The organism is Aliiroseovarius salicola, from assembly GCF_027891095.1.
GTDB classification, from domain to species: domain Bacteria; phylum Pseudomonadota; class Alphaproteobacteria; order Rhodobacterales; family Rhodobacteraceae; genus Aliiroseovarius; species Aliiroseovarius salicola.
Map to the genome: position 1 here is coordinate 1 of NZ_JAQIIO010000007.1, position 56,843 is coordinate 56,843.

The 56,843-nt window shown below is 54.3% G+C and carries 57 protein-coding genes, 1 tRNA gene and 1 riboswitch (1 of these 59 running past the window's edge); of the genes, 38 read left to right on the forward strand and 20 right to left on the reverse strand.

From position 1 onward, the window contains the following. Window positions 1–861 (forward strand): LysR family transcriptional regulator (locus O2N63_RS12935; protein ID WP_271054697.1); only part of this gene is annotated, 861 nt, incomplete at its 5' end. A 119-nt stretch (window positions 862–980) separates the two neighbouring features. On the opposite strand, the gene O2N63_RS12940 is transcribed toward O2N63_RS12935, so the two are convergent. Together O2N63_RS12940 and O2N63_RS12945 are read right to left on the reverse strand one after the other, a co-directional pair. After that, window positions 981–1,679 carry a GntR family transcriptional regulator gene (locus O2N63_RS12940; protein WP_271054698.1) on the reverse strand — a complete coding sequence of 233 codons (699 nt, stop codon included), beginning with the start codon at window positions 1,677–1,679 and terminating at the stop codon, window positions 981–983. Beyond that, window positions 1,676–3,040 carry a formimidoylglutamate deiminase gene (locus O2N63_RS12945; RefSeq protein ID WP_271054699.1) on the reverse strand — a complete coding sequence of 455 codons (1,365 nt, stop codon included), beginning with the start codon at window positions 3,038–3,040 and terminating at the stop codon, window positions 1,676–1,678. Before O2N63_RS12945 ends, O2N63_RS12940 begins: the two co-directional genes overlap by 4 nt. Before the next feature lie 70 nt (window positions 3,041–3,110). On the opposite strand from O2N63_RS12945, the gene hutI reads away from it, so the two are divergent. The 7 genes from hutI (at window position 3,111) to O2N63_RS12980 (ending at window position 11,564) form a co-directional block, all read left to right on the forward strand. Next, window positions 3,111–4,319 (forward strand): imidazolonepropionase, encoded by a 1,209-nt coding sequence (gene hutI, locus O2N63_RS12950; RefSeq protein ID WP_271054700.1) that lies wholly within the window; start codon window positions 3,111–3,113, stop codon window positions 4,317–4,319. Continuing rightward, window positions 4,316–5,854 carry a histidine ammonia-lyase gene (hutH, locus tag O2N63_RS12955; RefSeq protein ID WP_271054701.1) on the forward strand — a complete coding sequence of 513 codons (1,539 nt, stop codon included), beginning with the start codon at window positions 4,316–4,318 and terminating at the stop codon, window positions 5,852–5,854. The genes hutI and hutH overlap by 4 nt, the downstream gene beginning before the upstream one ends. Beyond that, complete coding sequence (hutG, locus tag O2N63_RS12960; RefSeq protein WP_271054702.1) at window positions 5,851–6,654, forward strand: N-formylglutamate deformylase; 804 nt, start codon at window positions 5,851–5,853, stop codon at window positions 6,652–6,654. The genes hutH and hutG overlap by 4 nt, the downstream gene beginning before the upstream one ends. An 11-nt stretch (window positions 6,655–6,665) precedes the next feature. Further along, complete coding sequence (gene hutU / locus O2N63_RS12965) at window positions 6,666–8,339, forward strand: urocanate hydratase (protein ID WP_271054703.1); 1,674 nt, start codon at window positions 6,666–6,668, stop codon at window positions 8,337–8,339. Window positions 8,340–8,370: 31 nt separating this feature from the next. Then, complete coding sequence (locus O2N63_RS12970; protein ID WP_271054704.1) at window positions 8,371–9,456, forward strand: TRAP transporter substrate-binding protein; 1,086 nt, start codon at window positions 8,371–8,373, stop codon at window positions 9,454–9,456. A 111-nt stretch (window positions 9,457–9,567) separates the two neighbouring features. Continuing rightward, the gene (locus O2N63_RS12975; RefSeq protein ID WP_271054833.1) at window positions 9,568–10,017 is read left to right on the forward strand and encodes a TRAP transporter small permease subunit; all 450 of its coding nucleotides are present in this window, start codon (window positions 9,568–9,570) and stop codon (window positions 10,015–10,017) included. Next, window positions 10,014–11,564, forward strand: a complete 1,551-nt coding sequence (locus O2N63_RS12980) for a TRAP transporter large permease (protein WP_271054705.1) — start codon at window positions 10,014–10,016, stop codon at window positions 11,562–11,564. The genes O2N63_RS12975 and O2N63_RS12980 overlap by 4 nt, the downstream gene beginning before the upstream one ends. 39 nt (window positions 11,565–11,603) lie before the next feature. Here the strand turns inward: O2N63_RS12980 and O2N63_RS12985 are convergent, their stop codons facing one another. Then, entirely contained in the window at window positions 11,604–12,500 is an 897-nt protein-coding gene (locus tag O2N63_RS12985; RefSeq protein ID WP_271054706.1) for a LysR family transcriptional regulator, read from the reverse strand. Between the two features lie 103 nt (window positions 12,501–12,603). On the opposite strand from O2N63_RS12985, the gene O2N63_RS12990 reads away from it, so the two are divergent. Together O2N63_RS12990 and O2N63_RS12995 are read left to right on the forward strand one after the other, a co-directional pair. Beyond that, a complete protein-coding gene (locus O2N63_RS12990) occupies window positions 12,604–13,755 on the forward strand; it encodes a CaiB/BaiF CoA transferase family protein (protein ID WP_271054707.1) in 1,152 nt (383 codons plus the stop codon). Continuing rightward, the gene (locus O2N63_RS12995) at window positions 13,752–14,888 is read left to right on the forward strand and encodes an acyl-CoA dehydrogenase family protein (RefSeq protein ID WP_271054708.1); all 1,137 of its coding nucleotides are present in this window, start codon (window positions 13,752–13,754) and stop codon (window positions 14,886–14,888) included. Before O2N63_RS12990 ends, O2N63_RS12995 begins: the two co-directional genes overlap by 4 nt. A gap of 75 nt (window positions 14,889–14,963) precedes the next feature. Here O2N63_RS12995 and O2N63_RS13000 read toward each other — a convergent pair whose 3' ends face one another. Continuing rightward, the gene (locus O2N63_RS13000; protein WP_271054709.1) at window positions 14,964–15,236 is read right to left on the reverse strand and encodes a hypothetical protein; all 273 of its coding nucleotides are present in this window, start codon (window positions 15,234–15,236) and stop codon (window positions 14,964–14,966) included. A 14-nt stretch (window positions 15,237–15,250) separates the two neighbouring features. On the opposite strand from O2N63_RS13000, the gene O2N63_RS13005 reads away from it, so the two are divergent. From O2N63_RS13005 to O2N63_RS13025, 5 genes are all read left to right on the forward strand, one after another. Then, window positions 15,251–15,844 (forward strand): hypothetical protein, encoded by a 594-nt coding sequence (locus tag O2N63_RS13005; RefSeq protein ID WP_271054710.1) that lies wholly within the window; start codon window positions 15,251–15,253, stop codon window positions 15,842–15,844. 157 nt (window positions 15,845–16,001) lie between these two features. Further along, window positions 16,002–16,658 (forward strand): hypothetical protein, encoded by a 657-nt coding sequence (locus O2N63_RS13010; protein WP_271054711.1) that lies wholly within the window; start codon window positions 16,002–16,004, stop codon window positions 16,656–16,658. Between the two features lie 481 nt (window positions 16,659–17,139). Beyond that, on the forward strand, window positions 17,140–17,499 hold the full coding sequence (locus O2N63_RS13015) for a hypothetical protein (protein ID WP_271054712.1): 360 nt from the start codon (window positions 17,140–17,142) through the stop codon (window positions 17,497–17,499). After that, a complete protein-coding gene (locus O2N63_RS13020) occupies window positions 17,499–19,574 on the forward strand; it encodes a type IV secretory system conjugative DNA transfer family protein (RefSeq protein ID WP_271054713.1) in 2,076 nt (691 codons plus the stop codon). Before O2N63_RS13015 ends, O2N63_RS13020 begins: the two co-directional genes overlap by 1 nt. Window positions 19,575–19,620: 46 nt before the next feature. Then, window positions 19,621–20,514 carry a replication-relaxation family protein gene (locus O2N63_RS13025; RefSeq protein ID WP_271054714.1) on the forward strand — a complete coding sequence of 298 codons (894 nt, stop codon included), beginning with the start codon at window positions 19,621–19,623 and terminating at the stop codon, window positions 20,512–20,514. A gap of 31 nt (window positions 20,515–20,545) precedes the next feature. Here O2N63_RS13025 and O2N63_RS13030 read toward each other — a convergent pair whose 3' ends face one another. After that, a complete protein-coding gene (locus O2N63_RS13030) occupies window positions 20,546–20,746 on the reverse strand; it encodes a helix-turn-helix transcriptional regulator (RefSeq protein WP_271054715.1) in 201 nt (66 codons plus the stop codon). Between the two features lie 465 nt (window positions 20,747–21,211). On the opposite strand from O2N63_RS13030, the gene O2N63_RS13035 reads away from it, so the two are divergent. From O2N63_RS13035 to O2N63_RS13050, 4 genes are all read left to right on the forward strand, one after another. Further along, window positions 21,212–22,399 carry a tyrosine-type recombinase/integrase gene (locus O2N63_RS13035; protein ID WP_271054716.1) on the forward strand — a complete coding sequence of 396 codons (1,188 nt, stop codon included), beginning with the start codon at window positions 21,212–21,214 and terminating at the stop codon, window positions 22,397–22,399. Between the two features lie 72 nt (window positions 22,400–22,471). Then, window positions 22,472–22,798 (forward strand): helix-turn-helix domain-containing protein, encoded by a 327-nt coding sequence (locus O2N63_RS13040; RefSeq protein WP_271054717.1) that lies wholly within the window; start codon window positions 22,472–22,474, stop codon window positions 22,796–22,798. 431 nt (window positions 22,799–23,229) lie between these two features. Beyond that, complete coding sequence (locus O2N63_RS13045; RefSeq protein WP_271054718.1) at window positions 23,230–23,892, forward strand: recombinase family protein; 663 nt, start codon at window positions 23,230–23,232, stop codon at window positions 23,890–23,892. 108 nt (window positions 23,893–24,000) lie between these two features. Then, the gene (locus O2N63_RS13050; RefSeq protein WP_271054719.1) at window positions 24,001–25,275 is read left to right on the forward strand and encodes a hypothetical protein; all 1,275 of its coding nucleotides are present in this window, start codon (window positions 24,001–24,003) and stop codon (window positions 25,273–25,275) included. A gap of 184 nt (window positions 25,276–25,459) precedes the next feature. Here the strand turns inward: O2N63_RS13050 and O2N63_RS13055 are convergent, their stop codons facing one another. Together O2N63_RS13055 and O2N63_RS13060 are read right to left on the reverse strand one after the other, a co-directional pair. Further along, window positions 25,460–26,656 (reverse strand): HNH endonuclease, encoded by a 1,197-nt coding sequence (locus tag O2N63_RS13055; RefSeq protein ID WP_271054720.1) that lies wholly within the window; start codon window positions 26,654–26,656, stop codon window positions 25,460–25,462. 2 nt (window positions 26,657–26,658) lie between these two features. Then, window positions 26,659–27,525: a DNA adenine methylase gene (locus O2N63_RS13060; protein ID WP_271054721.1), complete on the reverse strand. Its 867-nt coding sequence runs from the start codon at window positions 27,523–27,525 to the stop codon at window positions 26,659–26,661. A gap of 131 nt (window positions 27,526–27,656) precedes the next feature. Between O2N63_RS13060 and O2N63_RS13065 the strand changes: the two genes are divergently transcribed. From O2N63_RS13065 to O2N63_RS13095, 7 genes are all read left to right on the forward strand, one after another. Next, complete coding sequence (locus O2N63_RS13065; RefSeq protein ID WP_271054722.1) at window positions 27,657–28,976, forward strand: site-specific DNA-methyltransferase; 1,320 nt, start codon at window positions 27,657–27,659, stop codon at window positions 28,974–28,976. 576 nt (window positions 28,977–29,552) lie between these two features. Beyond that, on the forward strand, window positions 29,553–30,791 hold the full coding sequence (locus tag O2N63_RS13070; protein WP_271054723.1) for a tyrosine-type recombinase/integrase: 1,239 nt from the start codon (window positions 29,553–29,555) through the stop codon (window positions 30,789–30,791). 255 nt (window positions 30,792–31,046) lie between these two features. After that, complete coding sequence (locus O2N63_RS13075; protein WP_271054724.1) at window positions 31,047–31,247, forward strand: MerR family transcriptional regulator; 201 nt, start codon at window positions 31,047–31,049, stop codon at window positions 31,245–31,247. Between the two features lie 138 nt (window positions 31,248–31,385). Beyond that, complete coding sequence (locus O2N63_RS13080) at window positions 31,386–32,549, forward strand: hypothetical protein (protein WP_271054725.1); 1,164 nt, start codon at window positions 31,386–31,388, stop codon at window positions 32,547–32,549. 67 nt (window positions 32,550–32,616) lie between these two features. Then, window positions 32,617–32,904, forward strand: a complete 288-nt coding sequence (locus O2N63_RS13085; protein ID WP_271054726.1) for a hypothetical protein — start codon at window positions 32,617–32,619, stop codon at window positions 32,902–32,904. A gap of 114 nt (window positions 32,905–33,018) precedes the next feature. Continuing rightward, window positions 33,019–33,792, forward strand: a complete 774-nt coding sequence (locus O2N63_RS13090; RefSeq protein WP_271054727.1) for a hypothetical protein — start codon at window positions 33,019–33,021, stop codon at window positions 33,790–33,792. A 204-nt stretch (window positions 33,793–33,996) separates the two neighbouring features. After that, entirely contained in the window at window positions 33,997–34,947 is a 951-nt protein-coding gene (locus O2N63_RS13095; RefSeq protein ID WP_271054728.1) for a hypothetical protein, read from the forward strand. A 92-nt stretch (window positions 34,948–35,039) separates the two neighbouring features. Here the strand turns inward: O2N63_RS13095 and O2N63_RS13100 are convergent, their stop codons facing one another. The 4 genes from O2N63_RS13100 to O2N63_RS13115 form a co-directional block, all read right to left on the reverse strand. Further along, on the reverse strand, window positions 35,040–36,971 hold the full coding sequence (locus O2N63_RS13100) for a DUF3732 domain-containing protein (protein WP_271054729.1): 1,932 nt from the start codon (window positions 36,969–36,971) through the stop codon (window positions 35,040–35,042). Beyond that, window positions 36,968–37,477, reverse strand: a complete 510-nt coding sequence (locus O2N63_RS13105; RefSeq protein WP_271054730.1) for a three component ABC system middle component — start codon at window positions 37,475–37,477, stop codon at window positions 36,968–36,970. Before O2N63_RS13105 ends, O2N63_RS13100 begins: the two co-directional genes overlap by 4 nt. A gap of 13 nt (window positions 37,478–37,490) precedes the next feature. Then, complete coding sequence (locus tag O2N63_RS13110; protein ID WP_271054731.1) at window positions 37,491–38,654, reverse strand: ABC-three component system protein; 1,164 nt, start codon at window positions 38,652–38,654, stop codon at window positions 37,491–37,493. A gap of 408 nt (window positions 38,655–39,062) precedes the next feature. After that, window positions 39,063–39,138, reverse strand: a tRNA-Lys gene (locus tag O2N63_RS13115). A gap of 109 nt (window positions 39,139–39,247) precedes the next feature. On the opposite strand from O2N63_RS13115, the gene dapF reads away from it, so the two are divergent. From dapF to O2N63_RS13140, 5 genes are all read left to right on the forward strand, one after another. Next, window positions 39,248–40,081, forward strand: coding sequence for a diaminopimelate epimerase (gene dapF, locus O2N63_RS13120; protein WP_271054732.1), 834 nt, complete (start codon window positions 39,248–39,250; stop codon window positions 40,079–40,081). Between the two features lies 1 nt (window position 40,082). Beyond that, window positions 40,083–41,345 carry a tRNA (N(6)-L-threonylcarbamoyladenosine(37)-C(2))-methylthiotransferase MtaB gene (gene mtaB, locus O2N63_RS13125; protein WP_271054734.1) on the forward strand — a complete coding sequence of 421 codons (1,263 nt, stop codon included), beginning with the start codon at window positions 40,083–40,085 and terminating at the stop codon, window positions 41,343–41,345. Between the two features lie 52 nt (window positions 41,346–41,397). Continuing rightward, entirely contained in the window at window positions 41,398–42,015 is a 618-nt protein-coding gene (locus O2N63_RS13130) for an FMN-binding negative transcriptional regulator (RefSeq protein ID WP_271054735.1), read from the forward strand. Between the two features lie 97 nt (window positions 42,016–42,112). After that, window positions 42,113–42,415, forward strand: coding sequence for a hypothetical protein (locus tag O2N63_RS13135; protein WP_271054736.1), 303 nt, complete (start codon window positions 42,113–42,115; stop codon window positions 42,413–42,415). 77 nt (window positions 42,416–42,492) lie between these two features. Continuing rightward, window positions 42,493–43,092 (forward strand): glutathione S-transferase family protein, encoded by a 600-nt coding sequence (locus O2N63_RS13140; protein ID WP_271054834.1) that lies wholly within the window; start codon window positions 42,493–42,495, stop codon window positions 43,090–43,092. A 43-nt stretch (window positions 43,093–43,135) separates the two neighbouring features. Here O2N63_RS13140 and O2N63_RS13145 read toward each other — a convergent pair whose 3' ends face one another. Continuing rightward, window positions 43,136–43,699 (reverse strand): hypothetical protein, encoded by a 564-nt coding sequence (locus tag O2N63_RS13145; RefSeq protein ID WP_271054737.1) that lies wholly within the window; start codon window positions 43,697–43,699, stop codon window positions 43,136–43,138. Between the two features lie 940 nt (window positions 43,700–44,639). Here O2N63_RS13145 and petA point away from each other — a divergent pair. The 4 genes from petA (at window position 44,640) to O2N63_RS13165 (ending at window position 48,216) form a co-directional block, all read left to right on the forward strand. After that, window positions 44,640–45,206, forward strand: coding sequence for a ubiquinol-cytochrome c reductase iron-sulfur subunit (gene petA / locus O2N63_RS13150; RefSeq protein ID WP_271054738.1), 567 nt, complete (start codon window positions 44,640–44,642; stop codon window positions 45,204–45,206). A gap of 11 nt (window positions 45,207–45,217) precedes the next feature. Then, window positions 45,218–46,531, forward strand: coding sequence for a cytochrome b (gene petB / locus O2N63_RS13155; RefSeq protein ID WP_271054739.1), 1,314 nt, complete (start codon window positions 45,218–45,220; stop codon window positions 46,529–46,531). A 14-nt stretch (window positions 46,532–46,545) separates the two neighbouring features. After that, complete coding sequence (locus O2N63_RS13160) at window positions 46,546–47,346, forward strand: cytochrome c1 (RefSeq protein ID WP_271054740.1); 801 nt, start codon at window positions 46,546–46,548, stop codon at window positions 47,344–47,346. Window positions 47,347–47,529: 183 nt separating this feature from the next. Continuing rightward, a complete protein-coding gene (locus O2N63_RS13165) occupies window positions 47,530–48,216 on the forward strand; it encodes a peroxiredoxin-like family protein (RefSeq protein WP_271054741.1) in 687 nt (228 codons plus the stop codon). Between the two features lie 102 nt (window positions 48,217–48,318). Here O2N63_RS13165 and O2N63_RS13170 read toward each other — a convergent pair whose 3' ends face one another. From O2N63_RS13170 to O2N63_RS13190, 5 genes are all read right to left on the reverse strand, one after another. Then, window positions 48,319–48,495, reverse strand: coding sequence for a hypothetical protein (locus O2N63_RS13170; RefSeq protein WP_271054742.1), 177 nt, complete (start codon window positions 48,493–48,495; stop codon window positions 48,319–48,321). Between the two features lie 87 nt (window positions 48,496–48,582). Beyond that, complete coding sequence (locus O2N63_RS13175; RefSeq protein ID WP_271054743.1) at window positions 48,583–48,870, reverse strand: hypothetical protein; 288 nt, start codon at window positions 48,868–48,870, stop codon at window positions 48,583–48,585. 85 nt (window positions 48,871–48,955) lie between these two features. Continuing rightward, window positions 48,956–49,648, reverse strand: coding sequence for a thiamine ABC transporter ATP-binding protein (locus O2N63_RS13180; RefSeq protein ID WP_271054744.1), 693 nt, complete (start codon window positions 49,646–49,648; stop codon window positions 48,956–48,958). Next, window positions 49,635–51,218, reverse strand: coding sequence for a thiamine/thiamine pyrophosphate ABC transporter permease ThiP (locus O2N63_RS13185; RefSeq protein ID WP_271054745.1), 1,584 nt, complete (start codon window positions 51,216–51,218; stop codon window positions 49,635–49,637). Before O2N63_RS13185 ends, O2N63_RS13180 begins: the two co-directional genes overlap by 14 nt. After that, window positions 51,194–52,177, reverse strand: a complete 984-nt coding sequence (locus O2N63_RS13190; RefSeq protein WP_271054746.1) for a thiamine ABC transporter substrate-binding protein — start codon at window positions 52,175–52,177, stop codon at window positions 51,194–51,196. Before O2N63_RS13190 ends, O2N63_RS13185 begins: the two co-directional genes overlap by 25 nt. A gap of 33 nt (window positions 52,178–52,210) precedes the next feature. Beyond that, a riboswitch (TPP riboswitch) is annotated at window positions 52,211–52,317 on the reverse strand. Window positions 52,318–52,462: 145 nt separating this feature from the next. Between O2N63_RS13190 and O2N63_RS13195 the strand changes: the two genes are divergently transcribed. The 3 genes from O2N63_RS13195 (at window position 52,463) to O2N63_RS13205 (ending at window position 55,344) form a co-directional block, all read left to right on the forward strand. Then, window positions 52,463–53,428, forward strand: coding sequence for a DMT family transporter (locus tag O2N63_RS13195; RefSeq protein ID WP_271054747.1), 966 nt, complete (start codon window positions 52,463–52,465; stop codon window positions 53,426–53,428). Between the two features lie 172 nt (window positions 53,429–53,600). Continuing rightward, entirely contained in the window at window positions 53,601–54,701 is a 1,101-nt protein-coding gene (gene aroC / locus O2N63_RS13200; protein WP_271054748.1) for a chorismate synthase, read from the forward strand. Continuing rightward, window positions 54,685–55,344 carry an HD domain-containing protein gene (locus O2N63_RS13205; protein WP_271054750.1) on the forward strand — a complete coding sequence of 220 codons (660 nt, stop codon included), beginning with the start codon at window positions 54,685–54,687 and terminating at the stop codon, window positions 55,342–55,344. The genes aroC and O2N63_RS13205 overlap by 17 nt, the downstream gene beginning before the upstream one ends. A 76-nt stretch (window positions 55,345–55,420) precedes the next feature. Here O2N63_RS13205 and O2N63_RS13210 read toward each other — a convergent pair whose 3' ends face one another. The 3 genes in view from O2N63_RS13210 to O2N63_RS13220 are tightly spaced (at most 56 nt apart) and all read right to left on the reverse strand, a layout consistent with a single transcriptional unit that may run on beyond the window. Beyond that, on the reverse strand, window positions 55,421–55,828 hold the full coding sequence (locus O2N63_RS13210) for a thioredoxin family protein (protein ID WP_271054751.1): 408 nt from the start codon (window positions 55,826–55,828) through the stop codon (window positions 55,421–55,423). A gap of 13 nt (window positions 55,829–55,841) precedes the next feature. After that, window positions 55,842–56,555, reverse strand: a complete 714-nt coding sequence (locus O2N63_RS13215; protein ID WP_271054752.1) for a cytochrome c biogenesis CcdA family protein — start codon at window positions 56,553–56,555, stop codon at window positions 55,842–55,844. Window positions 56,556–56,611: 56 nt separating this feature from the next. Next, window positions 56,612–56,843, reverse strand: the end of a protein-coding gene (locus O2N63_RS13220) for a DMT family transporter (protein ID WP_271054753.1). 656 nt of this gene lie beyond the right edge of the window; only the last 232 of its 888 coding nucleotides appear in the window; its start codon lies off the right edge, out of view; it ends in the stop codon at window positions 56,612–56,614.

Sequence of the window (56,843 nt, forward strand, 5' to 3'; positions counted from 1 at the left end):
TTTGTCGAAGTGGCCCGCGCCGGTGGGTTCCGCGCTGCGGCAGATCGGTTGAAATTGGCCCCGGGGTCGGTCAGCGAAGCGGTACAGAGGTTCGAAGACCGATTGGGGGTACGTTTGATCGTACGCTCTACCCGCCATATCGCATTGACCCGTGCAGGCGAGATCCTGTTCCGTCGCAGCCTGCCAGCAGTGGACGCACTGGAAAACGCGCTGAATGATTTGCAAACAGAGGAAGGCGAATTGTCGGGTGCTTTGCGACTGACCGCCCCAATCGGTGCCGGGCCGCTCTTTCTGGATAGGATGATCTTGAGCTTTGCAAAGGCTCACCCAGCCCTGTCGATCGAAGTCATTTATGATGAAAAGAAGCTGGACCTTGTGACAAGCGGTGTGGATGCCGCGATCCGGGCTGAGGCGCTGCTAGATCCAGACAGCTATGCCATTCCTTTAGGGCCAATGCGAGAGATGGTTATTGTTGCCTCCCCCGCGTACCTGCGGTACGCCCCCAAACTACGAACCCCCACTGAGCTGACGGCCCATCCCGGTATTTGTTTTGCCTTTGGGGACGCAGGCCATCTGGCGCCTTGGGTTATGACTGGTCCAGATGGGACACACTCCCCCATGCCGATCCCAAGGGTTGTCGTGAACGATGTCAATTCGATTATTGCACATGCTGAGGCGGGCTCGGGGCTGGCCTATGTGTTCAAAGAAGCGGTCAGAGATCACATTGAAGCCGGGCGGTTGGTGCAGGTACTAGAAGATTACGTCGCTCCCTTGCCCCGCTTCACGTTGAACTACCTTTCAAAACGCAACATGCCGACCCGGCTGCGCGCCTTTATCGACTTTGCACGCGCGTTTGAGTGATCGGTGTCTGCCGGAGCGAGCGTTCTGATTTTCCAAACAACCCGCCTTGAGGTCTAGCTTCTAGTTTCAAAGACGCTGCAAACAGTATCAATTAAGGGGACGTCTGCTTCCCTCTGTCATTAGCTTTTTGTCAGAAGTTGGTACCCGGGAATGGTGATCGAGCGGACTGATGTAATCGGATCCGTGCCGATCCACGTGGTGCGTTCGAGCACCAAGAGGGCGCTGCCCGGTTCTGTTGCGAGCATTCTGGCGGTCTCTGCATCTGCGGAAATTGCGTAAATCCGTAAATCGAACCGGGTATAGGGCTTGTTGCGAACCAGCCATTCATTTGCACTTTCGCGCGCCAGATCAACATCAAGGATTTCTGGGGCGGTCTCAATGCTGACCCAGCGGTCCTCGAGAATATGTGGCTTGTGATCCGCCAGATGCAGCGCTTGCACGCGCAGCATGGAATTCGGTTCGACCTGCTCAAACTTGGCAGCGACTTCTCTGGGTGTGGGCAGCACTTTCCGGTCAATCAACTGGTATCCGTAGACCGCACCTGTTTCCTCAACTTCAAGCCGCGTGATCGGTATGTCGAGCGTTGCACGCGTCACTGGGTTTGCCCGTACATGGGTTCCGCCCTTGCGCTTGCGTTCGATTAGTCCAGTGTCCGACAGGTCCTGCATGGCGCGTTGCACAGTGGTCCGGGCACAGCCGAATTGTTCGGCAATATCTGCGTCGCGCGGCAGCTTGTCGCCCGGAGCATAGGTGCGATCAAGGATCTGATCACGGATCCGGTCCCTGATATCTTTCCAGGACTGACGGTCTGCGCTCATATTTCCTGCTCCAACTCACACATGACCTTGACGAACTCCATTGTTATACGGTCACGCTTCAGATGACGACCGTCTTTTACGACATGGCGCCCTGCGCTCCAGATATCCGTGATGCAGTCATGCCCGTGTCCGCCAAAGATCAGCGTATCCAAGGCCATATCACCGTTGCGACAGGCGCCCCATTCATTGTCCAGATCAAGCCCGATGATGTCGGCGAGACGCCCCGGAGCAAGCACACCGCAATCCCGCCCCCCGGCCTGTGCGCCCCCGGTATTTGCGGCGTCAAACAGTACACGCCCGGTGGAATAGTCCTGCGTCGCCAGGGCGGCCCGGCTCCGATCTCGCAAGCGCTGAGAATATTCCAGGGTTCTGAGTTCGTCGAACAGCGCAATATGCACGTTTGAATCTGATCCAAACCCGATGCGCCCCCCATCGGCCAAATACTGCGTGCCGTTGAATATCCCGTCCCCAAGGCTGGATTCGGTGATTGGGCACAATCCCGCAACCGCCCCCGATTTTGCCAGATTTCGGGTTTCCTCTTTGGTCATTTGGGTCGAATGGATCAGGCACCACTGCGCATTGACATCCTGATTGCCCAAAAGCCATTCCGTGGGGCGCGCACCCAAATGGGCCATGACTTCCTCGACCTCGGCAACCTGTTCGGCAAGGTGCATGTGAATTGGGCCGCGTCCCCCCAATGCGATCGACCGGGCAAGCCCCTCGGCGTCCACCGCCCGCAGGGAGTGGGGGGCCACGCCAATGGAAAAATCCTCTGGCCCGGACGCAACCGCTCGCGCGGCACCTTCATGCAGGCGTTGGAACTGATCGGGGTCATTTCCGAACCGCCGTTGCCCACCGTTCAGGGCGCGCGCGTCACAGCCACCGTGCTGATAAAGAACCGGTAGAAGCGTCAGGCCAATGCCCACATCTGTTGCGGCTTGCACAATCCGTTCGGACATTTCGGCAAGGTTCGCATAGGTCTTCCCGTCGCGGTCATGGTGCAGATAGTGGAATTCGGCCACGCTTGCATATCCGGCCTCCAGCATTTCCAGAAAAACCTGCGCCGCAATGGCCTGCACCTGATCCGGTGTAAGCTGATCGAGGAACCTATACATCAGGCGTCGCCAGCTCCAGAAACTGTCGCTGGCATCCGGGCCGCGCGCTTCGGTCAACCCCGACATCGCCCGCTGAAAGGCATGGCTGTGCAGGTTCAAAGGCGCAGGCAATGCCAGTGAAACCGTCGCACTCGCGCCGTTTGGGGCGGGTTTGATGTAAGAGATTCGCCCTTTATCGATCCCGATTTCAACATTGGTTTGCCAACCGGTTTCGGTAAGGGCCTGTTTCGCGACGATTTTTTTCATGACGGGAGTCCATTGACTTATTATGTGGCATCATATTAGTTTTATGTAGCTACATAATCAAGGACAAACGATGCCCCCGTCCCTCCGCCTTTCCGACATGACTGTCGCAACCATGGATCCCGCAACAACGGATTATGGATTGATCGAAAACGCCTCTATTGTGATCGAAAATGGCAAGATCTCCTGGGTCGGAAAGGCCTCTGACTGCCCCTCTCAATATACTGCCCTGCCTACGCAGGATTTGAACGGTCGTTTGGTGACCCCGGCGCTGATCGACTGCCACACCCATATCGTTGCCGGTGGTAATAGGGCACGTGAGTTTGAGATGCGGCTTGAAGGAGCCAGCTACGAAGAGATAGCCCGCGCTGGTGGCGGGATTGTCTCGACGGTGAAGGCAACCCGTGCGGCCTCTGAAAATGAGCTTCTGACCGATGCGCTTGGGCGGGTCGATGCGTTGATTGCCGAGGGCGTGAGTGCGATCGAAGTGAAATCGGGTTACGGGCTCGATCAGGGCACGGAACTCAGGATGCTGCGCGCGGCGCGGCGAATTGCGGAAGAACGCCCGATCCGGGTCAAGACCACATTCCTCGGCGCCCATGCGGTACCGCCGGAATATACCGGCCGCAACGATGCCTATATCGACGAGGTCTGCATCCCCGCCCTGCGCGCCGCCCACGCAGAGGGGCTGGTGGATGCGGTGGATGGGTTCTGCGAAGGGATCGCGTTCCAGCCCGCGCAAATCGCACGGGTGTTCGAGGTGGCGAAGGAGTTGGACCTGCCGGTCAAATTGCATTCCGAGCAGCTCTCGAACCTTGGCGGCACGAAACTGGCCGCCAGCTACGGTGCGCTCAGCGCCGATCATATTGAATATCTCGATGAGGACGGTGTAATCGCAATGGCCCAAGCGGGGACCACAGCCGTCATCCTGCCCGGCGCTTTCTATACGTTGCGCGAAACCCAGGTGCCGCCGATCGACGCCCTGCGCAGACATGATGTACCGATGGCGCTGGCCACCGATGCCAACCCGGGGTCGTCGCCGCTGACCTCGCTGCTTCTGACCATGAACATGGGTTGCACCCTCTTTCGGATGACGCCCGAAGAGGCGCTGGCCGGGGTGACCCGTAACGCTGCCCGGGCTCTCGGTTTGAGTGACTGCGGCACGATCGAGCCCGGTAAACGCGCCGACCTCGCCATTTGGGACGTGCAGCACCCGGCCGAACTCGCCTACCGCATCGGCTTCAATCCCCTTTACAAACGTATTTTCGGAGGTCGCGCATGAGCGTGCTTGAACTCAGCCCCGGCGAAGTGACGCTGGCGCAACTGGCAGATGTCTATTGGAGCGAGACACCGGTTACACTGGACCCCGCATGCAAACCCGCGGTGGAAGATGCGGCAGGCCGGATTGATGCTGCTGCAGCGGGTGACGCGGCCGTTTATGGGGTCAATACCGGCTTTGGCAAACTCGCCAGCCTGAAAATCGCCCCGGAAGATACCGCAACCCTTCAGCGCAACCTGATCCTCAGCCATTGCTGCGGCGTTGGCGAAGCGGTGCCGCGCCGCATGGCGCGCCTGATGATGACATTGAAGCTGCTGAGTTTCGGGCGCGGTGCCTCGGGTGTGCGCTGGGACTATGTGGAACTCTTGCAAGAAATGCTGGCACGCGGTGTCACGCCCGCAATCCCGGCTCAGGGCTCGGTGGGGGCTTCGGGGGATCTGGCCCCATTGGCCCATATGACAGCCGTTGTCATCGGCGAGGGTGAGGCAGAATTTGACGGCGTGGTGCTCCCTGGTGCAGAGGCGCTTGAAAAAGCGGGGCTTTCTCCGATCCAGCTTGGCCCAAAAGAAGGGCTGGCGTTCATCAACGGCACCCAATTTTCGACTGCATTTGCACTGGCCGGACTGTTCGAAGCCTGGCGCGCGGCGCAAAATGCGCTGGTGATCTCGGCCATGTCGACCGACGCGATCATGGGATCAACCGCCCCGTTGCAGCCGGAAATTCACACACTGCGCGGCCAACCCGGTCAGATTGAAGCAGCAGCAGCGATGCGCGCCATTCTCGACGGTTCCGAAATTCGCGAAAGCCATCGTGACGACGATACAAGGGTGCAGGATCCCTATTGCATCCGCTGCCAGCCGCAGGTGACGGGTGCAGCGATTGACGTGCTGCGTCAGGCAGCGGTCACGCTGGAGATCGAAGCCAATGCCGCCACTGACAATCCTCTGGTTCTGACCGAGGCAGGGCTAATCGTCTCGGGGGGCAATTTCCATGCCGAACCCGTGGGGTTTGCCGCTGACATGATCGCGCTGGCTGTTTCAGAGATCGGGGCCATCGCACAGCGCCGTATTGCGCTGATGGTGGACCCCACGCTGAGCCATGACCTGCCGCCGTTCCTCACTCCGGAACCGGGGCTGAATTCCGGCCTGATGATTGCCGAGGTGACCACCGCAGCGCTGATGAGTGAGAACAAGCATCTGGCCAACCCCTGTGTGACGGATTCGACCCCAACTTCGGCCAATCAGGAGGACCATGTTTCCATGGCCGCCCATGGGGCGCGGCGTCTGATTCAGATGTGCGTAAACCTCAACCGTATTCTGGGTGTTGAACTGCTCTGCGCTGCTCAGGGTGTCGAGTTCCGCGCGCCTCTCATGACCAGCCAGCCCTTGCAATCCGTTTTGGCCCGGCTGCGGCGTGATGTCGAAACGCTTGGGCCGGACCGCTATCTGGCACCTGACCTCGAAACCTCCGCCAAACTCGTGGCGACCGGCGCACTTGTCGACGCCTGCGGCACCGATCTGCCGGAGCTGGGCGCGTGAATGTCTTTGACGTCATCCGTGGGGATAGCCCCATCGTTTTGGGGCAGCCCCATGGCGGCACCTTTGTGCCCGAGGATATCCACGCCCGGCTGAATGCAAACGGGCGGCAATTGGCGGATACCGACTGGCACATCACCCAGCTTTATGACGGGTTGCTTGACGGGGTGACGGTGGTGAAATCCAACGTCCACCGCTATGTGATCGACGCCAATCGCGATCCGGAGGGTGTCTCGCTTTATCCCGGTCAGAACACCACCACTCTGGTGCCGCTGACCGACTTTGATGGGCGGGAGATCTGGGAAGAGGGTCAGGACCCCTCAGCCGATGAGATCGAAGCCCGCCGCCTTGCCTATCACGCCCCGTATCACGCAGCGCTGCGGGCCGAACTTGAACGTGTGCGTGACAAGCATGGCGTTGCGATCCTGTTCGATTGCCACTCGATCCGGTCTCAGATCCCCTTCCTGTTTGTCGGCCTTCTGCCCGACTTCAGCATTGGCACCAATCTGGGCGCGACCTGCGCGGCTGAAATCGAAGCGGCCACGGTTGCAGTCTGCGCTGAAGCAGATGGTTATTCCTCGGTGACCAACGGCCGGTTCAAAGGCGGCTGGACCACACGGCACTACGGCCAGCCCGAGGCTGGCATCCATGCCATCCAGATGGAACTCGCCCAATCGACTTACATGCAGGAAGCCGCCCCCTGGACCTATCTCGACGCGCGCGCTGATCGGCTGCGCCCCCATCTCAAGACCCTTCTGCAAAAACTGAACAGCCTCGCGCTTTCCGAAGCGCTGACCCGATAAGGAGCCTCATCATGACTAATCCCCGCAAGAACACCCGTGACGTTTTTCCCCCCACCGGCCCCGAGCTGAATGCCAAAAGCTGGATGACCGAGGCACCGCTTCGGATGATGATGAACAACCTGCATCCCGATGTGGCTGAAAATCCGCATGAGCTTGTGGTCTATGGCGGCATCGGACGGGCGGCGCGCACGTGGAAAGATTTCGATCTGATGGTCGACACGTTGAAGTCATTGGAAGAGGACGAGACGCTGGTGGTGCAGTCGGGCAAGCCGGTTGCTGTGGTCAAAACGCACTCTGATGCGCCGCGCGTTCTGATTGCGAACTCCAACCTCGTGCCGCATTGGGCCAATTGGGACCACTTCAACGAGCTCGATAAAAAGGGCCTGATGATGTATGGCCAGATGACCGCCGGGTCGTGGATCTACATCGGATCGCAGGGCATTGTGCAGGGCACCTATGAGACCTTTGCCGAGGCGGGTCGTCAGCATTATGGAGGGGACCTGACAGGGCGCTGGATACTCACCGGAGGCCTTGGTGGCATGGGCGGCGCCCAACCGCTTGCCGCCGTGATGGCCGGGGCCTGTTGTCTTGCGGTGGAATGTGATGAGAAATCCGCCGATTTCCGCCTGCGCACCCGCTATGTAGACGAAAAGACCCATTCGCTTGACGAAGCGCTCGAGATGATCGAGCGCTGGACCAAGGCGGGTGAGGCGAAATCAGTGGCACTGATTGGCAATGCGGCTGACATTTTCCCTGAGATCCACAAACGCGGCGTACGCCCTGACATCGTGACCGACCAGACCTCGGCCCATGATCCGATCAACGGTTACCTGCCGCAGGGCTGGACCGTAGCAGAATGGCGCGCCAAAGCCGAAACCGCCCCGAAAGAGGTGGAAAAGGCGGCCCGTGCCTCGATGCGGGTTCAGGTCGAAGCGATGGTGGCCTTCCACGAAGACGGCGTGCCCACGGTGGATTACGGCAACAACATCCGTCAGATGGCGCTGGAGGAGGGGCTAGAAAACGCCTTTGCCTTCCCCGGTTTTGTGCCCGCCTATATCCGCCCGCTTTTCTGCAAAGGGGTTGGTCCGTTCCGTTGGGCGGCGCTATCGGGTGATCCGGAAGACATCTATAAGACCGACCAGGCGATGAAAGAGCTGTTCCCCGAGAACACGCATCTGCACAACTGGCTCGACATGGCCCGTGACCGGATCGCGTTTCAGGGCCTACCCGCCCGGATCTGCTGGATTGGTCTTGGTGACCGGCACCGTGCGGGCCTGAAGTTCAACGAGATGGTGGCCTCGGGTGAACTTAAGGCCCCGGTTGTGATCGGCCGTGACCATCTGGACAGCGGATCTGTCGCAAGCCCGAACCGCGAAACCGAAGCGATGCGGGACGGATCAGACGCCGTATCCGACTGGCCGCTTCTCAATGCGCTGGTCAATACCGCGAGCGGCGCCACCTGGGTCAGCCTGCACCATGGTGGTGGCGTCGGCATGGGCTTTTCACAACATGCTGGCGTGGTGATCTGCGCCGATGGCACGCCCGAAGCCGCCAAACGGTTGGAACGGGTGTTGTGGAATGATCCGGCTTCCGGCGTCTGGCGTCACGCGGATGCGGGCTATGACATTGCGCTGGACTGCGCCCGGGAACACGGGCTGCGGCTGCCGGGCATTCTTGGAAACTGACAATAACAACTACCAAAAGGGAGATGACAACATGGACAGAAGAAAATTCCTTGCAGGGGGCGCCGTCGGCGCGGCGGCGACCACGCTTGCGGCACCAGCCATTGCGCAAGATGTTCGCCAGTGGAAATTGGTCACGGCGTGGCCCAAAAACCTACCGGGACCCGGTGTGGCTGCGCAAATGCTGGCGGACCGGATCACCACCCTGTCAGGTGGTCGGATCAACGTGAAACTTTACGCTGCGGGCGAACTTGTCCCGGGCCGGGGTGTCTTTGATGCGGTCAGTGAAGGGACCGCTGAACTTTACCACGCAGTGCCCGCATATTGGGGGTCGAAATCCAAAGGCATCCTCCTGTTCGGCTCGCAGCCATTTGGCCTCAGGGCTGACGAACAGTTTGGTTGGCTGCATCATGGCGGCGGTCAGGCGCTTTATGACGAGATGTATGGCCGTTTCGGCATCAAGCCGTTCCTCTGTGGCAACTCCGGCCCGCAATGGGGAGGCTGGTTCCGTGATGAGATCAACTCGGCGCAGGACCTGAAAGGTCTCAAGTTCCGCACCACCGGGCTGGCGTCAGAGATGGCCTCGAAGCTGGGAATGGCGGCAGAGGCCATGAGTGGCCCAGCCATGTTCCAGGCGTTACAGACCGGCGCATTGGATGCGGGCGAATTCATCGGCCCGTGGACCGACAGTGCCCTTGGGTACTATCAGGTGGCCAAGAACTATTACTGGCCGGGCGTGGGCGAACCGTCTTCGGCCGAGGAATGCGGGGTCAATCAGGACAAGTTCAACGAGCTGCCTGACGATCTGAAACAGGTTGTGCAGCTGGCCTGCGAAAGCCTCTACAACCCGGTTTGGACGGAATACACTACCAAACATGCGCTTGCTCTGAAGGCGCTGGTGGAAGAGCATGGTGTTCAGGTCAAAATGTTCCCCGAGGATGTGATCACCGCAATGGGCAAGGCAGCCGCCGAAGTGATTGACGATCTGCGTCAGGATGATGACGAGCTTGTCCGTCGTATCACCGAAAGCTTTGTTGCTTACCGCGACAGCGTTGGGGGTTACATGTCTTTTGCAGACAATGGCCAGATGAACGCCCGTGCCGGCGTGCTGGGCTACTAAAGAAAAACGGTGGCGCAGCCCCAGGGTTGCGCTGCCAAGTCTTGAGGTAGGGAGGGATGACCGGTGGCCGCAATCGCGCGTCTGTTTGACTTGATAAACCAAACGGTGGCCATGGCCGTGCGCTGGCTCGCCTTGGCAATGGTGCTCGTCCAGTTCTCGATTGTGGTCGGGCGGTACGTGTTTGGCGTCAATTCCATCGCGGTTCAGGAAACCGTGCTCTACATGCATGCCACGCTTTTCATGCTGGCAGCAGGCTATACGCTTCTGGTCGACAAACATGTCCGCGTGGACGTGTTCTATGCGCGACTGAATGAACAGGCCCGGCGTCGCATTGATATCTTTGGCCATCTCTGCCTGCTCATCCCCTCGATGGTTGCCCTTTTATACTGGTCCTGGCCATCGGTTCGCAGCTCTTGGAGCATCCTTGAAGGTCCGCTTTCAGTGGGCGGGATCAAGGCGGTTTTCCTGCTGAAATCGCTTATCCCTGCCTTCTGCATTCTGGTCCTGCTTCAATCCATTGCCCTTTTGCTACGGCTGCTGCGTGAGGAAACCCGATCATGAGCGAATATCTCGACCTGATCATGTTCGCCGCCCTTATGGGAGCGATCCTGATGGGGTTCCCCGTGTCATTCAGCATCGCTGGTGTTGCCATCATCTTTGCCTATCTCGGCTGGATGCTGGGGGTCATGGACGTTACCCTGCTGGGCGCGATGAGCCAGCGGGTGTTTGGGCTTTTAAGCAATCAAGTGCTGATTGCCATTCCACTTTTTGTCCTGATGGGGGCGGTGCTGGAGAAGAGCCAGATCGCGGAAAACCTTCTGGACACGATGGGGCGCCTGTTTGGTCAGCTCAAAGGCGGGCTCGGGATCTCGGTCGTTCTGGTCGGTGCGCTTCTGGCGGCCTCAACCGGCATTGTCGGGGCAACGGTGGTCGCCATGGGCATGATTGCCCTGCCGACCATGTTGCGGGCCGGTTACGACACCAGAGTTGCCTCGGGCATCGTGTGCACAGCGGGCACGTTGGGCCAGATCATTCCGCCGTCAACCCTGCTGATCATCCTCGCGGACGTCATGTCCAATGCCTATCAGCAAGCGCAGTATGAGCAGGGGAAGTTCTCGGTTGAGGCGCTCTCCGTGGGACAGTTCTTTTCCGCAGCGCTGCTGCCGGGATTGACGCTGGTGGTGCTTTATCTGCTTTATATCGTGATCCGGGGCGTGCTGCGCCCGCAGGATATGCCCTCTGCGCCGGTTGATCTGGCCAAACCGCAATGGGGCGAGGTGATCGCGGCCATTGTCCCCCCGATCCTGCTGATCTTCGCCGTGCTCGGCGCAATCCTTGGCGGAGTTGCCACCCCTACCGAAGCCGCATCTGTCGGGGCAGTGGGCGCACTCTTGATGGCGGGCCTGCGCTCTGGCGGATCACAACGGTTGATCCTGTTGGGGGCTGGGTCCTTCCTTTTGCTGGCCGTGCTGTCAGGTGTGGCGCCGGTGCGCCTGCAACGAGATGATCTGGGGCTTGGCGCGTTGTCACTGGGCGTAGCCTATGCGGCCCTTACCACCATTGGTGGGGTGGCGGTGCTCGCCTCACTGTTTGCAAGCTGGCCCAAGCGCATTCTGCATGAGGCGGTAGAATCCACCGCCACTATGACCGCGATGATTTTTGCTACGATCCTGGCCGCCGGAATGTTCTCGCTGGTGTTCATCGGTCTGGGTGGAGAAGAGCGCGTCGCCCACATTCTGTCGGAGTTGCCGGGCGGTCCGATCGGAGCGCTGCTCTTCTGCATGCTCTTCATCTTCCTCTTGGGCTTTTTCCTCGATTTCGTCGAAATCTCGGTGATTGTGTTGCCGCTGGTCACGCCGCAACTGATCCTGATGGGATATGATCCGATCTGGCTTGGGATCCTGATTGCCATCAACCTGCAGACCAGTTTTCTCACACCACCTTTTGGATTTTCCCTGTTCTACCTGCGCGGGGCGGCCCCGAAGGAGGTTTCTACAGGTGCCATTTATGCCGGCGTTGTCCCTTTCATCGGTTTACAGGCTGTTGGTGTCCTGCTGGTCTGGATGATCCCCAACTTGGCGACGTGGTTGCCCTCGGTCCTGTTCTGAACCAGATCTCTTGCGGAGGCAGGGTCATCGATCCTGCCGTCAGTTCGTGAAGAACGCTTTGGCAAACTCCGAAAAGTCCCGGATGATCTTGCGCTTGGCAGCCGTGTCACCATGCGCCAGCGCGATCTGGTGAACCGGGAACCGCCCGGTGATCGGCCGCTTCAGCAAAGGGGTCCCGTCATAGGCGCTGTTGCCGGGAAGATCGGTGGCCAGAAGCCCAATACCAAACCCGTTGGCCACCATCGACCGCAACATCTCGATTGACCCGGTTTCATGCGCAATCCGCACCGGAAATTCATCGTTTTGCAAAAGCGAGAGGAAATAACCCCGGCTGTGGGGCAGGCTCATCAGAATGACCGGATCCTGCACAAGATCCTTGGCGCTGACCGCAGTTTTCTGCTCCAGCCGGTGCCCTTTCGGCAGCAGCGCATAAGGCTCTGCGGGTTTCATAGGCACAACCACAAAATCCGATGGCACACCGAAATCATAGATCAAGGCAATATCGATCCTGCCCTCTCCCAGCCAATTGAACAGGGTTTGCAGATCCCCTTCCAGAAGGCGGATTTCGGCCGCCGAATGACCTTCTTTGAACTTGCGCACCAGTTGCGGCGCATAGCGAGGCCCCAATGTTGAAAACACGCCGAGGCTCAAGAACTCCGGGGTTCCCTCTTTGCCGCCAAGAACCCAGCGGGCCTGGCGTTCAAGCGCATGCAGCTGCGCAATCTTGCGTTGCCCAAAAGAGGTGAGCTCCATCCCTCGCCCGACAATCCGGACAAAGAGCTTCTGCCCAAACACTTCTTCGCAGCGCGCGATAGCCAGAGAGATCGATGGCTGCGACGTGTTTAACGCACGGCTGGCGGCGGCGGTGCTGCCAGTCTCGGCCACAGCCAGCAGGATTTCGATCTGGCGAAAGGTCAATGGTATATTCAATTTCATATATCCTAAATGTTGTATCGGTATTTCCGAGTATACCTCTCCGATCACTATCCTCCAGTCAGAAACGAATGGAGGAACCATGTTTGAAGGTGAAGGACAATCAATGCGCCGACCACTCGAAGGGGTACGGGTGCTGGATTTTTCCCGCGTGTTGGCCGGACCATACTGCACCGCATTGATGGCCGACCTTGGCGCCGATGTGATCAAGGTCGAACCGCCTGCAGGAGATGATTATCGCCATGTAGGGCCGTTTAAGGATGGCGAAAGCCTGCTGTTCCAATCCGTCAACCGCGGTAAGAAATCTGTGGTGCTGGATCTGAAAACCGATGCTGGCAAACAGGCTGCGCTTGATCTGACTGCCACCTGCGACGTGCTGATCGAAAATTTTCGCCCGGGCGTGATGGATCGGTTCGGGCTTGGCGCGGCAAATCTCTGTGGCGCGTTCCCAAAACTCGTCTATGTGTCGCTGTCCGGATTTGGCCAAACTGGTCCGAACAAGGCATTGCCTGCCTATGACATCATCATTCAGGCGATGAGTGGGCTGATGGATGTCACAGGCGAGGCTGATGGACCTCCGATGATGGTGGGCGAAGCTCTGGGTGACGTGGCAGGCGGGATGTTTGCTGCATTTGGCGCGATGGTCGCCCTGTTTGATCGCGAGCGCACCGGACGCGGCCGGCATGTGGATCTGTCGCTCTTCGACTCGCTGGTCAGCATGATGCCCATCGCCGCCTGCCGGGCCCTGATCGCAGGAGAGACCCCGCAGCGGACCGGCAACCGTCATGCGTTGTCCGCCCCGTTTGGAACCTACCAGGCAAAGGACGGGCATTTCGCCGTTGCAGTCCTGAATGACCGGTTGTTCGAAAGCTTTTCTTCCGCCATCGCGCAGCCGCAACTGGCCGATGATCCACGTTTTGCAACTGATGTGCTGCGGCGTCAAAACGAACCGGAACTGGCTGAATTCATCGAAGGCTGGGCTGCCAACAACGATGTTGAAACAGTGGTGGACAACCTCACACGGGCCGGCATTCCCGCCGCGCCGTTGAGTTCGGTGATGCAGGCCTGGACCTCTCCCCAGGTTGAGGCGCGTGCTCTGGCCTCGCCGGTCAGCCATCCCACGCTTGGTCAGTTTCTCGTTCCAGAACAACCGGTGCATTTCAACGGTGCCCCGCGCGGCGGGCGACAGGCGGCCCCCGCACTGGGGGCGCACACAGTCGACATACTGAAAACCCTCACCCACGGAGACCGCACATGAACAGTTTTCTAAGCTACGAAGAACGCGCCGTCATCGACCAAATCACGCGCTTCTCAACCGACATTCTGGCCCCGCGCGCGGCAGAAATAGATGCGAAAGCTCAGTTCACCACGCTGCATCGTCCCGCATTGGCCGAGATGGGCATCATGGGCATGAACCTGCCCGAAGCCCATGGCGGTATAGGGTTGTCCGGCCCGGCGCTCTATGAAGCGGTTGAAGCCATCGCCGGGGCCTGCGGTTCCACGGCGTCAATGTTGACGGCACATTTTCTGGCAACAGATTCCCTGCTTCTCGGGGCAGAAGAGGCCCTGAAAGCACGTGTCCTGCCGGGCGCGGCGACGGGGGACAAACTGGGCGCATTCGGGTTGACCGAACCGCAGGCAGGATCCAACCCCGCCGATATGCGCAGCTTTGCCATGCGCGAAGGAACGGGCTATCGGCTCAAGGGATCCAAGTGCTTCATTTCGAACGCGGGTGAGGCGGATTTCATTGTGATCTTTGCCAAGACCGACCGCACCGCCGGTGCGCGTGGCATCAGCGCCTTCATTGTAGAACCGAAACGGATGGGGGGCATCGACATTGGCAAGCCAGAGCAAACCATGGGCCTGCGCGGTGGCCATGTGTTCCCGATCAGTTTTGACTGCTTTGTGCCCGAAGAAAACCGTCTGGGCGATGAGGGCACCGGGTTTCGCACGGCGATGAAGGTTCTGGATAATGGCCGGATCGAGGTGGCCGCGCAGGCCACCGGCATCGCCAGTGAAGCCCTCAAAGCTGCCATTTCCTATGCCAAGGAACGGGAGGTCGGCGGTCGTCCGATTGGGAATTTCCAGGGGTTGCAGTGGATGTTGGCCGATTGTGCCACAGAACTGGCCGCCGCACGGGCGCTTGGATTGCAAGCTGCAGCGAAACGCGGATCAGGAGAGCGCTATTCATCGGAATCGGCCTACGCAAAGCTCTATGCCAGCGAAGCTGCATGGCGCATTGCAGACCGCGCGCTTCAAATTCATGGGGGCTATGGCTACACCAAGGATTTCCCGCTGGAACGTTACCTACGTGATTTGCGGATCTTCCGTATTTACGAAGGGTCCTCCGAAATTCAACGGACCATCATCGCCCGAGATCTGTTGAAATAGTAATTGGCAAAGCCACATGCAAGTAACCTCTCCCGGTCACTTCCGGGAAGGTTTTGGGGCTTGAATGAAGTCTTTTTAGTTCGCGACTACCACCGGCTCTGCATAGATCCAGCTGAGACTGCCCATAACATCGAAGATATCATCTGTGATGTCCGTGACACCAATGCCGTTCAGCCTCTTTATATGCATCGCCTGATGCTTTCGACAGATCGATTGCGCCCATCTTATGGGGGTGCATGAGACCAGGATCTCCTGCCTGGAACGCGGCAAACGTGAGCCGAGCCTTCGCGACATTTGCTTTTTGTCGATGATTTTTGGACGCAGCTTTGAAAGCTTGTTTTCAAGCATTTTTGATGAGATCCGTGCGGAGCTTTATTGCCAACTCCCGACGTTGCCAGCTCCGCCTAAATCCCTTTCCAAACTTCGGCTCAAAAACCGCCAGAAGACAATTGAGAGCCTCGCTGAGCGGTTGGAAGATAACTTTGACGCTGCTTATGACGACTAGGCCTAATCGCGTTCTTTCGATCGCTGTGGCCTATGGCAAGCTGGCTTATGTCTTTATAATAAATGATCGATTGAAGGACTGGCAGGTGTCAAGGGCAGCCAGTTTCTCACCTACAAAGGCCGGTACTTTTTTGAAGAACACATACAAACGTCTTCAGCCAGATATTGTGCTGATCGAAGACCCTCGGGAAGGGACACGCAAAACCGGCCATGCGCTTGAGATCCTGCTGGCGCTTGAGAAAGAAATTGTTGCCGAGAATATCCCGCATCATTGCGTCCGACGCCGTCAGAGCTACGCCAACAAATATGAAGAGGCCAGAGCATTGGCGGAGCGTTATCCGCCCATTGAAACCTGGTTGCCGAAGTCCCCTCGGATTTGGGAAGGGGAGCCCACCAATACGATCTACTTTGAAGCCTTATCCATGCATGTGCAGATGCTCAAAGACACGTGATGAGGGCACTCGGGCTTTGTCTCCGAGAAGCAGAAGCTGGGGCGAGACACGCTTCAGAGCCATCATCCCCGTTGACAGTGCACGCTTCTAAAATGCAACCTATCTACATTAAGTAGAAAGTGGATTTGAGATGAGATCATATGATACCGCACGCGGTTTGTTCAGTTTTTTAGAGGTTGTTTCCAAAATTGTAATTGGGCTCGGCATATTGCTCGTTCTTGTCGGTTTTATTGGATACGGAAATTCTAGCTCATATGGTGGTGTCGATGTGCTGGCAACTTTCGTACTCATAGCATTTGGTGCATTTGTCAGCTTCATTGGTCTGATAGCATTGGCGGTCATGCAATTTGGTCGTGCTGGTGTGGACAGCGCGGAATACACCCAGCAGATGCTGAAGATCTCCCGCGATCAGTTGGACGTCTCTCGACAAGCCCTCAAACAGGGGGCGTCAACACCGCAGGGATTTGCAGATTTGGTGCAGGATGATCCCGATACCTCACCTTCACATGCGCAGCAGGCCGTACCCTCGGACACGACCAAAGAGCCTGGAAAACCCAATGGGAAAGCGGAGCAACCTGAAGGGTCTCTCCTGCAAAAAGAACGCCCGCCTGCTCAAATTGAGGCACCGTCTGAGCCTGTGCTTTCCTTCGCCGACCTAAATCAAGACAAGGTCCAAGTTGAGGCTTCTGTTCCGAAAGATCTCCCAAAGCCTGATCCTTCCCGCATCATCACCTTTGAAGGCCGGGACATTGTTGTCGAAAATGGCAAATACAATGTGAACGGCATTCCATTTGGAACCCAGCAACAGGCATAAAATTACATCCAAAAATTTGCCAGCAAACCTGCTTCATCACCTGAATCTGCAAAAGCAAATGACCGCGCATGATCCCCATAGGGCACCCCCAACCTCTATGGGTATCGCCTATGTGTATTCAGCAGGGAACGTAGATGAACATGGCTGAACATTCTCCCGTCTTTGAACATCGTGACTTCAGCCACTTTCTGGCTCCAATCGAGACCAGAACCCGATCCCACGCGCAGGTTAAGACACGCGTGGGATCGGTCGTGGCTGATCCCTTCGATCAGACGAAGGACAGACCCTCACTAGATGACATAGAGACATCTGCTGGAGTGGACGGGGGAGAGGGAATTCGATCTCAACTGACCTCCCCGCTCGGTGGGGGAGAGACCAGATTTAAGTCATCCTCATTAGTTTTGACGCAATTGACTGAGCCTCTGGAAACTCATTCTCTATTTGATGTCTGTGTGTCTCGCTTTGGAAAGGAAGCTGAGCGTTGCGGGTAAAAATCTCTCATCACACCATTCGAAAAGGTCTGCTCTTCAAAAAGACATTTTACGAAGTGCATCTCACCGCGGCCTTCACACATGAAGAGCGGCAGATCATTCAACAACGCGGATTGTCAAAAACCAAACTGGTGGATCGCCGACCTGCCAATGCTAAGAATGATGCGCGCGATGAGAAATTTGAACTTCGTGTGGAACATATCCTCAATGGCCAGACAGATCGGTTCCTTTGCGACACCCCCTCCAAAGCCAAAATCTATGAAGAGGACATTCTTTCTGTCATGAACCAGATGAAGCTTTGGCTTGATGACAATGCGGAGACGGGCACACAAACTCTGGTTGAGCTCTGATGGCGCGTGGCGGTGGAGATGGCACCACGCAGCTGTTCCTGGGTTTTGTCATTGTGGCGGGCATTCTCACGCTGGCGGTGATCGTGACGCCGGTGCTTTTGGTCGGCATCCCCGGCTATATTGGCTACCGGCTCTACAAGGAAAGCCCTGCGCGGTTAGAACGCTTGGCACGCACGGAGACGGAAGCGCTCTACCATCATGCTGTGGCGGGCAAGGTTGAGCTCTCTGATCAGGAAGTTGATGCAGCTCTGTCTCAGCACTGGCCACCTGACCTACCGCTGGCTTTACGTGTTCAGCTTCTTGAAGTTGGGCGAGCGCTTTTTGAGTGCGAGGGTCTGAGCCCGGACATTCCGCCGCCACCTGCACTTTGTAATTCCATTGAAGGGGCTCGTTACCGCGATCGCCTGGCGCGCACTGGGCAGGCGCGCAGTGACCGGGTCATGGTGATGACAGCGCTGGATGCGATCTCGCTGAGCTTGTCGACCATTGCCAATGCGGTCCCACCTCTTCAAGGCGACGTGCTGGTTGAGGTCACCCAATTTGTGCATCCCTTGGGGCAGGCGGTGCAGAGCGTCATTGCGCCCTTCTTTGCGGATAGTGACTACAACCACTTCAAGGCGCTGCGGGAGCGACTGGATGCCAATCTCAGCCGCACGCATCGCACCCAACCCATCTTCCCGGCTGACTATAAGGGAGATGATGTGGTGGACACCTATCTGGCGGGCACACATCTGAAAGAGCTGTTCCGGTTGCGAACACCGTTTGAGATCCCGGAGCAGCGCCGCTTTGAGCATATGCATATCGTGGCAGGCTCCGGGCATGGCAAAACCCAGACGCTGCAATACTTCATTGCCCAGGATCTGAAAGAGGTTGCCAGACGCGACAAATCGGTGGTGGTGATCGACAGCCAGGGGGATCTTATCCGGACTATCCTGAAGGCAAAGCTGCTGCCACCAGAGCAGATTGTCCTGATTGATCCTGAAGACATCAGCCATCCGGTCAGCCTGAACCTGTTCTCCGTGGGCCAGGATCGGTTGAATGCCTATGGTGATCTGGAACGTGAGCGCCTGACCAACTCCATTATTGAGCTTTATGATTTTGTGCTGGGCTCTCTGCTGTCGGCAGGCATGACCTCCAAGCAGAGCACACTCTTCAGATATGTCACCCGTCTCATGTTCCATATCCCGGATGCCACAATCCACACCTTGCGTGACCTGATGGAAGAGGGTGGCACCGAAAAGTACCAAGAACACATTGCCAAGCTTGAAGGCACGCCACGGCGTTTCTTTGAGACCGAGTTTAACGGCAAGGAGTTCACCAACACCAAGACGCAGGTCCTGCGGCGCCTTTATGGTGTGTTGGAGAACCAAACCTTTGAACGGATGTTCTCCAACCCGCAGTCGAAGTTCGACATGTTCACCGAGTTGAATGCCAGCAAGCTCATTCTGATCAACACCTCAAAGTCGCTCTTGAAAGAGCAAGGCACAGAAATCTTCGGCCGCTTCTTCATTGCCTTGATCGCGCAGGCGGCACAGGAACGGGCCACGCTCAAGGATCATGATCGCCTGCCTGCGATGATCTATGTGGATGAGGCGCAGGATTACTTTGATCAGAACATCGGCCTTATTCTGAGCCAGGCCCGCAAATACCGAGTTGGCATGATCATGGCCCATCAATACCTCGGGCAGCTCTCTAATGGGCTACAGGAGGCGTTTGAGGCCAATACCTCCATCAAATTGGCGGGTGGTGTTTCCGCGCGAGATGCACGGTCACTGGCGGGGCAAATGTCCTCAGATGCCGATGTGATCCAGCGCCAGCCCAAAGGCACCTTTGCCACCTATGTGCGTGGACTTACGGAACGGGCTGTTCCCATCAGCTTTCCGTTTTTTGTGCTGGAGGGTCTTCCCAAGGCCACAAAAGACGAGATTGACGCAATCCGGCAACACAGCCGCGAGACCTATGCGGAGCCATGGAAGACCAAGGCAGAGCATGGTGACACCTCAGATGATGAGCCGCCGGAGCCCCCATCAGAAAACGACCCTGATGATCCGGCAGATCCTTCACCGGAGCTGTGACGCCTCGTAATCTCTGCCTATGGAACATCGGCAGCATCATAAATCAGTGAAGCGTGAGACGGACAGCCTCGGCAGGGCGACATTTGCGCATATTGCAACCCGGACAGGTGTTCGCCTGACATCACGTGACCTGCGCTGGCTTAAGCATATCGAACGCCACGGGCCGCAAAGCAGCAGCTATCTCTATGAAAGCAGCAAAGACACCCATCGCTGCAGGGATACGGCTCTGCGTCAGATGCAGAAACTAAGGGCGGGCGGCTATCTGATGTTGCCAGCCCAGCAGCGCAACACCGCCCATGCAGACTTCAACGCCTACATATACGATCTGACACAAAAGGGGCGGGACGCGCTTGCCGATCTCAACCTGTCTGAACCGACCATCCGCCCTCATGGCCATTGGGTACATGACTTTATGACCGCCTGTGCAACGGCATCAATTGATGTCGCTGCCAGGCACAGCGGTATTGAGTATATCCCAGGTCACAAGATCTTGGCGCCCCAGGCCGCCTCTCTGGCCATTCCCATTGGAAAGCGGAAGCTCATCCCAGACCAGTTTTTTGCACTGAACTATGGAAGCAGCTTCCGCGTCTTTGCGTTGGAGGTGGATCGTGGGTCTGAACCAAAGACCAGCAATGCTGCGCGTAAGAGCTATGCCTCATCTATCCAGCTTTATCACACCTTGATTGAGCGCCAGCTTTATCGATCCCAATATGGGCTCAAAGCCAACCTGCTGGTGCTCTGGGTTTTCTCCAGCAAGGCCAATGAAGAGCGCTTTCTGGAGATGGTGGCTAATCATGCGGGTTCTGCGGCAGCAAATATTATGACGCAGTCTGTAGAAGGGTTCCAGGACAGCTGGCGCGCGCCAGAACTTTGGTCACATCTCTTTGAAGGGAAATGGCGTCGTGCCAAGCATACACCTGTCCAGATATCAAAAGGGTGACCGAAGTGTGCACCTCCGATCACCCAGGCTCCTAAACAGGAGTGCCGGTCGGGCTTTCCCGATTGGCCAAGCGTTGTTCAAGCCACTCCAGCACTTCGCTTTCCACCCATCCCACTCTGTTTGGGCCCAGCTGTACCCGCTTAGGGAATAGGCCTGCCTTTTCCAGACGTGCGACATGTTGCGGCGAGTACAGAACCAGCTCCTTCAACTGGCGTTTCGATAAAATCCTCATCACGATCTCTCCAAATTGAAGAGCATCGCGATGCCCTAGGTTACGACAATACCAAGGCGGGTTGAGACTAGCAGGCTGCACGCAAAACGCGAGTTGAATTATAGAGCCTGATGAGAAAACCAAATTCGCCAAACTGTTGCGGCACCATCGCTGAACATGGGAGTGCACCCGAGAACCACGCGATCTATGTGACTAAAAAGAGACTAGAAACGAAGAAAGCCTCAGGCGTTTCCGCCTAAGGCTTTGATTTAAGTGGTGAGCCGTGAAGGATTCGAACCTTCGACCCACTGATTAAAAGTCCTAATCTGCCTTACTACCACTTCTATCTATTTGCTGAAAATCTACAGAATATCCATAAAATATCAATACTTTAAGGGTGGAGTGATCGGTGGTAAGCTTCTAGATGCTGCCATCTCATTTTGCTAAAGTGTGCCCTATATGTGCCCTAAACCAATCCGTCGGCGCTTGCCGAAGCACAAAAAACAAAGCCGCCAAACACTCTTTTCTTTCAGTGCAACCGCGCTTGAAAGCTTGGAGCCAGATGAACGTGACTACTACGTGCGAGACACCAAAACCCCGGGGTTAGTTGTGAAAGTTACACCTGCGGGTAAGAAAGTCTTCATCCTTCGATACAGAATGCCCGGGAAGGGAGGCCGCAAGTTAACCTTTGGACCATTTCCACGTGTATCGGTTCCGCAAGCGCGAAAACTTGCTCGCGAAGCTTGGTTGGATATTGCAAATGGTGAGGATCCAGCGACCAAGAAATCAGACTTGAGCAAAGTCGTAACCGTGAAAAACTTTGCTCAAAGGTATTTGCAGGAACAAGTTGCGGCACATGCTTCACCGAGTACAGCACGTGACTACGCGTCTATGTTGTACAATCATGTCATACCGGCCATCGGAAACATGAAACTTGATGAAGTGCAGCGTGTCGATGTCGAGAAAATTCATTTAGGTATGCGATCAACACCAACTCGAGCAAATCGCACATTGGCTGTAATGAAGGCCATGTTTAACAAAGCAGGAGACTGGGGGCTTCTGCCGTATGGGAAAAATCCTGCTGTTCGAATTCGCCTATTTAAAGAAAAGAGACGCCAACGTTTCTTTGATACTGATGAGCAGCGACGAATAGCGCGAGCTATATCTGAGTTGCGGGAAGAGTATCCTCGCAGCCAATCGGCGTTTGACGCCATAAAGTTCATGTTCAGAACAGGGTGCCGAACAAAGGAGGCGCTAAATCTGAGATGGGAAGATATTAGTTTTGAGCGAGAAGAAGCACTCCTGCGTCAAAGTAAAACCGGAGAGCGAAAACTGTATCTTGGAGATGCCGCAATTCGACTGCTGCAATCGATTGCAAGCACATCCAATTCAGAGTGGGTTTTCCCGGGTAGGTCAGAAGACAAACCTTTGGAGCGTCTGAAGCGCCCTTGGGAAAAGATTTGCAACCATGCACGGCTAAGAGACGCCCGCGTGCATGATATTCGGCATACAGTCGCTACATATCTATCAACTCATGGAAGAAAATCTTCTGCAACCGAAATACTGGGGCACACGAATTCAAAAACTACAGACCTCTATAGCCACCCTATTGAAGGTATTATCAGAGAGGATTTGAACGGGGTTATCTCCATGTTCGAAAAAAGTGGAATTTAGGTCAAAAAAACAATACTTTACATGCAAGTTTTATTCCCTATCCTTGATAGCCATCATTCAAGGAGACATACCATGGGAACGCGAAACGCATCATCTAATTCTAATCGCAGCCATATCAAGCGACCTGCCAAAATTCGGAGGAAACTTCGGAAAAGTGCAACCTATGGCGGCAAGAACAATAAGGCTATTACTGGAAAGGCATGGATTTCCCCAGATGGTGAATACTGCAATACTGCGCACGCGGCTGATTGCTTGGGTAGGTCAGTGAGCCGCCTTCAAAGTATGCGCCACGAAGGGATTGGACCGATATTTCTCAAGCGTGGAAGATCGGTTTATTACCGCGTAGCTGACTTAAAAGCGTATCTTGAAAACGGAGTTTCGGTGGCGGATACAGCTTAGTGATCCAGAAAGGACAGTAACCGGACCCATTTTTTCGGATCGTTGACCAAACGTGCCCCCCTATCTCTATATGTGTGAAAATGGTGAGCAGTATTTCGGAACGACATAACAGATTTACAGGTCAGGATTGCTATTCTACGTCTCACAATGCGGAACAACCTATAGCATTAGGTGCATAACGACTTTGAAGCTAAGCGGTTGGACAGTAATCAAAAAACACGCCTAACCGTCACACAATTGGCCACAAACACCCGATTTCCACCGCCGAAGTCGAAAAAAGCCCGAAATTGCGTGTGATTAGATGTGGATCCGTGTGCTCGAGACACACTTGTGCCCAAATCATCTAAAAACTGCCACCGGACCTAACAAAAGGAAGGGGTGGAGAACAGTTGTACACAAGCAACCAACGTCGCTTGTGCAGGAGTGCCAACATGCCATTACATTTCATTTCCTATTATCGAGTTTCTACAGCTCGTCAGGGTGAGAGCGGCTTGGGCTTAGATGCCCAGCGCCTCGCGGCTTTGAAACATTGCGAGTGGAGCGGCGGTCGTATTGTTGAAGAGTTTATTGAGGTTGAAAGCGGAAAGAGGATGAACCGTCGAGAGCTAACCAGTGCTTTGGAGTCCTGCAGGAAAACGGGTGCAACGTTGCTGATAGCTAGACTCGATCGATTAGCGAGGAGCGTCCACTTCATCTCCGGTCTACTTGAAAGCAAAGTCAACTTCATTGCCGCCGATATGCCGAATGCAGACAAGTTTATGTTCCATGTATACGCTGCCATGGCGGAAGAGGAAGGCCGCCGAATTAGCGAACGAACCAAAGCAGCGCTTGCGTCTGCAAGGGCTCGTGGTGTGAAGCTGGGCGAGCACGCGCGAGCACCGGAAAAGCGGAATTCTTCAATAGCAGACGAATTTGCCAAGGAAATCGGCCCGGTGATCGAGGGCTTGCGCCAGCGCGCGGGATTAAGCTTTCGAGAAGTCGCTAATGAACTGAACCGACTCGGCGTTCGGACCTTTCGAGATGGCGCGTGGCACGCAAACACTGCGTACCGGCTACATAACAGATTCCGGAAAATCACTACCAGATGCGCGTAATCCGCATTTCTTCAATATAAACCCCAATTAAGGACATAACACATGGGACAAAGAGAGAGATTGGTCCCCCCATTTGAAATTGAAACTCGGGTTTCGGCAGAATCAGCGATGATTGACCGATTTCAACTCACGCTAGGACACTGGCGAGTGACCGGCACCCGGAGTGATCTGGCCGAGGGGTTTTCGCTTTTATCTGGACATGAAGTCACCACAGCGACTGGTGAACATGTTCCGTTGTTCAAAAGCAGGGAATTTCGGTCAGATCGGTGGAAGCATGAATTGGATATTCGGGGTAGCGGTCGCGGAAGAGGTACACTTGGCCTTCGCCCATTATTGTCAGGGAAGCTTGTCGCGCGTATCCGAGGAGGTAACCCCTTTGACAGTGGCTCAATAGCACAAGCACAAATTCAACTTGAGGGAAGCTGGAATTTAAGTCGCTTCATTCAAGCATTTGAACTTCGGACCCGTACACGTCTGGACCGCCCCCGTTCAAATGGCCAGGTGCCGCTCGCCATAGCTTCGAACAACGAACATTTTTGCGAAGAGCGTCCTCTCATTCTCGATGACAACGTTATTCTTGGTAAGGCCAGTCGCTATGGGTTCGCCCTAAGCCGCCCTGTAGAGGTTTTTCTGGCAGACTACGTTTCGGGTTTTGCAGAAAATCTCTCACAAGCTATGTTGGACCGCAACATTTTGGCACTAGAAGGATATTCGTCTGCGGGTCATGAACTGAATGATTTCAGACTCGGTGACATTGAGTTCTATTGGGAATTCAGTCACGCGAGGCCAATCAACCTAGTGGACACTTTGACCCACTTCTTACCTCGTGCTGCAGTTCGTATGCGTGTCACCAGAAAACAGCTTGACCGGATGCACAGGGAGGTTTCACAGCAGAGCCAGTGTGCCACGATTTACCTCTCAAGAAATCGACAAGTCAAAGTCTATGCAAAGACGTCACGCCGAATTCGGTTTGAGGTCACTTTCCCTTCTGGATACCGGAGTGAAAGTCACCGAGTATCGACATTTGCCAGTTTGGTAGATCTTACACATGCTGTTGCACAATTAAAGCTAGAAGCATCCGAAACACTGAACTCCGTTTTTGAGAATCTCTGGGCGGTTTCTTCACCTCAAGATCACGATCCCACGCCAGATCAGCTGCGTCGTAAAATAGTAGACGCTGCTGAAAACCCGCTTGACGCCGAAACCATCATTTCTGCTTTAGCCCTGCATGGTAGAATTGCGATGGTAGCAGGTGATGGATTAAGACCGGCGATCAGAAAACTGGCAGGTCAGGGTGTTCTTGAAACACGTCAAGTTTCTCGTGACGTATACGTGGCCACTAGGCCATACAACTATGCTGTGCGCAACTTGTTGCACGTTTAGCTCTCACGCGCCACACAGCGCTATTCCCGGCTTTTAGCTGCCCATACCTGCTGCCCCCCCCTAGCAAGGCTCTGCGCGGAAAAATCTGGCAGCTTTGGTGAGTTGAATCGCTGCCCTGCAATCGATTGCAGCATTACAGGCATCGTCGACCTTTTCTGTCCGTACAGTAAGTAAAGACACTGTACTAAAGCTCTCGCCTCCGTCTTAGGTATTCAGCTTTGGGTTCGTGCTTGGTTGGCTTTTCAAGATATGAACCGTCGAACTGCAAAAGCAGTTCTCTTAGTGCTTTGTCGGCTCCAATCTTCTCAAAATCAACGTGTACCTTTAAGTCGTCATGAATGCGCACATAGCCGTTCTCGAAGGCACGGTCTGCTAGGACCGAAAGGCAAATCCCATTGGAAGGGTCGAGGCGAATTTTTTTGTCGACGCTCCAAGGTACAATGTGCGAAGCAATTAGAAACTCCTTTGATCGTATCCCCGTCAACGCACATTTCCATCCGTAGTTGTCTTTTACCTTTTTTGAGAAAGCCTGTTGAGCGCTTCCTCTCGTATTGGATGTGCCTTTCTTGTCGGGAACTTCATAGTCTCCAGCTTCAATTGAATTCTCGAATTTTTCTACCTCTTCTTCGGACGCCTCCAACCCTTCGGCCAAAGAATCTCTATCAATAGAAGGCGTTTTCTCGGCGGCGGATGCTTCCGGTGCCTTGCCTGCCGAAGCAATCGAGTTTTCTGCCCTCCACGGATTAGCCTTTTGGGAAGGGTCAAAGTAAATGGCCGGTTGTTCATCCGATCCTTTGAAAAGGTGCCACGCCAATGCCGAATTCTTTGACGTGGTTGCTGCCAGTTCACGGACCAAGTTTGGAGCTTTTCTAAGGTCAGCCCATTCGAACTGGTCTGAGGGTTCGGCGATATGAACGCGAAGGTGGAGAGAGTTTTCATCGCCAACGAGCTTTACCGCAATCAGGTAAGGCTGCCCCACACCGGCTGAACCTAGCAAGTCGTGCTCATTGTCAGCTCGCGCCGAGGTTTCAAAGTTTGGGTTCCCTGGAATTGTTTCCGCTGTCGTAGGAGTTGGAAACGGTGCCATCTTCCAAGGTGCGGGAGCCCTGTTGGTTTCCCACGCCAAGTGGGGTCGATCAGCGGACCTTGAAAAAATTGTACCGTCTGCAGTTCCGTCAGGCCATTTGTATTCTATTGGAAGAGCATGCGCCCCCCTTGCCAGCGCAGGAAAGACAGTTTGAATGCTCTCAAAAAATTCCGGCTTTCGAGAAAGCTGGATGTAATCTTTTGAGTACTTTGGTTCATTGGTCAATCTTCCGTACGTTGCTCTGTGGGCGGTCTTCCCATAGAAAACCACGAGCACCCACTGGACCTGCTGCATGTTCACAATTTCTTTCCGATAACTATTGCTTCTGGTGATCTGTGCGCTTCAACTTCCCGGCGGCTTTGAGCAGCTAAAGCTCTATGCGCAGTAAAACTGACTAGTTCATGGCCCGAGAAAAGCCCACGTACGCCTTCTGTATCTCGATTGGACATGATCCAATTGACACCTTTTCGGCTCAATTCGTTACAGGCCTCTGCGAGTTCTATGAGGTCATTCAACTCAAATGTCTTTGCCGTGTATTTGTTAAACTTGGCCGTAGGCTCTTTTTCGGTATCGGGCTTCGTGAAGACAGGAAGATAGGGCGGATCAAGGTAAACGAAGTCGCCACATTTGGCGTTGGATATTAAGTCGCGAAAATCGCAATTCTTGATTTGGACATCTCGTAGAATGAGCGCAATGCCCTCAAGTGCTTCATGGGTGAAGTTTTTAAACTTCCTGTCCCCCCACGGAACGTTCATAGCACCTGTTTTGGAGTTCTCGCGCCACATGTGGTTCCAAGATACCCCGTTTAGATAGAGAAATCGTGCAGCTTTCTCCAGCTCGGTAACTGGTTGAGATGCCCTGACTTCGTAGTAGAATTCTTTCCCGTCTCGTTCGTGATACCAATCCAGGAGTGGCTTTAGTTCGGTTGGCCTATCACGGAGAGCTACCCAAGCAGCGACAAGGTGATGGTTCAGATCAGCGAGATGTGCAGTCCCTGCTATTCGGGGTTTGCATGCTAGGAACACCGCGCCGCCGCCAAGAAACGGTTCATAATAGTTTTCAATCCGCTCTGGAACGTGTGGGAGGATGCGCGAAAGAAGTCTGGTTTTCCCCCCCACCCACCGAATGAAAGGCTTCCGTACTGTTGCAACTGCAGTGGTCAAAGTTGGCTTTTCCTTCGTAATAAATCTGGTTCTCTAGCGCATTTTGCATTAAAAGTAGTAGGCAAGGTGGCGCGTGCACACAAGGTGCATCAAGCACGCTTTCTCAACAATCCACCGTTAAGAATAGAGGCATGATGTCAGGGATTTCGCTTTCGTGGGAAAATAAGAACCAGATGCTGATTGCGTCGGGCAGCGCATCGTACAAATGGGTGGGTGTAGAGGGGCAAGAACTGGTTAAGCCCCTAAAGTTGAGCGGACTTGGGAACTTCGTGCCCGATTCAGGCAACAACATCTTGGCCATCGGAGATGGACTAGACGCAATTGAAGCACTGGCAGCGGAAACCGATGCTCTTTCTGAGAAAATTCGTCTCGTTTACATTGATCCTCCCTTCAACACTAGTGCTGACGTCAAGTGTTATGAGGACACAATGGAACGCTCAATGTGGTTGAGCATGTTACGTGATCGGTTGGCAGTGCTTAAACCACATTTGTCTGATGATGCCAGCATTTGGGTCCATTTGGACGATAGTGAAGTTCACCGTGCAAGGCTGGTAATGGATGAGGTGTTTGGTGAGCGCGCCTTTGTTTCCACGGTTATTTGGCAAAAGAGGACAACTCGAGAGTCTAGGTCAGCCTTCTCAAATAACCACGACACAATTCTTGTTTATGCTCCAAGTGGTCCAAGAAAATGGAAGACGTCACGGAATCTCCTCAACAAAGATACAGCGCTTCTTGAAAATAGAGACAACGACCCACGCGGCCCTTGGGCCGATGCTCCCTTCACGGCGCCGGGTTTCCGTGCGGCACAGCAGTACTCAATAGAAACCCCATCTGGAAATGTCCTAAAGCCACCACGAGGACGTTCGTGGTATGCGACTGAGTCGACCTACAAAGATCTTTTGGCAGAGGATCGCATTTGGTTTCCAAAGAACGGGGGTGGGTCTCCGCGATTGAAGCTCTTCAGTCACCAACTTCGAGGATTGGTTCCGTTTACGATTTGGGGGACGTCTGAAACCGGTACGAACGACGAAGCCAAACGGCACTTATTATCGTTGTTTTCCGACAAAGAGGTGTTCGATACTCCCAAGCCTGAAGAACTCTTGGAGCGGATCATTCACATTTCCACCCGTCCGGGTGAACTAGTTGTGGACTTGTTCGGCGGCAGCGGAACGACAGCGGCTGTTGCGCACAAAATGAGGCGCAAGTGGGTAACGGTAGAACGCAATATCGAAACCGTAATTGAATTCACACTACCTCGCTTGCAGGCGGTAGTTGAAGGAACAGACCTTGGTGGAATCACAGGTGCTGCAAACTGGAAGGGCGGCGGTGATTTCGCAGTTGTTAGCATTGCGCCTCGGCTTGGTCGAGCGGTTTCGAAAAAGCGGCTCTCCCTTGTCGAAGAACGGCTTTCGGTTTTCGAAGATCGTCAAACAGGTGCAGCCGTTGGCTAACTAGCATACGCAGTTTAGCGAGACTGTTGTGATCACTGTTGGGGTGAAACAGGCCTCTACGGTTAGGCAGCATCGGTTTCGTAACGTGAATTGCCCACGCAGCGCTGAGTGCTGGTTTGCGAGCTGCATTTTACTCACTCACAGTACACCTCACATTAATGTACATTCTGTATGTCGGCGATTGCAGTACAAAGCCTACAGCAGCGCGCTGCGTCTGCGCTAGCGCCAAGCAAGCGACATGCCTATTTTCCCCGAAACCTCTGCCAAGAATCCTCAATAGGTAAGTGAGTGGTTTCTGAGCACTCCTACTGAGATGGCCAGGTATCGGTTGCTGTCATTTACCCCAATAACTAGCCGTAAATTGCCATCAAACAGCGCCCTATTCGCGCCCCAGAAAACAAGAAAGCCTCAGGCGTTTCCGCCTAAGGCTTTGATTTTAGTGGTGAGCCGTGAAGGATTCGAACCTTCGACCCACTGATTAAAAGTCTGTATTTTTGTTTTTGTAGCAGATTGATTTTCTTGGCGAATTTTATATAACATATTGTAAATTAATATTAAAATTAGACAATTGCAGACATGACGGGACATCAGATGTCAACGGATTGCCAAAATTATACGGACACCAAGCGGACACAAAGGAATGTAATCCGCCTTACTGACAAAGTCGTGAAGGGTCTCTTAGCACCAGAAAAGGGTAGCAAAGTTCAATATGATGATGCGTTGAAAGGCTTTGGTCTGCGAGTGACCGCCACTGGCAAAAAGGCGTTTATCCTGAACTACCGGGTGAAAGGACGAGAGCGGCGGCTGACCATTGGTGGATATCCAGAATGGACAGTACTTGGTGCCAGGAAAAAGGCTGAGGAGTTGCGCCGGGAAGTAGACTGTGGGAACGATCCGCTGGAAATACGGGATGCTGCGCTGAAAGCCCCAACTGTGCATGATCTATTTGAGCGATATGTTCGGGAGCATCTGCCAACCAAGTCGGAACGATCCCAAGTTGATGATTTGTCGATGTGGACCACTAAGATCCTTCCCGTCTTAGCTCGAAAAAAGCTCGTAGACCTGACGTTTACAGATTGCGATGCCCTACATCGGGCCGTTTCAAAAACTGCACCAGTGCAGGCCAACCGGATGGTTGCCCTGATGCGGAAGTCGTTCAATCTCGCAAATCGTTGGGACTGGATGCAAACCAATCCTGCAGTTGGCGTCCGGTTCAATCCAGAAGTAAAACGTGAACGCTATTTGACCCATGATGAAATTAGCAGACTACTTGCTGTGATTGAGGGTCGAATGGACGATACATCTGCTGAACTTATTCGTTTCCTCTTGTTTACCGGATGTCGAAGGGGTGAAGCGTTTCAAGCGCAATGGGATCAGTTCAACGCAGATTTGACAGTTTGGACGAAGCCTGCCTCGACTACAAAGCAGCGTAAATTGCACAGGGTGCCTGTTTCTTCGGTAGTTACAGCTCTTTTAGAGGCTCGTCGGCGTGCTACTACGTCAGACTATGTATTTGCCGGAAAAACTGGTCAGCCCCTCAGAGACGTGAAAAAAACGTGGCAGACATTATGTCGGAATGCAGATTTAGTTGATGTTCGGTTGCATGATTTGCGGCATACTTTCGCAAGCCTTTTGGCCTCGAATGGGCAAACACTTCCAACAATCGGTGCAATGCTTGGACATTCCCAAACGCAGACAACGGCTAGGTATGCACATCTATTTGATGATTCTTTGGCTAATGCCGCAGAAATTGTGGCTGAACGTGTCCAATCACGCCAGCCAAAGACAATGAGCGACAGCCGCCTCAAACGTTAAGTATTGGCTTGACAAATCAACCATAGGTTATTCAATATTCTACGGCGCCTCTGATGGGAAAACAGAAGAAGTGCATAGACACATAGAACTCCGCGCACCAGATGTATCAGACTAAACCAGACCAAGCACACAGATAGGTCACACGCGGGCGAGATGACGACAAAAGGACGAAATGATCCCGTTAGGGCATCGTTCTGAAACAGAGCTTCTGGCTAATTGTTAGGTCGTTAGCTCGTAGTCTCTAAGGTGTCTCAAATGAACTCGACTAAATTGCAAACTTTTTTATCTAAGCAAGCCGCTGCGGACTTTCTTGGAGTAAGTGTTAGGACGCTGGATCGCCGCCATGCAGAAGGTAGTGGCCCACCTCGCATAAAGCATGGTGCGAAAATTGGTTACTTTCATAGCTCGATAATCGAATGGCTTAAAAAACTGGAAAAGCAGCCTGTTCGTGGATGATCCCCAATTTAAAGAGCGCCCAGTGGGCGACGCGCGGTCTTCAAGACGCGCGAGCGACGCGCAGTGGGCGCGGTCAGGGCAGAAAAAGGGGGGTACTTGTAGCACCCCCCTCTACAAATACATTCAGTGAGAAAGCCTATGGAAATTTTACATAAAGGTTTTGACGGCCTGGATATTGCCTTTGAGGGGCAAATCCCAAGTGGGCTGGACAGAGAGCTTCTTGAAGCAAAGACCAATGCATCAGAAACCAAAACAGACACACTACTCAAACAAAACGGGGTTTGGCTGCAAGTTGCAGATAGTGGGGCACGTGGTGGCTACGCTTATCGATGTGATACCGGCCCCCTTGGTGCAATTTGGTTTTTCAAGCGCCCAAACCCAAAGGACCCATGGGGAATAAGGGTCTCTCTCAAATCGCTCCCGCTAGCAAAACATGGCTTGGGTTGGGCACGGCACTATATTCCAGAAACGCTGAAAAAACTCGACATTGAAGTGTCGTCCCACAAGATGGCAATCAGCAGAGTTGACTACGCTATCGACATCTTGGCACCCGCTTTTGTGTTGGATCGCCACTGTTTCATTGCGCATGCGCGATCAAAGCTAAAATCCCATGATGAGATCGAAGTCATACAAGAGGTTGGCCATTCTGGGCGCACCACTTCGGTAACGGTGGGCTCAAATCCTGGGCAACAAGTAATCCTCTATGACAAGCGCGAGGAAGTTCTATCAAAACCAGACAAATGTGTTTGGTGGGACATTTGGAATGCAAGCCGCCAGAAACTCGGTCTGGAACCATTGGAGCGTAACACCCCTGAGAAAAGTAGGGTTTGGCGCGTAGAGTTCCGCGCTCACAAACGCCACCTGAAAGACAACTGGAAGATTCGCACATGGGACGACTTCGACCAAAAGGTAGGAGATGTGTTTTTGCAAATGTCCAAGGCAATTCGGTATGTCAATCCTACAGCCGATACAAATCGCTCTCGATGGCAAGATGCTCCAATCTGGAAACTGGCCACTGAGCAGATCCAAGATGATTTGGCTGAAATGAAATCCGATTTGTCTTGTGACAAATTGAAGACCATCCTTATGGATCAACAGCGACAACTGCTATTATCTCAGTACCTCGGTTTGGGCGTTTCCCTCGCAGCGCTGGAGGGCATCGAGGGCACTTCATTCGATAGCTTTCTCAGCCAGACTACAGAAAATGCTAAAAGGCTCTCAAAATGTCACAAAAAGCCAATATCGAAACGGATCGAAGCCGCAGCGGCAAAATATGCGCTTCTGAGAGCGAAGTATACATAGGTCACCGACTGAATCGCGATCTTTTAGTTTTGAGGGAACTTTTCTCAGTAAATCTGGCAGACTTAAAATGACGAAAACACTTTATGGAAAACACCTGAAAATGGGTGATGTATATATTCGGGAAACGGGTCGAGGCACAGCAACAATCACCCCAAATGAAGAGGGCTACTTGTTCGAATTTGTTCCATTCAAGAGATTGGCAAATTTTCACTCTGCTCAGAATCGGATGTTTGAGAAAGAAGAACTCGCAAATTGCCTAAGATATTGCCAAAGAGTTTGTGGCAACCCGCCCACGGCGCTGCACTGGATAATTGAAGCAAATGGTGAAAAGCGTCGGCTTCATATCGAAAAGTGAGCAAACATCTTAGCAAAAGGCAAATGTGAACGCCACTGAGATGGGAGGCACGCACATCAACGAAACATGATATTGCGGTTCCAGTAAGCAATTGGGCTCAGAGAGATTATCAGAATGGCTTTCTTATTTTTAGATGATAGCAAACATCACAGATTTGGATTTTCGCTTGCCGCGTTCGTAATTTGTGACACGGATCCCTCTGAAAATGTGAGCTCGATATTTCGTCGCTATGGGTATGATCCGCTTTCGTTCGAATTTAAGTCGTCAGCGAAAATGAAGGGAGACAGCAATTTGCAGGATTTGCGTGTCGCTCTCAAATCTTTTATCGCAAGGGAGTGTAAAATTGGTGTGTGCGTAGTAGAAGGTGACAAAAATATAGGACCAGCGGGGTTGAAGCTGCTTGAGCAAGCTTTAACGCACCCCAAACTAACCGCTTGTCATCATGAAGTATTTTTTGATGAAGGTTTGTTTTCGTCAGTTCGAGCCGCTGAGGCACTAATAAAGAACAAAGTTACGCTAGAAACATGCAACTTCCATTTCGAACAGAACTCCCGATATGTATTGGGGATTCAATTGGCTGATATCGTTGCCCATACTTGTGGAACGATGCTTCTGGACGCTCTCGGAACTATCTCGAAAAAGATCGTCATTAATGAACCAAACGACGATGTCTATCACGGCACGGAAGTTGGGTTGGGTTTCGAGATGTGGGCGAGCATACGCTATGCATTCCTTAGTCGAAATAAGCCGAAACCCAATGACGATTTTGAGCTCGCGAACGTTGATGTCTACCCTTGGGGCCTTTTTATAGATGATAGTGCCGATGAAAAGATTGCGTTAGCCGCGAAGGATCGGTTTGGTCAAATGTATTTGGGGTGTTTACACTAGCTGCACCTTTCAGACCCTACGCTCATGTGGCTATGATCAGATGCGGAGGGCTGCTATCGCAGACGGACGTTTTTCTTCAAATGGAGGTAAAACACATCACTTAGTGATGCAGCCTAAAAATGTCGAAGGGATCTTTTAAAAACTCGATAATAGTTATAGTTTTTCAGGAGCTTGTTGGTTTTGTAGCAGTATTGGAGCGGACTATTGGGCAGTGCAAAAGAGTATTATTTCGACGATTTGGGAATAGACCAACACTGGGTCTCAAAAACCTTCTTTACCTGTCCAGAATGCGGCACTGACGTTCATCAAGAAGTAGAGGTGCCTGAGCCGGATTACACTGCAGAGAAAAGCCGTGATATGGTCACCGGGGGACAGGTGGAAATTCAATGCGATGGGTGTGGGAGCGTCTTTGAAGGAGACGCTTGGGCAGGTCCGGCACACTGCGACATTGAATTGATTAAATACCCCGAGACACATATTAGCTGTGATCCGCCCGGTTATGATCGTCCACCGGAAGACTGGTACGATGAATCCGAAGTTCCTGACGATCCATTTTCGATCTTCAAGTCCAATCACGACGAACTCCTTTTGCTGATTGATACGCAGGCAAAAGGCGATGGATCAAGTTTGTTGAACCGAATGATTTTTGCGCAGATTTTGACGTTCCTTGAAGCCTATTTCTGCGACACGTTGATTACGGGGCTGCGAGAACACCCGATGCGCTTGGCGCAATTTGCAGCAAAAGACGGATCAATAAAGCAAACTGAAATCAAAGCATCTGATGTGCTCAGTGATCCAGATCATGTAAGGAAACTCATTGAACACAATTTGAAATCGCGCCTGTATCATCAGTTCGGAAGCGGAAAAACTGATAAAAACGGAAAATCAATGCCAGAAGGCGTTGCTCTTTGGTATTCAATCGCTTTTGGTTTTGCTTTGGCACCAAAAGATGATGACCTTGAAGCTTTACGAAGATACGCCGCGCTCCGACACGACTGTGTTCACCGTAACGGTGTGACAAAGAGTGACGAAAAACTCACGTTGTTCGATAAAAATTTTCTACAAGAAGCTCTCGCGACAGCGAACCGAATAGTCAATCATGTTGATGATAAAATCATAAAGCTAAAAGACAGAACAAATGAATCAATACTCTAAATAATGTAGAGACACGAAACAGTTAGAACTGGTGTTCCATTGTTGCCATGCTTGGTCAAGTCTAACTCTTGACCAAGCGAAAACTACTGTTCCTAGGCCGAAGGCCAGTCTCTGGGCACAAGCGCGTTTTCTCCACGCCATTCTTCGATGATGGACGCCTCGAACCAGTCATCAGCTAAATGTGCATGGTCAAGAACAATCAGTTGGAACGGCGCTTCAATCTCTTGGCAACCCTGATGCATCAGTTTGAACAACGCCAATACGGCTTGCCTATCTTCGTCGTCTTCGATTTGATCCAACCCGCCTTCTGTTCGATCAGAGGGATAGTAGGCCTGGGTTGGTTGATCTAGAATTAGAAACGCGGGCACAGGCCTTCCGCGTTTTCGGAACCACCAGTGCAAAGCAAGGTGGGCTAATACGTGATAGCCAACCCAATTCTCCCCGCTTCCCATTCTGTTCAGGGGTATCGGTCCGTCTTCTGTATCGGCCACAACAGTCAATTTTTTAGTGTCGAGCCGCAGCGAACTTCCACTGTGTTCAAGATTTAGCTGACCAGAGTATTCCGTCATTTTTTGGCTGATCAGGCTCAGGAAGGTGTCCATCTTAGAATGTGTTTCATCGGAATTCAGGTGCGCCTTAACTGCGGATATTTGCTGCTGAAGGTTTTTGATTTCAGTGTTGGAGGCGTCTGTTTCTTTGTCTGGTTGTGAGCTTTCAAGAAAGTCGTTGAGTTTGCCGAGGTACCGAGCACGGGCAACAAGCTGGTTTTGGGCTAGGCGCGCACTCTCGTCTTCCGCGATGGCTGCAACAAGTTCACGCTGGACTGTTTTGAGTTCCTGAGTCAGTTTGGAGATCCTCATCCCGAGTTCTCCAATATGAGCCTGAATATGTGGGCTTTCTCGATAGACTGCACTCAACATTCCGTCGACGCGTTCAAGCGACTCACGAATTTCCCGAATAGCAGGTGTTGCAGCGGGCACTTCAGAATCACATAGGGGACAGGTACTGCTCCCTTCTGCTTCGGGCTTGTAGAAACCAATGGTCTTGAGGCGCGCGCTGCTTTCAGACACCTCACGCGAAAAATCAGTTTGGGATGACAAAAAATTCCGTGCAGAAACGACATCCTGATTTAATTCTCCAAGTCTTTTCTGAATCGAGACCTGATCTGCTCGGAGATTCTGGATTGTCTTGCCAAAATCTTGAACCAAGCTAGGTTCGTCTACTGAAGTTTCTGAAACTTGCTTCAGAGTGTTAAATACCGTGTCGTCGATTGCCTGGTATTCCTGAGGGATAAAACCCAAACGTTTTCCCTCGTTTACCATTCGAGATATTCTATTGCGGCTTAATTCTACAACCTGAATTCTTTTGGCGGCTTGAGCTTCCAGCAACCGCAAACGTTTTGTGAGCTCGTCTAGCTCTGACATGTATTTAAAGTGTTCTTCCTCCACGGCACCAAGAAAGTAGGGCAAAGTATCCTTGAAAGCTTGGGGCAAGTATGGCTCGTTCATCCGGTGAAAGAGTTGATCTTTGCTAGCGACTAAACCTTGCGGCTGAAAGCAAAGCCATAGGGCGTGCTTGATGCTAGCGCTGAGTGGCAGGCGCGTCCCGGATTCTGGGCGATGTTGATTTTCTGAGATACCTGCAAATTGAGTTGTGAATTGCTGTAAGCTATTCTCAGTGGTGTTTTTTAAGATCTCGTCGATTTCGGGGTAATTTGCAAATGTTCCGCGACGAAAGAACACTTTCGAACCGGTAGATGTGCCCGGGCCGGGATTATCTCTTGCTATGAAAACTTCATCACCCCGATTGCTTAGATGTAGGCCAAACCATGAAACTTTGCGCCTGATCTCTCCCTCGGCAACATTGTAGGTGCCTCTGCCTAGGCAATAATCCACGATGTCGATTATTGCCGACTTACCAGTTTTAGATTTGCCGGTGACGATATTCAGGCCGTCTTTGAATGGCAAAACTCTCATCCGCCCGATATGGGAATACAGAACTATTGCTTTTAATGAAAAGCTCATGGTCGCACCCCCCAGCATGAAAGAACTGATGCTTCATTTCCTGACTTAAGCAACCACCGACAGAGGAAGCGAGTTTTCTTGACAATTTCTCTAACTTCGTCGGTTGTCCCGCGCAGAAACGGTCCCGGAAAGTGTGATTTCATTTTGCCAGTTTTTATGTAGTGGCCGCTTCCAATCTGAAGCGTGTTTTGATGGAGTGAAAATCTAAGTGTTTCCTGAACGTACGGCATTAATCCGTGAATCCTCTCGATGAGTCCTATAAGTACCTCCTCATTGATCTGCACCCACTCGTACATTGAAGTTACCGTTGTGGAGGGTAGTCGATGTCTGGAAGGACGATGGAGTGACAGCGCTAGAATCAATGGAATATAGTTTAATGAGATACCTTCCTGCGTGCTCTTCTCGGCTTCTTTTGCAATTTCAAAAGTGAGCGAACCTAAAAACGCTGGATTAAAAAGGTTCGCTTCTTCCGGCCTGCGGTTTTTCCAGCTGTCTAGTGCTACCATTGTTGGATCCACCTTAAAACTTCGCCTTAAAATCTGGATGCCAGCCGATCTCAACCCTGTCAGACAATCCTTGAAATGAGCCCGAGGTAATCCATGATTCAATGATATTCCTCAGGGGAATATCTTGTTGAGAGGTCCAAACGCAAACCCTCCGCCCTAGAGCCATTTTAGCTTCTTCATCTTTGTCATTTAACTCGGCAAGTTCAGCATCAAACTTTCTTTCCCAACGGTCCTTGAGTTTAGCGTCAAATCGGGTCAGTTCGTCATCTAGGATCAAATTTTCTCGCGCCCACTTTGAGCGCTGTGCAAATGCGCGATAATAGTCTTCTGCTCCTCGTTTTACAATGGAATCGAATAGGCCTACTGCTCGCATTTGTTGTACGAATACTTGCTCTTCGTCGTCTATCGAGTAGCTTTTAGCTCCAAGGTCAGTTGGATCGTCCACTGGTAGAGCATCAGGCCCAAAATGCCGTCCAATTTCATTTGCCTTCACGATGATATGTTGGACTGGGATGTCGGCGCATCCGTTTTCAACTAGTCGTTTTCCCACTATGCCTAGCCACCACCCCTCCAAATAGGATGCGGCTTGCGTCTGATGTGAGGGTGCGACGAAAACCAGCTTTCCTTCGATTTCCGTCATTACATTTATCAAGTCAGCGTGCTGATCATAAACCTCAACTTGATTCAACATTGCGAGTAGTTCTTCATCCGGCACCGAGAGAAACTCAGCCCTAGCTTTTGCAGTGTCCTTATTCGTTGAGTTATTTGCAGCATCTTTGAGCTTTGTTAATGCTGTTTCTAACTCAGTTTGAGTGTTGCCTGGTCGGAGTAGGGCCATCGCTGACCCCACCTTTGCTTCGGAGGTCGTTAACAAGGCAAAGGTTGTTGAGCCTATAGAAAGCATGCCTTGCTGAAGTTGTGAAAGCCAGATTCTGATAGTTTTCCAGACATCCACACTTTTATCGTCCAAGGATTTCGGTGATACATGATGTTTCGCCTGCATTAGGCACTTGCTGTAGTCGTCGTTCTCAAATGCAACGTCATCAAACTTCTCGATAGAAATGCGACCGTTCGGATTCTTTTCCGCTTCTTGCAGCCCCCGCAATAACGCTAGGCGACACTGGAAAATATAACCGGCGAGAGGTGCGCTCGCGCTAAATTTGGCGTCTTGCGTCATTGTAAATACCTTGTGCTGTCGGGGAGATTATCAATATAGCTGCACAAGTCAAAGTTGATTTTTAATTCAGGCTTTCAGAGCTGTTTGTAGATCCGGGCGCTTAATGCTTAATAGCAATCGGCTAACAAGGATTAGCCTCGAATGAGGCTTGAGGATGCTCGCTTTGCTTTAAAGATTCTAGATACTGCGCAAATGTAGCGAAGAACTACAACCCGCTGTTCATTTCCAAATCATGTTGGGCAAGAGGTTGTGATCGAGTAACCGTGTTCTCGCAGAGCTTATTTTCAGCAGCCTGGATTGGAATCAGAAAACTACATGTTCTGAGCGGACACCACACGGACACGGTTGTGAGCTTACGTCTTCACATAGTCCGATGCGCAGCTAGCGCATTGTTTTATTTGGTAAAAGTGGTGAGCCGTGAAGGATTCGAACCTTCGACCCACTGATTAAAAGTCAGTTGCTCTACCAACTGAGCTAACGGCCCACTCTGTGAGGGCGGGTTCTAGTGTTGTGTGCGGGGGGGGTCAACCCAAAAAACGCAGAAATCTCGTGATCTCTGGCAAAACTCCGGGGAAAGGACTATATCGCGCGTTATGGAACATGTTTCGGCACAAGAAAACCTGCGTTTTATGAAGTGGCATGGGGCGGGAAATGACTTCGTGATGATTGATTCACGGGGTCGAAAACCCGTGGTTTCAAAAGGTTTGGCGGCTGCATTGGGAGATCGCAATCGCGGGGTCGGCTTTGATCAGTTGGCTGAGATTCGCAGCTCAGATGTGGCGGACATCGATCTGGATTTCTGGAACGCTGACGGCTCGCGGGCCGGGGCGTGCGGTAACGCCACCCGCTGCGTGGCGCGGTACATGATGGATCAGACCGGGAAAGCGACCCTGACCATCCGCACCAGCCGTGGTGTGCTTGAGGCGCGTGCTGATGGAGATCTTGTGTCGATCAATATGGGGCAGCCGCAAACCGCATGGAACGAAGTGCCATTGGCGCAAGAGGTTGATACTGCGCATTTGCCGATAGATGGCGACCCGGCGGCTGTTGGCATGGGGAACCCGCACTGTGTGTTTTTTGTCGAGGACGCTGACAAGGTAGATGTGGCTGGGATTGGTCCCGAATATGAAAAGCACCCTCTGTTCCCTGAGCACACCAATGTGGAATTCGCCTCGATCCGTTCACATGACGAGATCCGCATGAGGGTTTGGGAACGTGGGACAGGTATCACGCTGGCTTGCGGATCCGGGGCTTGTGCCACGGCTGTCGCCGCCCATCAGCGGGGGCTGACCGGTCCGCGTGTGCGTATGGAGCTTGATGGTGGATGGCTCACGCTTGATATCCGCGACGATGGCGTTTGGATGACAGGGCCCACTGCGTTTGTATTCGAAGGCCAGCTGACGCCCGCCTTTTTGAAGGGTCTTTGACATGACCGCAAAACCGCCCGTCTTTGCGACTATGGGCTGTCGCCTGAATGCCTATGAAACCGAAGCCATGAAACGGCTGGCGGCGGATGCTGGCGTGGAAGGGGCAGTTGTGATCAACACCTGCGCCGTGACTGCTGAGGCAGTGCGGAAAGCGCGGCAAGAAATCCGCAAGCTGCGCCGCGATAACCCCGACGCCAAACTGATCGTGACCGGCTGTGCGGCCCAGACCGAACCGGAAACCTTTGCTGCAATGGGCGAAGTGGATGCGGTCATTGGGAACGGCGAAAAGATGTCGCCTGAAACCTGGGCGGGGCTTGCTCCTGACCTGATTGGCGACACCGAGCGGGTGCAGGTCAACGACATCATGTCGGTCACGGAAACCGCGAGCCACCTGATTGATGGATTCGGTACCCGTTCGCGCGCTTATGTTCAGGTGCAGAACGGCTGTGACCACCGCTGTACGTTCTGCATTATCCCCTATGGCCGTGGCAACTCGCGCTCGGTGCCAGCAGGCGTGGTCGTCGATCAGATCAAACGCCTCGTGGATAAGGGGTTTAACGAGGTTGTTTTGACCGGGGTGGACCTGACGAGTTGGGGCGATGACCTGCCCGCGAAGCCACGTCTTGGTGATCTGGTGATGCGGATCCTGAAGCTGGTTCCAGATCTGCCGCGCTTGCGGATTTCTTCGATCGACTCGATCGAGGCAGATGAAAACCTGATGCAGGCGATTGCGACCGAACCGCGTTTGATGCCTCATCTGCACCTGTCTCTGCAGCATGGCGATGACCTGATCCTGAAACGGATGAAGCGGCGTCACCTGCGTGATGACGCGATCCGCTTTACCGAAGAGGCGCGCCGGTTGCGTCCTGACATGACCTTTGGCGCCGATATCATTGCGGGCTTTCCAACCGAAACGGACGCGCAGTTCGAAAACTCTCTGAAACTGGTCAGCGATTGCGATCTGACCTGGCTGCATGTTTTTCCCTATTCCAAGCGTGAAGGCACGCCAGCGGCGAAGATTCCCAATCAGGTCAACGGAAATGTGATCAAGGATCGCGCGGCGCGTCTGCGGGTGGCAGGGGATACGGCGGTGCAACAATATCTCGCGTCGCAGGTGGGGCAAGCTCATAATATCCTTATGGAAAATCCCCATATGGGACGTACCGAGCAGTTTGCCGAAGTGAAGTTTGCTGTGCCTCAGGTCGAAGGCGACATCGTGCGAGCAACCCCGATAAACTACCTAGACGGGCAGCTCTTGGTCTGATTTTCTGTCTTCGGTTGTTATTCCGAAACATGATTCTTGCTAAGAGGTTGCCATGCACCCCAATCCTTCATTTCGAAAGGTTGATGATACCATCAGTCTGGAGTTTGCCCGTCGTCGCGCCTTTGGGGTTCTTGGGGTGAACGGGTCCGTGGGGCCAATCATGGTTCATGTGCCATTTCTCATCAGTGAAAACCGGAAATATGCCGAATTTCATTTGGTTCGCTCAAATGCAGTATCCGGTGTTCTGACCCAGCCCGTTCCGGCCACTTTGGCTGTGGTTGGACCAGACGGATATGTGTCTCCTGATTGGTATGAAGCAGAAGACCAGGTACCGACCTGGAACTATGTTTCGGTGCACCTGCGAGGCCATGTCGAAGCCCTTCCTGATGATGACCTTCGCGATCTTCTGTCTCGCCAAAGCATTGAATATGAAGGGAGACTTGGGGAGAAAGCCCCCTGGAGCCCAGACAAGATGGACGAGGGGGCCCTTGCTCGGATGTTGCGCATGATCCGCCCGGCACGGCTGATAATCGAACGGATCGAAAGTACATGGAAGCTCGGTCAGAACAAGTCCGACGGCGTGCGCTTAAACGCTGCATCCCACATGACCGAAGGATTCGGGCAGGAGTTGTCCAGTCTGGGCGATCTGATGCGCAATCCGCCGGGTTGAGTGGACTTTTTGGCTCTGCGTTCCTACATTTAGACCATTGTGACCCTATCAGAACCCAGCCAGTGGTTTGGGATATTTGAAAGAATGGGAGGAACTCATGGCGCTACCTCTTGCACCGATTGCTGCTGTCGCATTGCGTTACGGCACTGTGGCTGTGGCCACCTATGCCATAGCACGAAGCGTGGAACGGGGGCGACGAGATCAACGCGCAGAGGATGCTTTGGATGACGTTCCCGAAGGGCTGACCGCACACCGCGGGCGGGATGCGGGCGTCGACGCAGATGCTGAACAGGTTAATGCCACCGGGCGCATCCGTCGTGTTATCCGTTTTGGAAAAAATGGACCTGGCCTGGAAATCGATGCTGTGTCCCTGACGCGGATCCGCGTGCGAAAACTTTAAAGTTCTTAATGGGGCAAATGCCCAAACCTTAAACTCTTTAAAGGGGCAAAGCCCGAAAGTTTAAAGAAATGACTGCATTGAAGTTGATCTCTTCCCCGGCCTCGCCGTTTGCGCGCAAAGCCAAAGTCCTGCTTTTGGAAACCGAGCAGGAAGATGTGCAGGTCGAAGAAATCATATCCTCGCCCACCGAGCCGCACCCGGAACTGAAAGCCGCAAATCCCTTGTCGAAAATCCCGGCTCTGAAGCGGGCGGATGGTTGCACACTTTATGACAGTCGGGTGGTGACGCGGTTTCTGGACGCCCGCTCGGGCGGCGGTCTGTATCCCGACAATCGGATTTGGGAAGTTCTGACATTGGAGGCCACGGGCGACGCGATCATGGATGCAGGTGTGCTGATGGTTTACGAAAACCGCTGCCGTCCAGAGGATTTGCAATTTGGCGGATGGCTCGATGCGCAATGGGAAAAGATCGAAGGGGCGCTGGATGCTTTGAACACCCGTTGGATGAGCCATCTCGCTGGGCCTGTCGACATGGGGCAAATCGCCGTGGGCTGTGCGCTGGGTTATCTGGATTTCCGCCACGACAGCCGCGGATGGCGCAAGGGGCGTGATGCTCTTGACGACTGGTTTGCTGTGTTTTCCCAACGTGAGAGTTTCAAGGCAACGAAGCCGGGATGAGGTGCTCGGCTATCTGATTGCGTGATCTCGGCGTGAGCAGGAATTATTCTTCGCTTTGGCGCAGGCTTCGGAAAAAGAACATCAGGATTGTCATCAGGAAAAACATTCCGAAGAAATCGCCGATCAGATAGGCAAAAAGATCGTTCAGCGTTCTCGTTATTGCGATGTTCGTCATGCTGGCGGTCAGGGCGGAAATGGTAATGCTCGTCAACACGATGCAATGCCAGCAGGGGGTCTTTCCTGCCGCGGGGAAGAGATCCACACCGAGCCGTCGCATGGTATGAAATGTGGCTGCGGGTATGAATACCGCAACCGAGATCGCAAATAGGCGGCTTGGTTCGAAAACTCCCATTCCGGCGACATACCAGAAGGAAAAGAAAACACCCGGAAACAGCGCGATGACAGAGCGCCACCCAAGCAGCCAAGCGGCCAGAACGCGCACGCCGTGTGGCAGAAACAACAGACTGGCATAGCTGGGGAACTTGGGGAAGAAAATGTTTTGGACAGGGAGTAGAAGCTTAAACGTCACGGCGAATGCAAGAACATATGCAATCGATATAATCACTGTTTCTTTGATCAGATCTGAATCGCCAGTGTCGGATGTCAACTTCGGGTCTTTCTTATCTGGAACTCTCTACGTGATAAAAGCCTCTGCCTGCCGCTGCGTTTTGTCTTAGGTATCCTTTATTCACCAAAGATTTGAGTGCTCGGAAGAACGTTGGCCTTGAAATGCCGATTACCAGTTTATGGGCTTGCAGGCGAGTGGTTTTAACATCGCGCCGCACTTCGGCTAGATCGGATGCCGCATAATATATATCTCGCTCCGCAGCAGATAGGTTTTGGAGGCCAATGGATCGTTCCATTTCGAACAATAATTTTCGAAGTTCAGCTAGTTTTGAAATTTCTGACATATGTAATTCCCCCCAGAATACAATTTTACTGCCTATGGTTGCATCGGCATGGCGCGCAACAGGATTAAGGTAGTATCATATTGACACTAGTTAAAAAACCCTTAATCTCTGTTGCTGTCAGACCGCGTTACATTTGTGAGTGGTGGCGGCTGACATAGTCGATTACAAAAAAATTATTATACCGGCGCGGCATCATTTGGTGCCGCGTCACCTAAATTTTAGGATGTTTTCGGGTTTGTGGCAATTGTCCTTTCGGGCTTTTGCCACCCTGAGGCGCTGAATTTGTATAATTTCTATGATAGGTTGTGCTGAGGTTTGATTTGCTCCGTTATTCCTGACGCCCTCGATCAAGTAAGCCGACTCACGTGACTGATCGTCGCGGTTCGACTTGAGCGATGTCATGGCGAAAAGTCTAAATCTTTTACAGAATCACATGAAATATTCACATGTTCGCGCCAACAGCGCGGTTATGGTGCGGTTTCAGGGCGTCAAAGCCTTGAAAAGCCGTGCCTGCGCCCCAATGACTTCTGGACTGAGCGCTCATCCTTGGCTAAACAGCCGCGAAGCAGGCCGCATTTTTGCGGTCTCAAGTCGTGTTGGCCGCACGAATAGCGGCCCAGCTAAGGAGATGCGCACGTGTCACACGCCGACGACCAAGGAGGAACCCGCCGGGATTTCCTTTACTATGCGACCGGTGGCGCCGCAGCCGTAACGGCCGGTGCAGCGGTTTGGCCCCTCGTCAACCAAATGAATCCCTCTGCAGATGTTCGAGCGCTTAGCTCGATCCGCGTCGATATTGCCGACGTGGCTGTTGGCAGCCAGATCACGGTGAAGTGGCTGGGCAAGCCGGTCTTCATTCGCCGCCGTACTGCGGAAGAAATTGAACAGGCGCGTGCAGACAACACTGCGAACGACCTGATCGATGCTCTCGCGCGTAATAACAACCGCGACGCGGCCCTGTCGGCAGATGATGAAAACCGCGCGATGGACGAAGCTGGCGAATGGCTGGTGATGATGGGTGTGTGTACACACCTCGGTTGTGTGCCGCTGGGTGATGGCGCTGGTGAATATGGCGGTTGGTACTGCCCCTGCCACGGATCGCACTACGACACCTCGGGTCGTATCCGCAAAGGTCCGGCTCCGGAAAATCTTCCGGTTCCGCCTGCTGTCTTTATTGACGAAACCACCATCAAACTCGGTTAAGGGAGGCGTATATGTCCGGAATTCCTCACGACCATTACGAACCCAAGTCGGGTTTCGAGAAATGGATTGATAAGCGCCTGCCGATTGTCGGCCTGGCCTATGACACCCTGATGATCCCAACTCCCAAAAACCTGAACTGGTGGTGGATCTGGGGCATCGTTCTGACTTTCTGCCTCGTGCTGCAGATCGTTACCGGCATCATCCTGGTGATGCACTACACCCCGCATGTCGACATGGCGTTTGCCTCTGTTGAGCATATCATGCGCAACGTGAATGGCGGGCATATGCTGCGCTATATTCACATGAACGGCGCGTCGCTGTTCTTTGTGGCTGTTTACATCCACATCTTCCGCGGGTTGTTCTACGGGTCCTACAAGGCGCCCCGCGAAATCACGTGGATCATCGGCATGCTGATCTATCTGATGATGATGGGCACTGCCTTTATGGGTTACGTTCTGCCTTGGGGTCAGATGTCCTTCTGGGGCGCGACTGTTATCACTGGCCTCTTCGGTGCGATCCCGTGGATTGGTGAGCCGATCCAGACCCTGCTTCTGGGTGGTCCTGCTGTGGACAACGCCACGCTGAACCGCTTCTTCTCGCTGCACTATCTGCTGCCCTTCGTGATTGCCGCCCTTGTTGGCCTGCACATCTGGGCCTTCCACACCACGGGCAACAACAACCCGACCGGTGTTGACGTGCGCACCGGGTCAAAGGAAGAAGCCAAGAAAGACACCCTGCCGTTCTGGCCCTATTTCGTGATCAAGGATCTCGTGGGTCTGGGCATGGTTCTGATCATCTTCTTCATGATCGTTGGCTTCATGCCGAACTACCTCGGTCACCCCGACAACTACATCGAAGCGAACCCGCTGGTGACGCCTGCACACATCGTTCCGGAATGGTACTTCCTGCCGTTCTACGCGATCCTGCGTGCCTTCACCTCGGAGGTTTGGGCCGTACAATTCGTGAGCTTCATCACCGGTGGCATCATCGATGCGAAGTTCTTCGGTGTGCTCGCCATGTTCGGCGCCATCGCCGTAATGGCTCTGGCTCCGTGGCTCGACACGTCGTCGGTCCGTTCGGGTCAGTATCGCCCGGCCTTCAAATGGTGGTATCGCCTGCTTCTGGTCGACTTCTTCGTCCTGATGTGGGTTGGCGCCCGTGACACGAACTTCCCGCATGACTGGATTTCGCTGATCGGCTCCACCTATTGGTTCGCATACTTCCTCGTTATCCTGCCGCTTCTGGGTCTCTTCGAGAAACCACAGACGCCGCCGGCCACCATCGAGGAAGATTTCAACGCCCACTATCCCGGCGCAGCCGAGTGAGAGGATCGAGAACAATGATCAAGAAACTCACAGCAACCGCTATCCTGGCTTTGGGCCTCGCCACTGGCGCAGCTCAGGCCGCCGGTGGTGGCGACCAGCATATCGAAGACATCGCCTTCTCGTTCGAAGGGCCGTTTGGCACCTATGACAAGGAACAGCTGCGTCGTGGTTTGAAAGTCTACACCGAGGTCTGTTCGGCCTGTCACGGCCTGCAATATGTGCCGCTGCGCACGTTGGCAGAGCCCGGCGGACCGGAATACAGCGAAGATGAAGTGCGCGCCTATGCGGCTGAAAACTTCACCATCTATGATCCGGAACTGGATGATGACCGCCCGCGCAAGCCGGCTGATCATTTCCCGACCGTGTCGGGTGAAGGCATGGGCCCGGACCTAAGCCTGATGGCAAAAGCCCGCGCTGGTTTCCACGGCCCGGCTGGCACCGGTATCAACCAGCTCGTGCGCGGCATGGGTGGTGCGGAATACATCTACAGCTTCCTGATCGGCTTTAACGGTGAGGAACAGGAAGTTGCTGGCAACTTCCTCAATGGCAACGACGCGTTTGCCGGTGGCTGGACCTCGATGCCTCCGCAGCTGGAAGACGGTTCGGTTGACTACGATGACGGCCACAACAACTCGGCACATCATCTTGCTGAAGACGTGTCCGCCTTCCTGATGTGGACTGCAGAACCGAAAATGCACGCCCGCAAGCAAACCGGCTTTGTTGCCGTGCTGCTCTTGGTGGTGCTGACCTCGCTGCTGTACCTCACCAACAAGAAACTCTGGGCCCCGCACAAGGGCAAGAAACTGGACCTGTAATCACGGGATCAGATGAGTTCAAAGGGCGCCCGATGTGGCGCCCTTTTTTGTTGGGGGAGAAACGCGTTAGAGATTGTGAAGGTCTGGAGTGCGGACTTTGCGGACATTGTTGCCATTCGGTGATGTCCGCAAACCTTACACTTTCTTCTTTCATGAGCCCTGTTAGGATGTTGCGAAATATCTATGCTCCGAACAAAATCAAGAATAACTGGATTGGCGAAAATGGGTGCAAGCACACCACTAAATCAAGAGCTGGATGAAGTGGAACTAGAAATCATTGGGCGACGTGGCGAGGGCATCCGTGCCTTGTTCGATGCTCAAGTCTCGAAGGCGGCATCGCATTTGGCAACGGCATCTTGTCTTCAGGCAGGTGATATCGCTCCTGAATTTTCGCTTCTATCGACAACTGATCGGGCGACTTCTCTGCAGGCAGCCCTACTTCAAGGTCCGGTCATCTTGACGTTTTATCGGGGTAGTTGGTGCAATTTTTGCGATATGACACTGAAGGTTTGGGAAAATTATGTCCCTGAAATCTCAGCCAAAGGCGCAACACTTTTTGCGATTTCACCTGAGACTTCAGAAAATGGCCGCGCTTTCAAGAAGGCCGCCGGGCTGTCCTATGAGCTTCTTTGCGATGCTGACAATTCTGTTGGAGATGCATACGGCCTTACTTTTACATTGCCAAAAATAGTTCGCGAAAAACTGGTCGAATTAGGAACAGACGTCGGCGGCCGAAATAGCAGTGGGGAATGGGACGTACCCGTAACCGCGACCTTTTTGATTGGTCAAGATCAGCACATCTTGCTCGCTGATTGCGGACCTGATTATCGACAAAGGCTGGACCCTAAGCTTGTGTTAGCATCCCTGTAAAAACAATGTGCACAACCAACTGTTGACGCAAACAGCGCCATGCACTTTGGGCTCAACCCAGCCATTTACTGCTAATCCCGTACCCCAACGCCCCTCACGCACTCACTTCTTGTCGCGGGCGGCTTTCTCTTCTTTGGTCAGCTTGGCGTTCCAGACATTGTTGCTCAGGCCCAGCTCAGGTGGGTTGGGCTTGGTCTTGCCTTTGGTGACCTTGCCGCCCTTTGCCAGATATTCCTGAACAAGGGCGTCATCGGTGTTTTCTTTTGGAATATGTTTCATGGGGCCAGCCTAGTCCTTGCTCTGCCCAAATAGCAACCATCGGATGTTGCAGGGGGCCGCAGTTGTGCGGCCCGCCGTGTTCTTTGATTAATTCGACCAGTTGGCAATCACGTCAAACCCTGTGGGGGATGGCGTGGCTTCCAGAAAGTCTGAAAACTGGGCCCAAGCTGCGGCGACGGCTTCGGCATTGGCATCTGAAATTTCTTCGCTTTCGACAAGCGCCACAACATAGCCAGACCCGTCTTCATTCATGACATTGATAAACTGCAACATGCCGGGCATCGCCATGATCTGGCTTTTCATAACGTTCAGCTTTTCGGTAGCCGCGTCTCTTGATCCAGCTTTCATTTTATATTCGGTAACTCGTGCAAACATCACTCCCTCCAATCTATGAATAGTTTATGGTTTGAAAGTGGTGACTATATCACAGCCGGGGGTTTCTTTCAAAAAAGCACCAGATTCAGCCGCCCAGATATTCCCTAAGCACTACGGGTGGATTGGCGAAAATCTCACCCGTGGCGACCGGTGCTTGCGCCGTGCCCTCCGCCACCAGCACCACCTGATCGCAGATCTCGCGGGCGTCCTGCGGGTCATGGCTGACCATGAGGAGGGTTGCTCCGGTCTCGTCCAGAAGCTCGGCGACCAGTGCAAGCATCTCGGCTTTCAGTGCAGGTCCCAGCGCGCCAAAAGGTTCGTCGAGCAGCAGCAAAGGTCGGTCGCGCAGCAGCACCCGGGCAAGGGCCACACGCGCGATTTGCCCACCGGAGAGCTGCGCAGGTTTGCGGTCTCCCATGCCGGTCAGCCCAACGCGGGCAAGGGCCTGTTCGACGCGGGTTTTCTCATCGGGTGAGAGTTTCAGATCTGGCCGCAATCCCAGTCCGACATTTTGTGTGACGGTCAGATGGGGAAACAGGTTGTTGTCCTGAAACACCATGCTGATGGGGCGAGCAGCAGGGGTGGGGGGCATCGCGTCCCCTTGCCAGAGGACCTGTCCTTGAGCCATCGGTTGGAACCCGGCGATGGCGGCGAGCAAGGTGGATTTTCCTGCCCCGGACGGGCCAAGCACGGCAATGCGCGCGTCTTTGGGAATGCCGAAATTGGCGGCAAGCTGGAAATCCCCAAGGTCAATCCGGGTGTTTTCAAGTGTCAGCATCGGCGCGACCTCCTCGGTCGAAGATCCAGAACAGTAAAAGCGAGAGCCCCAGCAATAACACAGCGGCGGCGGCGGCATCTGCCATCCGATAGGCGCTCATCAGGCGATAAAGTTGCAGGGGCAGGGTGGCAATTTCGGGATTGGCGAACATCGCGATCACACCCAGATCCCCCATAGAAAGGGCGGCGGCAAGGCCAAGCGAAAAACCGATCTGGCGCCTGAGGCGGGGCAGCCAGATGAGGCGCAGGCGGGTTACACCGACCAGGCCAAGCCCATCCGCCAGAGGGCCATAATTCCGCTCCACCTGCGCCATCGCAGGGGCTATAATACGCAAGGCAAAAGGCAAGCTCATCGCGGCATTGACCAACGCGGTTACCGGAAGCGCAAGGTCGGACGGGCGCATAAACGGAAAGATCACGATGAAAAGACCGGTGCCAATGACCAGCGGAGAAGCCGCAATGGTCAGATAGCCCACGCCTTCGATCAGCCGGGATCCGCGCCGTACGGCATAGGCGGCAATAGGCAGGGCCAACGCCAGGGTCAGGGCGGCGGATCCGAGGGCAACAGAGATCGACCGGAGCGCGGCCCACCACACATCGCCGGGCAGCGATGCGAGCCCCGGCACGCCATTCATCAGGATCATCGACAGAGGCAGTACCAGAAAGAGCGCGGCAAAGCTGATGGATATCACATCCAAGCCACGCTGCATGGGGGTGCTGTCCCAGCGGGTCACGGCGCGATCAAGGCCAGTGCCTGTGTCCTGAGGGATCGCAACGCGCAAGGCGATGGTAGCCGCAGCCGCCCCCATCGCAAATTGCACAAGCGCCAATTTGGCCGCCCGCCCCAGATCAAAGTCGAAGCGAAAGGCTTCGTAGATCGCGAGTTCCACGGTGGTCGCACGGGGGCCGCCGCCCAGTGCCAGAGCAACTGCGAAGGAGGAGAGGCAGATCAGGAATATGACAAGGAACGCACCGGGGATCACCTCGCGCAGCATGGGGCGCTCCAATGTGCGGGCAATGTCACGTGACCCCATGCCGAGAGAGGCAGCCAATCGGAAGCGTTCCGCCGGGATGGACAGCCAGCCTTGCAGGATCAGGCGGGTGGCGAGGGGGAGATTGAAGAAGACATGGGCGAGGATGACGCCATGATAGCCGTAGATCGAAATCGGTTCGAATCCTAGCGCCATCAACCCCTGCGACACCAACCCTTTGCGGCCAAATACCGAGATCAGACCAAAGATGGCAACGATCACCGGGAGGATGAAAGGCACCCCGAGCAAGGTGATCAGCACCCCACGCCCTTTAAAGCGACGTCGTGCCAGTGCGCGTGCCACCGGGATGGCGAGCAGCACAGAGAAAAGCGCAGAGAGGGCAGCCTGCCAGAGGGTGAAACGGATGGCGGCCCAATCACGCGGGATCAGGCCAAGTGTTGCGCCGCTGTCAGGAGCGGCCCCCAGTTCGGCGCGCAGCGCCACCACCAGAAGCGTGCCCAAGGTCAGGCAGACCACCACCCCCAGCGCAAGTGTGCCAAGGGTGGTGGTGCGGTTTATTTCCACGAAGCGGCGAGCCATTCGTCCAGAGCTGGTTTGCGCAGCGCTTCTGCTTCATCTTCCGAGAAGAACAGCGCCTTGGCGGGAACAGCCAGTTTGCCAAACCCTTCTGGCAGCTTGTCGTCCGCAAGCTTGGCCGGGAACGACCAGTTCGAGGTGGGGATCGCGGCCTGGAATTCTTCGCTCAGCACGTAATTCATGAAGGCATCGGCCAGTTCGGGTTGATCGGTTCCGGCAATCTTGCCAGCCAGTTCTACAAAGAAATAATGGCCTTCGTCAAAGATCGCGGCGGACTTGGTCATGTCCTCTTCTGCGATGATGTGATAGGCGGGCGACGTGATATAGCTCAGCACCATGTCGGCTTCGCCATCGGTGAACATGCCATAGCTTTCCGACCAGCCTTTGGTCACGGTCAGCACTTTCGGGGCCAGCTTGTCCCAGGCTTCCGGTGCCTTCTCGCCATAGATCGCCTTGACCCAGAGCATCAGCGCCTGACCCGAGATCGATGCGCGCGGATCCTGAATGACAATCTTGATGTCATCGGGCAAGGACAACAGCGCGTCAAAGCTGGTGGGCGCGGCTTCCAGCTTGGTGTTGTCATAGATGAAGGCGGTATAGCTGTAGTTGAACGGCAGGAATGTGTCGTCATTCCAGTCGATCGGCATGGTCAGGTCAGCGGTGTTCTGGCCGTGAGGCGCAAACAGGCCAGAGGCGCGGGCGCGGGCGGTTACGTCTGTGTTGAGTCCAATCACCACATCCGCTTCGGTGCGCTCACCCTCCAGCAGAAGGCGCGGCAGCACATCGCCAGTGACGAATTGCAGGTCACAGTTGCACTGTGCCTCAAAGCCCTTTTCGATCCCGGGGCCGGGACCCCATTCGGATGCGAAATAATCCGGGGCATAAACCTGCAGAACAGGGGTTTCAGCATGGGCCGCGCCAGCAATCAGCAGGGCACCCGCGACAAGGGAAGTTTTTTTCATGTCATCCTCCAATGGCGCCGGACGGTGTTCGGGTGGGGATGATCCAACCTTCCCTCCGCCGGTCTTAACCGGTTCAGGTTCAACGGGTTCGCGTTATACATCTCAGCCATGGGTCAACCATGGCACCCCGAGGTGCGCCCTGAATGCACGGAAACCGGGGGGATTGGCAAGGGAAATGCACTGTCCCGGCCTGTCCAGATTGAAGAATTGATCGGTCCACCCCACTTGACGGGCCTGTGGATTTCCGCAATGTGAGCGATAACACCCTACATGACGGAGTCGGCCATGCCCGATACACAACGCACGCCCCTTGGCGGTCTCGGCTATGCTTTTGCCGGATTTGCCATCTTTGCCATCCATGACGCCGTGATCAAGGCGCTTGGGATGAGCTACTCTGTCTTCCAGATCATCTTTTTCGCCATGCTCTTTGCCTTTGTGCCGATGGCCGTGGTGATGCTGGCGGACCGGCAGGTGGATAATTTCCGCCCCAATCACCCTTGGTTGATCCTGCTGCGGGCGGCAACTTCGGTGATCGCCATGGCCTCGGCATTTTATGCGTTTACGGTGCTGCCGCTGGCCGAGGTCTATGCGTTGCTGTTTGCCACGCCGCTGGTGATCACGGCCCTTTCGGCGCTCTTGCTGGGGGAACCCGTACGAGCACAGCGCTGGGCGGCGGTGCTGGTCGGGCTTGTGGGTGTGATCGTGGTGTTGCGCCCCGGTGTGACGGTGATCAGCCTTGGGCATATCGCGGCACTGACGGCAGCCTTCATGTCGTCACTCGGCTCGATCATCATGCGCAAGATCGGCGGTGAAGAGCGGACTGCGGTGATGATCCTCTATCCGATGTTGTCTTCGATCCTGTTCATGGGGGCGGCGTTGCCGTTTGTCTATGTGCCGATGGAGCTTACAGATCTCGGCATGGCGGCCTCAGTCGGGTTGATGTCGGTGATCGCGCAGTTCTGCCTGATCGCCGCCTATCGGGCCGCCCCCGCCGCGGTTGTGGCGCCGACGCAATACAGCCAGATCCTGTGGGCCACGGTATTTGGCGCGCTGTTCTTTGCTGAATTCCCCGATATTTGGGTCGGTATCGGGGCCTCGATCGTGATTACCTCGGGTGTCTTTATCGTTTGGCGCGAAAGCCGTCCGCAGGTTTCGGAGCGCAACCCAATCCTGCGCAATCCGAACATGCGTTACGACGCCGGTGTTAGCCCGAAACCGAAGCACCGCCGCCCGGTGGAGAAGGCAAAATAGGGGCGCTGCCCCTCACCTCTTCGAGGCTCACCCCGAGGTATATTGGGCAAGAAAAAGAGCGTGCGTCGTTTTGGGAGGACTGGGTGGTGTCTTCTGTGAGAACGCAGGCACACTGCAATCTTCCCTTTCCTGCCGGTCCCCGCTATCAGGGAGAAAGCAAAGGAGCGCGCCCATGTCGATGAACAGTTTTGGTCATGTATTTCGTGTCACCACCTGGGGTGAAAGTCATGGACCCGCTTTGGGCGCAACTGTTGATGGCTGCCCTCCTGGTGTGGCACTTGAGGCGGAGATGATTCAGGTCTGGCTCGACAAACGTCGTCCCGGACAGAACAAGCACACCACGCAGCGCAACGAACCGGATCAGGTGAAGATCCTGTCGGGCGTTTATGAGGGAAAAACCACCGGCACGCCGATCCAGCTGATGATTGAAAACACCGATCAGCGCTCGAAAGATTATGGCGAGATCGAAAAGACGTTCCGCCCGGGTCATGCCGATATCACCTATTGGCAGAAATACGGTATCCGTGACCCGCGTGGCGGCGGGCGGTCGTCGGCGCGCGAAACCGCAGCCCGTGTGGCCGCAGGTGGGGTGGCACGCGAAGCTCTGAAGGCACTGGTGCCGGGGATTGAGATCAAGGGCTACATGACCCAGATGGGAGACCTGCATCTTGATCGAGAGAAGTTTGACTGGGACGCGATTGACAGCAATCCCTTCTGGCTGCCCGATGCCACGGCAGTGACCGAGTGGGAGGATTACCTGCATAAAATCCGCAAGGACAATGACTCGGTTGGCGCCGCCGTGGAGGTTGTGGTGCGCGGGGCGCCCGCCGGACTTGGGGCGCCGGTTTATGCAAAGCTCGACACCGATCTGGCGGCAGCGATGATGTCGATTAATGCGGTGAAAGGTGTGGAAATCGGCGAAGGCATGGCCGCGGCTGGCCTGCGCGGCACCACCAATGCGGATGAGATCTTCATGGGGGAAGATGGCCCGGAATTCAGCTCGAATCACGCGGGTGGTATCCTTGGTGGCATTTCCACCGGGCAGGACCTTGTGGTGCGCTTTGCTGTAAAGCCCACCAGTTCGATCCTCACGCCGCGCAAGTCGATCACCAAGATGGGTGAACCGATTGAAGTAATCACCAAAGGCCGCCATGACCCCTGTGTTGGTATCCGGGCTGTGCCGGTGGGCGAAGCCATGGCCGCCTGTGTGGTGCTGGATCACCTGCTTCTGGATCGTGCGCAAACCGGAGGCGCGCGTGGCCCAATCGGCTGAGGCGCTGCGTCAGGCACTGCGCAACGCCCTGCGTGACGGGGGATCGATGGATGCCGCGCATGATCTGGCCCATGCGGATCGGGTCTGGCTGAACGCCCGGATCATTGCGCGCGGTGAAGGCGTGGCGCGTTGTGATCAGCTGATGGCGGCCTGCTATCTGCATGATCTTGTGACCCTGCCGAAAAACGATCCCGCACGCCACCGCGCGTCGTATCTCTCGGCCAAAGCGGCGCGGCCGCTTTTGACCCGGCTTGGCTTCTCAACGGGTGAAACGGATGAGGTCTGTCACGCAATTGAAGCCCATTCGTTCTCGGCAGATATTCCCTGCGATACGCTTTTGGCGAAAGTCGTACAGGATGCGGATCGGATCGAAAGTCTGGGGGCCATTGGCCTTGCCCGCTGCTTCGCGGTGTCCGGCGTATTGGGGCGGCCATTGTTTCACGGGGAAGATCCATTTGGCGAGACGCGCGAACTGGATGATACGGCATATGCGGTGGACCACTTCCGCCTGAAACTCCTATCCCTTCCGGATCAGATGAAAACCGAAACCGGTCGCGGTCTGGCCCGCAGCCGCGCCGAAGTGCTGCGCCGCTTTCTCATGGATCTGGCCGGAGAACTGGGTCAAACCGCCCCGAATTGGTAACGCATAGAAAAGCGCCTCTTTTTCTTGCCGAAAATACCTTGGGGTGAGCGGCGCAGCCGCGAGGGGCAAAGCCCCTCTATGCCATCGCAGCGGCCAATGCCGTATCCATCAGCGCCTTGATCTGGTCCTTCCCTGTCCCAGCCACGATCCGCCCCAACTCCTTGTCGCCTTTCAACACAACAAGGGTCGAGCGGCGGGGAATGTTAAGCGACTTTGCCAGGTCCGAGCGGCCGTATTTGTCCCAATCCACATTAACGAAGGTGATATTGGCGGCATAGGCGGGATTTTCGGATTTCAACACGTTGATCACCCGTTCCTGACGGGCGCAGGTGGAACACCAGCTGGCTTTGAAATCGAGAAACACGGTTTTGCCCTCTGCCAGCGCCTTTTGCACAAGTCCCGGCGAATACTCGGTGGCGGCCTGAAGTGCAGCGGGGGCAACCAGCGCCGCGGCGGTGAAGGTTAGAAAATCGCGTCGTTTCATCAAGGATACTCCTTTACAGGGAAACAGATAGGTCAGTGAGCCAGTAGGGCAGCGTGTCTACGGCCCAGGCTTCGATGGTATGGTGGAATTTCAGCAAGATGGCGGCCCCGACGGCGACGAAAACCCCTCCCATGATCGGGCGCGCGCGGGTGGCAATGACCCGCATGGCGGCCTGACGGCGCAGGATGGCATTTCGTGCGCCATATCCCAGCGCGAGGATGATCGAGGAGACGCCCATGGCAAAAGCCACCATGATGAGCCCTGCCCAGGCAAGGCTTTCGCCCTGCGATGCCAGCGCGATGGCCCCGCCCAAAGTGGGTCCGATACAGGGGCTCCAGACTGCGCCCAGAAGAGCGCCACCCAGAAACTGTCCGCGCAATGAGGCGCGGTCCACATCGTCAAGCTCCTGATCCGCACGGGCAGAAAACCCGGATGAGAGGGTGGTAAACCGTTCTGACAAGGCGGGGACCAACAGGACCAGACCAAAGGCCACCATCAGCGTGGCTCCTGCATTTGCCACGTAATCTTCGTCCAGACCTACGGTATGGCCAAGGGCTGTGACCAACAGGCCAAGCGCCACAAATGACAGGCTCATTCCTGCGGCCAGCGCCACCGGCCCAAGCCGGTGTGCGCCTAATGCGGTGGCCAGCACAATCGGCAGGACCGGAAGGACGCAGGGGTTGATCAGCGTCAGAAGCCCGGCGAGATATCCGAAGATGAGTTCCATGCCGCCAATTTAGGCGTGGTATTGAAATTGTCACATCACGATAGGGGGAGTGGCCATCAAATCCGCGTGGGCAATTGTTTCGGCTGCGTCTTTGACAATTGCACGGCGAGGATGCCAATGGTGATGATCACCACCCCGAGGATATCAAGCCAACCGAGTGCTTCACCCAACAAAACAGCCGCCACGGCCACACCGAAAAACGGGTTGAGGAAATGGAAGGTGGCCGCCTTGACCGCGCCAACCCGCCCGACAAGGGCAAACCAGACCCAGGTGGCCAACAGGCCGGGG

Coding starts and splice junctions, on each gene's coding strand:
- O2N63_RS13080 (WP_271054725.1), top strand. CDS start 31,386: ATGGAAATTTTACATAAAGGTTTTGACGGCCTGGATATTGCCTTTGAG.
- O2N63_RS13070 (WP_271054723.1), top strand. CDS start 29,553: ATGACGGGACATCAGATGTCAACGGATTGCCAAAATTATACGGACACC.
- O2N63_RS13105 (WP_271054730.1), bottom strand. CDS start 37,477: ATGGTAGCACTAGACAGCTGGAAAAACCGCAGGCCGGAAGAAGCGAAC.
- O2N63_RS13135 (WP_271054736.1), top strand. CDS start 42,113: ATGGCGCTACCTCTTGCACCGATTGCTGCTGTCGCATTGCGTTACGGC.
- petB (WP_271054739.1), top strand. CDS start 45,218: ATGTCCGGAATTCCTCACGACCATTACGAACCCAAGTCGGGTTTCGAG.
- O2N63_RS12940 (WP_271054698.1), bottom strand. CDS start 1,679: ATGAGCGCAGACCGTCAGTCCTGGAAAGATATCAGGGACCGGATCCGT.
- O2N63_RS13050 (WP_271054719.1), top strand. CDS start 24,001: ATGATTGACCGATTTCAACTCACGCTAGGACACTGGCGAGTGACCGGC.
- O2N63_RS13030 (WP_271054715.1), bottom strand. CDS start 20,746: ATGAGGATTTTATCGAAACGCCAGTTGAAGGAGCTGGTTCTGTACTCG.
- O2N63_RS12945 (WP_271054699.1), bottom strand. CDS start 3,040: ATGAAAAAAATCGTCGCGAAACAGGCCCTTACCGAAACCGGTTGGCAA.
- O2N63_RS13130 (WP_271054735.1), top strand. CDS start 41,398: ATGCACCCCAATCCTTCATTTCGAAAGGTTGATGATACCATCAGTCTG.
- mtaB (WP_271054734.1), top strand. CDS start 40,083: ATGACCGCAAAACCGCCCGTCTTTGCGACTATGGGCTGTCGCCTGAAT.
- hutH (WP_271054701.1), top strand. CDS start 4,316: ATGAGCGTGCTTGAACTCAGCCCCGGCGAAGTGACGCTGGCGCAACTG.
- O2N63_RS13180 (WP_271054744.1), bottom strand. CDS start 49,648: ATGCTGACACTTGAAAACACCCGGATTGACCTTGGGGATTTCCAGCTT.
- O2N63_RS13185 (WP_271054745.1), bottom strand. CDS start 51,218: ATGGCTCGCCGCTTCGTGGAAATAAACCGCACCACCACCCTTGGCACA.
- O2N63_RS13175 (WP_271054743.1), bottom strand. CDS start 48,870: ATGTTTGCACGAGTTACCGAATATAAAATGAAAGCTGGATCAAGAGAC.
- O2N63_RS13215 (WP_271054752.1), bottom strand. CDS start 56,555: ATGGAACTCATCTTCGGATATCTCGCCGGGCTTCTGACGCTGATCAAC.
- O2N63_RS13110 (WP_271054731.1), bottom strand. CDS start 38,654: ATGACGCAAGACGCCAAATTTAGCGCGAGCGCACCTCTCGCCGGTTAT.
- O2N63_RS12985 (WP_271054706.1), bottom strand. CDS start 12,500: ATGAAATTGAATATACCATTGACCTTTCGCCAGATCGAAATCCTGCTG.
- O2N63_RS12990 (WP_271054707.1), top strand. CDS start 12,604: ATGCGCCGACCACTCGAAGGGGTACGGGTGCTGGATTTTTCCCGCGTG.
- O2N63_RS13165 (WP_271054741.1), top strand. CDS start 47,530: ATGCTCCGAACAAAATCAAGAATAACTGGATTGGCGAAAATGGGTGCA.
- aroC (WP_271054748.1), top strand. CDS start 53,601: ATGTCGATGAACAGTTTTGGTCATGTATTTCGTGTCACCACCTGGGGT.
- O2N63_RS13100 (WP_271054729.1), bottom strand. CDS start 36,971: ATGAGCTTTTCATTAAAAGCAATAGTTCTGTATTCCCATATCGGGCGG.
- hutU (WP_271054703.1), top strand. CDS start 6,666: ATGACTAATCCCCGCAAGAACACCCGTGACGTTTTTCCCCCCACCGGC.
- O2N63_RS13195 (WP_271054747.1), top strand. CDS start 52,463: ATGCCCGATACACAACGCACGCCCCTTGGCGGTCTCGGCTATGCTTTT.
- O2N63_RS13160 (WP_271054740.1), top strand. CDS start 46,546: ATGATCAAGAAACTCACAGCAACCGCTATCCTGGCTTTGGGCCTCGCC.
- O2N63_RS13045 (WP_271054718.1), top strand. CDS start 23,230: ATGCCATTACATTTCATTTCCTATTATCGAGTTTCTACAGCTCGTCAG.
- O2N63_RS13040 (WP_271054717.1), top strand. CDS start 22,472: ATGGGAACGCGAAACGCATCATCTAATTCTAATCGCAGCCATATCAAG.
- O2N63_RS13170 (WP_271054742.1), bottom strand. CDS start 48,495: ATGAAACATATTCCAAAAGAAAACACCGATGACGCCCTTGTTCAGGAA.
- O2N63_RS13210 (WP_271054751.1), bottom strand. CDS start 55,828: ATGAAACGACGCGATTTTCTAACCTTCACCGCCGCGGCGCTGGTTGCC.
- O2N63_RS13090 (WP_271054727.1), top strand. CDS start 33,019: ATGGCTTTCTTATTTTTAGATGATAGCAAACATCACAGATTTGGATTT.
- O2N63_RS13065 (WP_271054722.1), top strand. CDS start 27,657: ATGATGTCAGGGATTTCGCTTTCGTGGGAAAATAAGAACCAGATGCTG.
- O2N63_RS13000 (WP_271054709.1), bottom strand. CDS start 15,236: ATGCTTGAAAACAAGCTTTCAAAGCTGCGTCCAAAAATCATCGACAAA.
- dapF (WP_271054732.1), top strand. CDS start 39,248: ATGGAACATGTTTCGGCACAAGAAAACCTGCGTTTTATGAAGTGGCAT.
- O2N63_RS12995 (WP_271054708.1), top strand. CDS start 13,752: ATGAACAGTTTTCTAAGCTACGAAGAACGCGCCGTCATCGACCAAATC.
- O2N63_RS12970 (WP_271054704.1), top strand. CDS start 8,371: ATGGACAGAAGAAAATTCCTTGCAGGGGGCGCCGTCGGCGCGGCGGCG.
- O2N63_RS12975 (WP_271054833.1), top strand. CDS start 9,568: ATGGCCGTGCGCTGGCTCGCCTTGGCAATGGTGCTCGTCCAGTTCTCG.
- O2N63_RS12980 (WP_271054705.1), top strand. CDS start 10,014: ATGAGCGAATATCTCGACCTGATCATGTTCGCCGCCCTTATGGGAGCG.
- O2N63_RS13020 (WP_271054713.1), top strand. CDS start 17,499: ATGGCGCGTGGCGGTGGAGATGGCACCACGCAGCTGTTCCTGGGTTTT.
- O2N63_RS13190 (WP_271054746.1), bottom strand. CDS start 52,177: ATGAAAAAAACTTCCCTTGTCGCGGGTGCCCTGCTGATTGCTGGCGCG.
- O2N63_RS13085 (WP_271054726.1), top strand. CDS start 32,617: ATGACGAAAACACTTTATGGAAAACACCTGAAAATGGGTGATGTATAT.
- O2N63_RS13075 (WP_271054724.1), top strand. CDS start 31,047: ATGAACTCGACTAAATTGCAAACTTTTTTATCTAAGCAAGCCGCTGCG.
- O2N63_RS13055 (WP_271054720.1), bottom strand. CDS start 26,656: ATGCAGCAGGTCCAGTGGGTGCTCGTGGTTTTCTATGGGAAGACCGCC.
- hutI (WP_271054700.1), top strand. CDS start 3,111: ATGCCCCCGTCCCTCCGCCTTTCCGACATGACTGTCGCAACCATGGAT.